The sequence below is a fragment of the Arthrobacter sp. CAU 1506 genome (assembly GCF_005047635.1).
Classification (GTDB): Bacteria; Actinomycetota; Actinomycetes; order Actinomycetales; family Micrococcaceae; genus Crystallibacter.
In genome coordinates, this window is the sequence record NZ_SUKC01000017.1 from 1 (window position 1) to 54145 (window position 54145).

The following is a 54145-nucleotide window of genomic DNA, read 5'->3' on the forward strand; positions in this document are numbered from 1 at the left end:
TGCCGAATTCGCCCTTGGTGCGGGCTTCGGCCAGCTGCTCCAGTGCGGTGTTCGCGCCGGCCACGTAGGTGGCGTGGTGCTTGGAGTGGTGCAGCTCCATGATCCGGGCCGAGATGTGCGGCTCCAGGGCTGCGTAATCATAGTCGAGCTCGGGCAGTTCGTACTTGCTCATGTTCTTCCTCTTCTCGTCGGAATTACTGTGCGGAAAACTACTACGTGCACACTTCCAGCCGGCACGGACAACAGATGGTTGGCCCGCCAGGCTGCCAATCCTCATTCAAGCATGACCGGGGCTGGCGCTGTAGCGGATTTCGCCACTGACGTAGCGCGACATCCGCAGCCTGATGGGCGGTTTGCCGCCTGACATGACCGTGCAGCTGGGCTCTCGGTCCGGCTGGGGGTCACCTCGTGCAGTCGCAGAGCCCGGCGAAGGCCCCCAGTTCTTCAAGGCCGGCGGGCCGTGCCGGCAGGTAGTCGGTCAGGGCGCGGGAGCGAACGATGACCGCCCGCCACTGTCCGCGCGAGACAGCAACGTTATTGCGGTTCCGGTTGAGCACGAATTCCATTCCGCGCGGAGCTTCCGCTGCGGCGGACACAGCGGTGGAAACGATCACGACGGGTGCCTCCTGCCCCTGGAACTTGTCGACCGTGCCGACCCTGACGTCCGACAGCCCGGCGTCGTCGAGCACCCCGCGGATCAGCTGGACCTGGGCGTTGTAGGGAGCCACCACCAGGATGTCCGCTCCGGCCAGCGGCCGGGGCTGTGCGGCTGCATCTTCACGCCAAAGCAAGCCGACGTGCCGGCGGACCTGAGCTAGCACTTCGGCGGCTTCTTCCGGCGACGACGTGGCATTGCCGGCGTGGTCCACACATACGCACTCCACTCCGGCTGGAGCTCCCTCCAGATGGCGCAGCGCTGCGGCCGGGGCGGATTCGAGCCGTCCGTCGTAAGCCAGGACCGATACCGCCCGGCAAAGGTCCGGATGCATGCGCCAGCTGCGGGCCAGGAAATAGCCCAGCTCCGGCGGCAGGGTGGCATGCCCGGCGGAGAGCCAGCCGAGGGCGGATTCGTCCACAGGTTCCGGGTGCGTTCCCTGGGTGACCTGCGGCAGTTGCTGCGGATCGCCCAATAGCAGCAGCCGCTTGGCGGCGCGGGAAACGGCCAAGGTGTTCGCCAGCGAGAACTGGCCGGCCTCGTCAATGACCAAAAGGTCCAGCGACTTGGGCGGGACCGCCGAACCGGTCATGGTCCACGCAGTTCCGCCGATCAACGCGCCGCCCGGCGACTCGAGCAGCCGGATGACATCGTCGGTACTCCGGTTGTGCCAGGGCAGGTCCTGCCCACCGTTCGGTTTCTTGGCGACCAGTTCCGCGGGCACGCCGGCCTTTTCGATGGCGGCGCGCAGCATGTTGTCCACCACGGCATGCGACTGGCCAACCACGCCGACTTTCCAGCCCCGTGCCACCAGCCGGGCGATGGCGTGCGAACCGACATAGGTCTTGCCGGTGCCGGGCGGGCCCTGCACGGCCAGGTAGGAATCTTGCAGATCTTCGACCGCGGCGGTGATCGCGTCTACGTAGCCGTCCGGGTGGTCCTGGACTTCTGGCAGTTGGGCCAGCGTTGCCAGCCGTGGCGGACGGCGGCGCAGCAGCTCCAGTGCCGGATCGGCGGGGAATCCGGGCAGGATGTCAGCCACGGCGGCGGCAAGGTCGGCGATCGCCTGGCGGATGGAAGTGGTGCGCACCGGTCGGTCCGGCGTCAGGGCTACCGGGAACTCGATGTAAGCCTCGGCGTCGCGCGGCAACCGTTCCTTGACCAAGAGCGTGTCTTTCACGCCGTCCGCGCCCAGTGCCAGAACCTCGGTATCGAAACAGAAGGCACGGTGGTTGACGCCGTCGTTCTGTTCGGAGAGGAACGCCGGGTAAGGCAGGTCATAGAGGCGGCAGAGCGGGCTGCCTTCCTTGATGGTGGAACCGGGAGCCAGCCGGCCGGTCAAGCGGAGCACTCGGATCGGGTTGCTGCGGGAGTTCGGCTTCGCCCACTCGGAAACTACCTGGGCGGACTCGACGGTGAAGACGTCGCGGACGTCGGCCCAGTCTTCGATCGGGGCATCCAGACGGTCAAAATGCGCCCACCAAAACTGTTTCTCTTCGCGCCGGTGGTAGCCAACGGATGCCGCGACCATGGCGACTGCCTGCTCGTCCGGCGAAAGTGATTCGTTGCGGCTCGCGGCACTTTCGGTCGCTGCCGTCACGAAGTCCAGCAGCCGCCGTTCCTGCGGCAGCAACGGTCCGCCGTCGTCTTCCGGCGTGGCAGCGGACACGGTCGGCGCGGTCGCAGCTAAGCGGCCCGGGACAACGCCGCGTTCGGCGGCCAGTCGCAGCAGCCAGTTGCGCAGTTCCAGCGTGGATAGGCAGTCATACTCGTTGTAGTCCGCGATGCTCTTGAGGATGGTGTCCGCCTCGGCGTCATTGCCGGTATCCCGGGCAGTGCAGTATTGCGCGTAAGCCACCACCGAGGCGCCGGCGTCTTTAACGTCGCCGGCACGCAGGTTGTCGCCCATGTAGAGCGGTTCCAGTTTCTTGATGCTGTAGGAATTCTCCGAAATCCGCAGGCTGTGCCGGACCGTGTCGTACAGGTCCACCAGGATGCCCTCGCGCAGCAGCTCATCCACGGTTTCCTCGCCGACCAGATGCTGCAGCGATAGTCGGCGCAGCGCTGCTTTCTCGTAGTTGGCGTAGTGGTAGATGTGCAGGCCAGGGTGGCGGCGGCGTCGCTCGGACACGTAGTCCAGGAAGTCCGACAGCGCCTGCCGTTCGCCGGCCCGGCTGTGTGCCCAGAAAGGTTTGAACGGTGCCGGGCTGCCCACGGCCGGAGGGTTCTCCACTACGCCGAAGAGGTACTCCAGCCCCCAGACTCCGGCTTCGTCCTGCCAGAGCGGGTCGCCCTCGAAGTCGAAGAAGATATCACCCGGGTCCGGGACCGGCAGCCGTCCGAGGGTGTGCTGATCCAGCACCCGGTAGGCAACGGTGTGTTCGGCACCGTCTTTGCGGAAAGTGACCGCGCCGTCCGGTTCGGCGGTGCCGGCCTGCATTTGCGCCTGGTCCCGCAGCCGGGCCAGTGCGCTGTCGGGCGCTTCGCCCGCGGGCAATTCCAGAGCGGCCAGTTGGTCGATGGTCTGGATTCCCGCCGCGCGGAGTTTGCGGCGGCGGACGGTACTCATGTTTGCCACCAGCAGCAGATCGCGGTGCAGCTCAACTTGTTCGGCACAGTAGTCGCAGCGGCCGCACGCCTTGATCCGTTCGTCTCCCCAGCGCACCCTTGCCGGCTGGCCACGATGATCGGCAACCAGGTCCAGAAACCGGCCGCGGCGTTCCCGGTAGACCGGCAGCAGGTCAGTAAGGCTGTGGTCGCTGTGCCGACCGTCGCCGAGGACCAGCGTCACCGTCGGCGCGGTGCTGATGCCCGCTTGGAGGAGCTGGTCTCCGTAGGCGGCCAACTGCAGCAGCGCGGTGACCTTGGCGTGGCGGGCCAGCTTGGTGTCATAGACGGCGTAAGCCGGGGCGCCGCCGTCGTGCTGGGTCTTGACCAGGAAATCAGACCGCCCATGGAAGCCGCCGTCGAAAAAGGACGCCTGGAACACCACATCCGCGCCGGACTCCAGCGCCGCAATGGATTCGGCATGCTTGGCGCGCAGGTCATCACGCGTGTAACTGTGTGTCTCGGCAATCTCCACCACACCGGCGCCGAAAGCGTCGCGGAACTCCTGCAGCACCCGGTGCTCGTGTACGTCGCCCAGTGCCGCGGTGCGCTCGAGCATCTCGTCCCGGCCGAAGTCCGGCACCGGGGAGCGACCCAGTTTCTCGTCCAGCTTGCGCAACAGTTGGTACTCGCACTGGGCTGCGGTGACCAGATCGGTGGCCGTGTAGACCAGGTCAGGGTCAGCCCCGTCGACGTTGGAGTCGAGCAGAAACACAGTGCCTCCTTGCTCACGGACAAAGGTGCCACCCCGGCAGGCGGCGGGTCCCCCCAACGATATCCCGCCGCCGACCGGTGCCTGCCGGCACCTAAAGATGTATCAGCCGGCTCGGACAGTTTCGGAAGAAGCGCCGATCTCTGCGCGGGTCTGGTCTCCATGCGGGTCTCCACGCGCTCGCTGGCGCTCGCTTGGTCGACCACCGGGGCGTTCGCTTGGTCGACCACCTGGCGCTCGCATGGTCGACCACCGGGCGCATGGAACGTTACGTCGCCTGTTACGCGATGTGACCACCGTCTCTGACATGTGCCAGCCGGACTGGCTAAGGTAGCACTAGCTTCAAGAATTGTGGCCGCCAAGCTCCGACTTTGGCCACATACCAACCCCACGCTCGTTGGGTGGTTCGGATGACGAAGCGGCCTGCATCAGCCACTGGCTACCGGTGCGGGCAAGAGCACCCGAAAGGACTCGGCGCCCGGCGCCGGCAGCCATGGACACCCTTGAATCCCCGCAACTCCAGGTCTTAAGCCTGGCCGACTACGAGCAGGTCTCCGCAGCAAGGGAAGCCTTTGTGGACTTCCTGCTGGATGCGGCAGTGCAAACCCGCGGGCAGCAGCGCGCCGTCGCCGCGGCCCGATGACCACAACGACCCAGTCAGCACCGTCCGCCTCGGGCCCCGTGTCGGCGGCCGGTCCTGCGCCAGCGGCCACCGCCACGCCGGCACCCACCGCCACGCCGGCGGCCGCCGAGGGCTCCGGACGTCGGCGAGCTCGCGGTCTGCTGCTGGACACCGACGTGGTCGCCGAGCTCAGGCGCGAGAACCCGGACCCCGCCGTCGTGGAGTTCCTGCAACGGCGTCGCCGCTCGCGCGTCTACATTTCGGCTTTGACACTGGGGGAGCTGCACGCGCTCAGCGCCCAGGACAGCGCACTGTCCGGGCAGGCGGATTCGTGGCTGGTCGAGCTGACCGAGCGGTTCGCGGCCTACATCCTTCCGGTGGACCTGCAGGTGGCCGCGGCGTGGGCGCCGTTGGCCATCCAGGACGTTCCGGCCGTCGAGTCGCTGATCGCCGCGACAGCCGTAAAACACTGCCTCACGGTGGTTTCCGGCAACGCGGAAGGCTACCGCCGGCTCTCGGTGGAGGCCTGCGACCCGTGGCAGCGGCCCGGGGCGCGTAGCGCCGGCGACTAACAGGGCGGGTTGCCTCCGGTTCGGCTAACACCGGCGAATAACCCCGGCGAATAACCCGGGCGAACAGCCTCGGGAGGACTGACAGGAAGGCGTCCGGGCGGGCAGCCCGGGCCCGTCAGGGTGTGCAAAGGGACACAGTCACGCAGCTAATTTCCCTCCAGCGGAGCCTCCGCGGCGACAAACGGTTCCCCCTGTGGCCCCTTCGGTGATTTACTGACCGGGCGTTCGGAACGCGTGAGAAACTAAACGGGGTCCGGTGACGGGCGGCACTCTTGCCGCCCGTTTTCTGCGGACAAGCTCCATTACGGTAAGGAATACATGGCTCATGGCCACTGAGAACAATGCCCCGGGCGCGCTTGATGCCGCTGTCCGGGTGGACAACGACGGCGGCGCTCCCGCCAAGTGGAAGATTGTCGGTCCCGGCCTCGTCGTCGCGGCCACCGGCGTCGGTGCTGCGGACATGGTCGCTACCCTGGTGGCCGGTTCCCGCTACGGCTACGGCCTGTTCTGGGCGGTGATCGTCGGCGTCATCCTGAAGATCATCCTGGTTGAGGGCGCCGGGCGATTCTCGCTGGCAACCGGCAAGACGATCTTCGAGGGCTGGCGCTCGCTGGGCCGCTGGACCACCTGGTACTTCGGCCCGTACATCATGATCTGGGGCTTCGTTTACGGTGCCACCGCAATGTCATCGGCGGCGCTGCCGTTGGCCGCGGTGTTCCCGGTGCTGCCGCTGTGGGCCTGGGCCATCCTGATGGGCTTGGCCGGTTTCGTCATGGTGTGGTTCGGCAAGTACGCCATGTTCGAGAAGATCACCGCCGTGCTTGTCGGGCTGATGTTCGTCACCGTGGTCGGGCTGGCCATTATTGCCGTGCCCAACATCCCGGAAATGATCGGCGGCCTGGTGCCGATGATCCCGCAGGAAGAGGGCGCCATGTTCTACACGCTGGCGCTGGCCGGCGGCGTGGGCGGCACCATCACGCTGGCTGCCTACGGCTACTGGCTGCGTGAAAAGGGCTGGCACACCCCCAAGTGGATGCGCGTCATGCGGATCGACAACTCCGTGGCCTACATCATGACCGGCATCTTCGTGATCGCCATGCTGATCGTCGGCGCCGAGGTGGTCCGTACCGCTGGCGTCTCGCTGAGCGCCGGTGACGAGGGCCTGCTGGATCTTTACGACGTGCTGAAGCTCGAGTACGGCGACGTGGTCGGCACCGGCTTCCTCATCGGCTTCTGGGCGGCGTCGTTCTCCTCCATCATCGGCGTTTGGAACGGTGTTTCCCTGATGTTCGCCGACTTCTGGGGCAACATGCGCAAGAAGGAGTCCGGCCACCCGGACACCCGCGTGGGCGGCAAGTACTTCAAGTTCTACGTGCTCTGGCTGACCTTCCCACCGATGATCCTGTTTGCCCTGGGCAAGCCGATTGCGCTGATCCTGCTCTACGGTGCGCTCGGATCGCTGTTCATGCCGTTCCTGGCACTGACGTTGCTGGGCCTGCTCAACGGCAAGCGCATTCCGAAGGAGTGGGCCAACCGGCTCCACACGAACATCGCGCTGGGTATCTGTGCGCTGCTGTTCGTCATCCTGGGCGTGCGCCAGTTGTGGACCGCCATCGCCCCGATCTTCGGCGGCTGATCTCGGACACTGCCTGCTGCCCCGTACCGTCCGGTGCGGGGCAGCACTGTTTAAAACGACGACGACGGTGCCTGCCGCCGGTTGCTGCAGGCGGGCTCGGCCTTGTGGCCGGTTGCTTAGTGCGGGCCGGTCCGGCCGCGACCGCCGCCTTCAGTTTCATCGCCGCCGACCATCGACGCGAGGAGATCGTCGGCTTCGCCCAGTCCTCGGACAACCTGGACAAGGATGGCACGGGCTTCGGCCTCGGGCGTGCGATGGTGCGCCTCCGCAAGGATCCGGAGTCCTTCCAACGTCCTGGCATCCAGATCCGGCACGGTCAGCGATTCCATGACAGCCACCTTTCCTGGGGACGCACGGCGCCCCGGATGCCGCCCATGCTAGACCCGCGCGGGCCCGGTGTCAGCGCAAGGGATCGAACGGCCGGATCTCGTCCGGCACGCGGCCGGTGACAATCTGCTCGGCCAACAGTTTTCCGGTGGCCGGGCCCAGCACAATGCCCCACATCCCGTGGCCGCCGGCAACGAAGACGCCGGGGGAGCGGGTGGCGCCCACCAAAGGCAGTCCGTCCGGCGTGACCGGGCGCGGGCCCACCCAGATGTCCTCGAGATGCTCCAGATCCATGTTGGTGAACAGCGGGCGGACCGAGGCCAGGATGGCGTCGATCCGGCCGGTCTGCAGCGGCTCGTCCGGACCGCGGAACTCCATGGTTCCGGCGATGCGCAGCCGCCCCTGGTACGGGGTGCAGGCCACCCGGCGGGCGGGGAAGTAAATGGGGAACTCGGCGGGCTGGTCCGTTTCCACGCTGAAGGAATATCCCCGGCCGGCCTGCACCATGGTGCGCACGCCCAGTGGCTTGGCAAGCTCAGGCAGCCATGCCCCCGTGGCCAAGACAACGACGTCGGCATGGAACGGCTCTTGGGCATAGGTCTCCACCGAGATCCCGGTGTGGCCGTGGCGCAGTGAGCGGACCTCGGCGCCCGGGACGATCTTCCCGCCGCGTTCCACCACCGCTTCCGCCAGCGCCTCCACAAACGGGCCGGGCTCGAGGAACCGCTGTCCCTCCAGTTCGAACACCGTGGAAACGGCGCCGGACAGCTGCGGCACCTTCATCTGGGCGTCGTCCAAGCGGGTCAGCGGAGCGGACTGGCCGGCCTTCTCCACATTGGCCAGCTCGTGAACAAAGTGGTGGCTGTCCTTCTCGTCTTCGAAGCCCACAATGAAGGGGCCCTTCCGCGTCCAGGCTTCGACGCCGTTGTCCGTCAGCTCGTCGAAGCACTCCAGCGCCATCCGGTCGATCGGCGTCAGCGCGGCCATGGTCCGGTCCCACGCCTTCTGCGTGCCGTGCAGGGCGAAGCGGGCCAGGAACTGCCACAGCTGCGGGTCCAGCCGCGCAGGAACGTGCAGCGGCGCCGCGGGGTCAACCAGCGCCTTCGGGCCGTAGGTCCAGAGGCTCGGATCCGACAACGGCATGGCCATGCCGGGCGTTAGCCAGCCCGCGTTGCCCCAAGATGCGCCGGCCGCGACACCGGACCTGTCCAAAACGGTCACTTCCACGCCGCGTTCCTGCAGGTGCCAAGCGGTGGCCAGCCCCACCATGCCGGCCCCTACAACGACGGCGGTGCGGGGGGCGTGTGCGCGAGAGTACATCAGTGCTCCTCGGGTTGTTTCTGCTCTCGCCACCCATGGTGAACAATGTTTACCAATATCTCAAGCGGCTGGGAGAAGATTCTGCAAGACTGGGTCTAAGTGAAGGAAAGTTCAGAAAGTGGTGGCTGTCACATGGTGGAACCGAACGAAATTCGTCGCCCTGCGGGGGCTCCGGCCGGGTCGGGATTGGATCGCATCGACCGCTTGATCGTGGAACTGCTGCAGAACGACGCCCGGACGCCCAATAACGCAATCGCGGCAGCGGCCGGCATTGCGCCCTCGACATGCTTGAGCAGGATCCGTTCACTGCGCGAGCGGGGCGTGATCCGGGGTTTCCATGCCGACGTCGATCCCGCGGCGGTGGGGCGCGGCCTGCAGGCGCTGATTTCCATCCGTCTACAGGCGCATGCCCGGTCGAACCTGGCAGAGTTCAAGGACTATTTGGCCGGGCTGCCCGCCGTGGAGGGAATCTTCTTCGTCACTGGAGACCGCGACTTCCTGATCCATGTGGCCGTGGCAGACTCCAGCGCGCTACGCGACCTCGTGGCTAACAACCTCAGCCTTCGACCCGAGGTGGCCGGCACCAATACCACCGTGATCTTCGAGCACGTCCGCCCGCCGGGAAGTGCGCTCGCCACCTGACCGCTATTTGTTGACACGTCATTCTCCGCGAAGCTAACATGGTTGAAACGTCAAGCAATCTATCGAAGGCTGCCATGTCCTGGTTCAAGAATCTTTTCAGCAAGTCCAGCGCCCGCCGGTCTGCCGCCAACCCGGCAGCGCCCGTCTCGAGCGAGAACGTTACCGCCAGTGCGGCTGCCCCGGCGGCAGTGGAGACTGCTGCTCCTGCGGAATCCGCCGCACTGCCCAAGATCGCCATCATCACCGGCAGCACCCGCCCCGGCCGGGTCAACGACTCCGTGGCCGCATGGGTGGCCTCCGAACTGGCCGGGCGGACCGACGCCACGTTCGAGGTGGTCGACATTGCCGACTTCAACCTTCCGCTGCTGGATGAGGCGTACCCCGCCGCCTACCAGAACTACCAGGCCGACCACACCAAGGCCTGGTCGGCCAAGATCAGCGAGTTCGACGGCTACGTCTTCGTGGCCAACGAATACAACCACACGGTCTCGTCGGCCCTGGCCAACGCGCTGTCCTACCTGAACGCTGAATTCAACAACAAGGCCGCCGGCATCGTTTCCTACGGCTCGATGGGCGGCGTCCGCGCTGCCGAGCACCTGCGCAACCTCCTGGCCGAGCTGCAGGTGGCCGTGGTCCGCAACCAGGTGATGTTCTCGCTGTTCACCGATTTTGAGAACTTCGCCGACTTCAAGCCGACCGAGCAGAATGCCGGCACGCTTGCCCCGATGATCGACCAGCTCATTCCCTGGGCCCAAGGCTTCGCCACCATCCGCACCCCGCAGGCCGCAGCTGTCTAGGACCGCACTTCCTGCCGCACCGCCCGCCGTTCCCCATCCGGCGGGCGGTGCCATTTAACAAGCAGGACGCCGCTAGCTACGAGCCGCCGGCCGCCAGGATGCTGGCCATGGAGGCAATGAACCCCGGAAGGCATGCGATGCCCAGCCCAAGCAGGGCGATGCGTCCGGCCAGCATCACCCGCCGGTCCCGCCGTGCGCCTGGCGGCTGGGTCTGGCTGGCGGTTAGCGACGGCGCCGCTCCCATGCCGTTCTCCGCGGCGGGGCCGGGCTGTCCTGCGGTCATGACCAGCCGTTGATCCGCGGCCGCGGGTCTATCCGGCTCCCCGGACTGGAGCCGCCGCTTCACGGCGGCCGACGCCCACAGCACGCCGACGGCGGCGATGATCCCTGCCACGACAATGACGCCGGCGGGACCCAGCAGCACAAGGACCAAGGCCAAGGGAATGTACCAGCGCAAATCCTTCACCGCCCCCATCACGGGGACACGCCGCGAGAGCCAGGCTGTCGTCACGGCCAGCAGCGTGCCATGGCCAATGGCCAGCGCCGAGAACACGGCCACCGAGAGCCAACCGGGCCCGACGATTTGGAAGTCCCGATTGTCCGGTCGCAGCGGATCCAAGACGGTCGACAGCGCCAGGAGCAACAGCAGGCCGTACAGGGCTCCGCCCGCCCGGCCGGCGGGCAGCCAACGCCGCAGCAATCCGTAGACGAGGGCAGTGAGCATGCCGATGGCGATGCCCTGAACCAGCAGGAATCCGGTTCCTCCCACACTGATTTCCCCGATGACCGACCCGTTTTCCGTGAACCTGTTGTCGTCCTCGGGCGACGTCGCCGCCAGCAGCCGCATCACCAGCCGTCCGCCGGCCCCGGCCATGCACACGCCGGCCACACCTCCGCCGACCAACAGGACGTTTGCCCACCACAGCACTCGGCGCGCAACGTCCGGCAGGAGGGCGCCGCCGTCGTTAGTGGAGGAGAGAAGCTGGAAGCGCTCCCCGCCTCCGAACAGCACAGCTGCCAATCCTGCGGACAGCAGCAGGCCGCAGGCGATCATGATCATCACGCGGTTAGTATCCAGTGGACCCGAACGCCAGCGAACCCCAGTCATTGACGACTGGGGTTCGCGGGCTCACCGTCCTGTCGGGAATCCGGCGGGCACGCAGCAACCAACTAGGTTGTTGCTTCGTGCGCCTCGTCCCGGCGGCGCACCATGTAGGTGATACCCAACGCCAGCATGACCGCGCCGAGGATGAAGTTCAGCCAATTGGTGGCTGTGTTGGTGGACAGGAAATTGGCCCCATATTCGGCGGGTCCGACGATCAGGCCGTACAGCCACATCGCCAGGTACAGGATGCCTGCTCCCATCAGGAATTCGCGGGCACCACTGGCGGTGCGGCTCATGATGTAGCCCACCACGCCTACCACCAGGTAGACGATGTTGAGCAGCATGGACACTTGGAACACATTGAGCAACTTCGCTTCGGAGCCACCGGCGAAGGCCATCTCTCCGTAGTTCATGGTGATGCCCGGGATGAAGCCCAGGATACCGATCACAAAGAGAACAATTCCCGAAGCCATCGCAGCATTACGCACATTCCCGCGGGAGACGTGTGCATGATCTGCATGCGGTGATGCGGTTGTCATTTCTCCTCCCAAACAATGAGTTTTGAAACTTCGTCGAGTGACAACTCGGCCGTTGGTAGGGCGCATCTGACGTCAGAACCAGCGCTTTCAGTGTACGTCCGTTTGCCCGCTGCGGCGGGAAAAAATCACGACGACGGCGGCTGGCTTGGCGCGCCAGCACGGCGCTGCGGGGCGGGCGCGGGAGAGCGGCGGCGGTCGGCTTGGCGCGCCAGCGCGGCGCTGCGGGCGGCCCCGGCAAACCATCCGGTGGCGGCCGGCCCGCTCCGCCGAGTCCGGGCCGGTCGACCGGCTCGCGACTCTCCGTGGGCGTCAGGCCTCGAGCAGGCGTTTGAGTGTATGCAGGTCCTGGTCCACCGCCGCCGCATCGGCGTCGAAACTCGACTCATCCATGCCTTCGCGGCGATAAAGCGTGAACACCACTTCCGTGCCATCGCCGTTGCCGAGCACGCGCAGCGGGTTGTAGATCGACTCGCCGGACGCGGTGACGACGAAGTGGTCCAGCACACCGAACTCATTGCGTTCGGCAAACTTCACCCGCACCGGTCCGGTGGATGTTTCTGCGACCCATGTGTCGTCGACCATACCGATCGAGGAACTGAGGCCGGCGGCCCACTTCGGCAGGTTCTCCGGGTTGCCGGCGAAGTCGTAGACCTCCCCGACGGGGCGGTTGATGGCAATGCTGATGTGCCGCGCTGGAAAGGTCATGGCACCAGTCTTCAGGTTAGCTTCGGCGCGGACAAGCCCCGATGGCCGGTCCTCGCGGCCGCAAGGGCGGATGATGGGAGTGCGGGCCGCAACGCATGACAGACTTGATCCATGGCACCTAGGACTGGCAACGGCGACGACCTCCAGGAGAAAGCAGCCCACATCGGCATGCGCCTAGAAGACCGCTGGCAGGCGTACCGCGAACGGCGGGCACGGCGGCGCGGCTACGTGGCTACCGTCATGCCATTTACCGGCTACGGTACGGCGGGCTGGGTCCGCGTGCTCGGACGGGTGGTCATGGCCCGGCCCGGTGCCTTCGACAATGGCCGGATGCCCTCCAAGCTGGTGGCCGACGGTATCCGCGGCTGGCGGAACTTCATCAGCCCGCCGGTGGCCAGCGCGCGCGTGACCATCTCCGCCGCCGGCATTGAGCACCACGTGGTGGCCGACCGCGGCGGAGTGGTGGATGCAAGGGTCTCCGTGGATCTTGCGCCCGGCTGGCACACCGTCACGCTGCGCTGCGAGGACTCCGAACCGGTGGAAGCTGCGGTGTATGTGGTGCCGCAGGGGGAGCGGTTCGGTGTGGTCTCCGACGTCGATGACACCGTGATGGTCACCGCTCTGCCGCGTCCGCTGCTGGCGGCCTGGAACACTTTTGTGCTGGATGAGCATGCGCGCAATCCCACGCCGGGCATGGCCGTGATGCTGGAGCGGGTGGCGCGCGAACATCCGGGCAGCCCGGTGCTCTACCTATCCACCGGTGCGTGGAATGTTGCGCAGACCCTGACCAGGTTCCTGTCCCGGAACCTGTATCCGGACGGCGCCCTGCTGCTCACCGACTGGGGCCCCACCAAGGACCGCTGGTTCCGCAGCGGCCAGGCGCACAAGGCGGACCAGCTGCGGCGGCTGGCCGAAGAGTTCCCGGACATCAAGTGGCTGCTGATTGGCGACGACGGTCAGCATGATGAAGCCATTTACGCCGGGTTCGCGCTGCGCTATCCGGGGCATGTGGCCGCCATCGCCATCCGGCAGCTGTCGGTCAGTGAAGCCGTGCTGGCCGGCGGTCGTTCACAGGACCGGCCCAGCGGCCCGGCGCGCAGCATCCCCTGGATCTATGCGCCCGACGGAAAGGGACTGGCGAACCAGCTCCAGCAGCTGGGAATCCTGTAGTCCCCACGTCAGATCGAGTATTCAACAGGCGGCCTTCTCAGAGCTGAAAAGGCCGCCTGTTGAATAGTCGAATCGTGGTTGGTCAGGCCGTGGCGTCGACCGGGCCGAAGACGGCTTCGATCATGGCGCGGGCCGTGTCGTTGTCGGTCTTCTCGGCCAAGGCGAGTTCCGAGCACAGGATCCGCATGGCCTGCTCGAGCTGGTGCTTCTCGCCAGCGGAGGAACCGCGTCCGAGGGCGCGCAGCGAGAGATCGCGGACCACTTCGCTGACCTTGAAGATGTCGCCGCTGTTGATCTTTTCCTGGTTGGCCTTGAAGCGGCGGGACCAGTTCTCCTGGTCTTCGGGCACCTTCGCCTTGAGGATCGCGAAGACCTCCTTGACGCCCTTTTTGCTGATGGCCTTGCGCACTCCGACCGTTTCCGCGTTGCCCAGCGGCAGCTCGATCATCAGTCCGTCATGGTGCGCGCGGAACTGCACGAACTTGGTCTGGCAGTCCTTGAACGGACGGGTCCGGAGATCGGTCACGGTGACGGCGCCGTGCGGGGGATAGACGAGGGTGTCGCCAACTTTGATGTTCATTGATGCCCTTTCATGCCATTATGGCAGATACTGCCACATTGGCAGCGATTACTCAAATATTGGGGTATCTTGGAAGCTGCTATGCCACAGAAATCGCCGCTCGACGGCGCTTCCAGAACCGACGTGCCCGGCCCCGCCACGGCTGAGCTCCCTGCTGCTGCACCCGGATTAAGGGAGCGACGGCGGCGCCAGACCCGGACCGAAATCAGCCAGGCCGCGCTGCGCCTGTTCCAGGAATACGGCGTTGATGCCACCACCGTGGACGGCATTGCCCACGCCGCCGGAATCTCCCAGCGCACGTTCTTCCGGTACTTCACCAGCAAGGAAGAGGCCGCCCTGCCGGCACACCAGGACTTCGACGCTGCCCTCGAAGCCGGGCTCCTGACCATCGACCCGGCCGGCAATCCGCGCGAAGAGCTGGAGCGCGTCTACCAGCAGGTGATGCAGGGGTACGCGGACAACGATGCCCCGCAGGCCCGCAGCATGTTGCTGGTCAACCAGCTGATCCGGAAGGAGCCGCTGCTGAAGGCGGCCCTGCTGAAGCACAATGCCACCCGCACCACCGGGCTGGTGGATGCCCTGACGGACAGGTTCGGCCGCGACGGCGTCAGCGACCTGCAGATCAGGCTGGCCTTCGAGACCTGCGCGGCAGTGGTCCGCGTGGCCTTCGAAGTCTGGGTGACCCGGCGCGAGGCGGGCCGCGACGACAACCTGCCGGACATTTACGCTTCTGCCCGGCAACTGGCCCACTGATGAAGGCCTTGCCGATCGATGCGGCCTGTCCCTGCCAGAGCGGGAAAGCCTACGGCCAATGTTGCCGGCCGTTCCACCGCGGGGACGCCGACGCGCCGACCGCCGAAGCCCTGATGCGTTCCCGCTACACGGCGTTTGTGGCAGGCGACGTCGACTATCTGCTGCGAACCTGGCATCCGGAAACACGGCCGGCGAACCTTGAACTGGACCCCGGGCTGGCATGGACCGGACTGGAGATCCTGAGGACGGTGCGCGGCGGCGAAGCGGACCACGCGGGAACGGTGGAATTCCGCGCTAGCTACCGCGAGGACGGTCAGGACAGGGCGCAGCAGGAGAAAAGCACGTTTGTGCGCGAGGACGGCCGCTGGGTCTACCGCGACGCATTGTCACAGTCCTGACGGCGCAGTCCTGTGGTTACTGCTCTGACGTTGCAGTCCCGGCTCTCCGGCCGGTAGGCCGTTGCGGGCTGCAGTCCCTGGCGCCGCCCAGTCCTTTGTTCCCGCCGCCCGCCTGACGCAAGACTGCGCCGTCGTCGTGCATCAGTCCAAGGTCAGGAACAGGACGGCGTAGAGGCCGAGCGCGCCCAGCACCACCACGCTGCCGGCGACCCAGGCGGCTGCGGCGACATCCGCGTGGATCCTTTCGTTGGCGATGCCGGAGACCGCCCGGTGGTACCGCAGCTTCTGCGTGATGTAGATGCCCAGGGCCGTGCACAACGCAACGGCCATCAGGATTGCGGTGAACCAGCCATATTGCGGAAACCAGCGCAGGAACATGGCGGTCGCCACGATCATGGCCAGGGTGGTCCGGCTCCAGGCCAGCGAAGTGCGCTCGGGTTGCAGCCCGGCGTCGTGGTGCTCCGGCTCGGGCACGGAACGGGTGCGCCGCATCAGGTCTGCCGCAGCAGGACGAAGATCAGCAGCAGGGCCGCCACCACCCCGCCGCCAATGGCCAGGATCGGGGCAATCAGCGGAAGCGGCAGCGGAGTTTTGTGCCGCATGGACCGCTCGACGTTCAGCCAGCGGAAGAAGGAACCGCAGCCGATCGCCATCGCCAGCACCAAGAGGACGACGGCGATGGTCGTGCGGATCGCCGGAACGAAAATGTCGGTGGTGAAGGCCTCCACGGCGATGCCGCCGGCCACCAAAGCCAGCGACGTACGGATCCACGCGAGGAACGTGCGTTCGTTGGCCAGTGTGAACCGCGGATCGGGTTCGGTGCCGCCGCGCAGCAGCTTGGCGGCGAACTTGCCGCGTTCCGGACGGGGTGAAGGCGATGAAGTAGGCACGGCTTCATGGTAGTCATGTTCTGCGGCAGGGCAGCGCGCATGACAACCCGGACCCGCACCGACGCCGGAAACCCCGGTGCCGTCAGCGGGCCTGCGCGGTCAGGCCGCCGGGCGGTCCCCGTCGTCGTTCTCTTGGTCCATCCTGGTCACGGTGAAGAAGCGGTTTCCCGCGCCCTTGCGTGAACTCGGCACCAGGAGCTTGGAGTATTTTTCACACCACTGGGCGGTACCGACGGAATCTGCGGTTGCCGCTGCGATGGCTTCAATATCGTCGGACCACCCCAGAACGCGCTCGCCCTCGAGGCAGAACTGAATGAGGCCCAGCTGGGTATCGACATGGAGTTCGACGTCCACCCAAACGTCGAAACCCGGTACCGTGCTGGCTGTATCTTCTGTTTCGTATGTATTCATCATGAGACTTGTGTTGCGCATCACACTATGCGGCGCCCTCCCACTATAGGGTTCCGGATCCGGAATGCCAAACAGTTTCCGCAGCGTAAACGGCCGGTAAAGTAATTCGGGCCATGACCGAGACACCTTCCGCCCAGCGCCTGTCCTGCAACGTTCCGATGCGTTGGGGAGACATGGACGCCTACGGGCACATCAACAATGTGGAGATCCTGCGGATCCTGGAGGAAGCGCGGATCCACGCGTTCGGCCCGCCGGCCGGAACCGGAGGCCCCGGGCTCGAGGTGGACCTGCCGGTCTTTTCCGACCTGCCGGAATCCACCCAAGCTCTGGTGGCCGAGCACCGGGTCAAGTACGTCCGGCCGCTGAACTACAGCAACATCCCGGCGCACGTGGAGGTCTGGATCAGTGCGATCAAGGGCGCGAGCCTGACCATTGCGTACATGATCATGGACCCGGTGACCGCGGAACAGTGCGTGCTGGCAGAAACTACGCTGGCGTTCTTCCACACGGACTCGGGCCGGCTGCTGCGCCTGAGCGACCGTCAGCGGGAGATCCTGGCGCCTTACCTGGGCGAGTCCAACTTCCACTGAAACAACGACGGCGGTGGGCCGGCTGCGTCCCGCCGCGCACCGGCTGCTTGGCGTGAGCGAGGCGACGAAGACCCGGCCGCATGGCGTGGATGGCCGCGCAGCCGCCGCGCAGCCGCCGCCTGGCGTCAGTCGGGTCGTTGGCTGGCGGCATGCCGGCCCAGGCTGGACAGCGCCAGCGGGAACGCGGGGCGGGACGGAAACGGCTTGCTCGATTCCACGCCCAGGTCCGGGCCAACGCTGACCAGTTCCCCCGGTTCCATCAGCCGCCAGCCAGCTTCGGCGTCCATGACTTCACTGGCAACAACAATGCTGGGATACCGTGCCAGGTCGGGAAAGTGCGCCCGGATCCGGCTGCTGCGGGCATCGAGTTGGCCTTGGCCGGCAGGATCGTCGGCCGTGCGCTCGAGGATGTACAGCTCGTTGGTCTCCGGATAGCGGAGCGCCCACAAGTGCTCCGGGGTGGTCATCACCATATTCAGGCTGTAGAGCGGCAGGGTCTCGATGATCCAGCCCAGTGCAGCGGTGATGCCCTTGGCCACATCGCCGTGGCTGCGGCGCGTTTCCGCCGTGATCAGCGCGAAGATTCGTTCGCTGTCGGTCTGGCCGCGCACCAGGGACGCAGCGCCAAGCCGCTGCAGCCGTTCATCCAGCAGTTCCACACCACGGCAGACGCCGTTGTGCGCAAACAACCGGCCGTCCTGTTCGAACGGGTGGGTGTTGGCAACAGAGGCCTTGCTGCCCGACGAATACCGCACGTGAGCCAGGAAAGTGGAGGAAGTGAAGTCCCGTGCGGCCAGCTCGAAGGACTGCCCGTGCCAGGCCGACTCGGCTTGCCGGCTGACAATCGGAGCGCCGAGAGAGGTAAAGATGCCGATGCCCGCCCCATCGGGCTGGCGCCTGCCCTGCTCGGACAGGCTATCGGGGGCACTCAGTAGCCAGAAGGTGGCGTGGACCCGATGCCCGCCCGCATGCAGTCCAAACAACCTGCACATCCGTGCGGCCCCCGTCCTGTCGCGGCGGCTCTTGTTCCTATCCGTCCCAGCCGAGATTGCGGGCTATGCGTTCCAGGACGTCTAGGGTGGCATCGTATTCGTCGTCGCTGATGCCCTGAGCCAGGACGGCCCGCGTGCGGTCCACCACGTCGCCGAGCGAGGCGAGGCTGGCCCGGCCTGTACTGGTCAGCGCGTAATGCCCGTCTTCCGAGCTCACCCAGCCGCTTTCCACCAGCTCTTCTACCGGCGCCTGCGGCCCTTCGTCGTCCGTCTCCGGGATGAACGGGCCCAGCGCCTGGGTGAGTTCGTCGGCGGTGGACGGTTCATCCGACAGCAGGTTCATCAGCTGCCACTGCCGGCGCGTGATGCCGTGTTCTTCCAAGGTCGCGACGAACTGCTCGTCGATCAGGCGGTCAACGAGCTTCAGCCAAAATCCGATGGGTCGTAGAGATGCCATGCCGTCACCCTACAAGGGAGGCCTCCCGCTGATCGACCTTAAGCATCGAATCCACTGCGGAACTGTAGCTATGAATGCTTTTCTGCCGTCAGCAGACCCTGCTGACTCCGGGGCGGCAGGTTTCTACGATGGAACCAGCCAGAAGGGAGTTCACCGTGCTCGAACTTCAGAAGCTTCAGCAGCAGTCCGTTTCCGGACCGGTGCCGCTGTTGCGCGATGTCTATGGAACTGTGCTGCGCCGGGAACGCCGACGCCAGCGACGCACTCTCGACGACGTTGCCAGTTGCGCCGGAGTGTCCCTTCAATACCTGTCGGAGATTGAGCGCGGCCGTAAAGAAGCCTCCTCGGAGATCCTTGCGGCGATCTGCACATCGCTGGGCTCCGGGCTGGCTGCTTTCCTGGCCGCTGCGCACCGAGAATTTGCTGCCGTCGAGCGCCGGCCCGTACTGGACCTGACCAGGCCGGTGCTGCCGAATTCGTTGGCCGCAGCGAGCGATGGCACCCAACCCGTGCCTCCGCCGTCGTCCATCTTGATGGCCGCTTAGGCCCGGTCATCACGGCGGCCGGCGGCCCGGCATTGCTCCGGCGGATAGCCCAACGGGCAGGTGCGGCCTTGCGGCTGCGCCTGCCCGTTGGGCTTGCTGTCTGAGGCTGGGGTTAGGCCATGGCTGCCAGTTTGGTCTTGCCGAAGAGCGCGCGGTCAACCGAGATCCGGCCGGGGCCGACCAGAGCCAGGGTCAGTGCGGCAGCGCCGAGCAGCAGCACCAGTTCGTAGCCGCCAGCCTCCACGAACACGCCGGCGGAAATGTGGACCAGCACCAAGGCGCCGATCATGTTCAGCGTCAGCAGGGCGGCGACCACTCGGGTCAGCACCCCGAGGATCAGGGCGATGCCGCCGCCCAGTTCCAGGCCGGCAACGATCGGAGCTGCGATGTCCGCGGCGGGGATGCCCATCTGGCCAAACGCGGCCTGGGTGCCGGCAACGGTCCATTCGTTGAACTTCTGCCAGCCGTGGGCTGCGAAGAGGAAGCCCAGGACAACGCGGAGGACGGTACGTGCGGTGGTGGTCAAAGCGGAGTTAGTCATGATGTTGTCACCGTTTCAATGGTCAGGGAAACTCGGCCGTCTGGAACGAGCGATAAGCATCAGTGGTTGACGCTTCAACTAAATCTTGACAGAAATAATGTTGAAGTGTCAACTTTTGCTTTCGCGGGCAGCCGCACGCCCCGGGAAGGCGTCCACAGGCGGAAGGGGAGGAGCCGTGCTTCGGGCAGGGCCGGCCCGGCGGTTCAAGCCCGACGGCCCGGCGGCTCAAGCCCTGCAGCTCAAGCCCGGCGGACCGGCTGGCGCAGAATGGTCTTGAGCTTGGCCGGCTCGGTCCTGCGGGCATCGCTCAGGTAGATCTCGTGGTGGCGTCCCGTCCGTTCCAGATTGTTTGCCGGCAAGTATTCGTCGTGCAGGCGGGCCAGCACGGGTCCTTCGTCGTCGTAGGGGCCCACATGCATGACCTGTACGCTCAGTCCTTCATCCAAGGACCCGAACCGGAGCGAGTCCACGGCGGGAAGTTCCTTCTTGGCCGCGGCCTGCTGCATCGCGTCTTTGATCTGGTCCGGCCCCAGCCAGTCGGGCTGGCGGATCATCAGCGTCCATGACCACTCGTCCTTGGCGCGGCGGGTGAAGGCGGACATGTCGTTGGCCCACCACAGCCCTTCCAGCGGGCCCACCACATAGTCGCGGGCGAACTGCTTCTTGCTGGCGAACTTCACGGTGTAGGAGACGGAATACAGGGCCTCGATCACGTGCCCGTACCACTCGGACGTGTTCGGATTGCCGTGGCCGTCTGCCTCCAGAAACTGCATCGGCGGCACGGTGACCAAGCGGAAGTCCTTGCCCGGGGAGTAGAGCTCCTTCTGGTCTTTTTTGAAATCCAGCTTGTCCATGTTTGCTTTCCGACGTCGGCGAATGTGGTCTAGTTATATCGCGTAGTCACGGCTGAGACGAGGGAAAATGCTGCAGCAGTTCGCCGCCGAATGGTGGCGCAGGATCACCGACGGGTTTACGCGGGGCGAGCCGCTTGAGACCGGGCTCCTGGAGCTGGCGCTGATCCTGGCTGTTGCGCTGGTCTTGTCGGTCCCGCACGGGAGTTGGCGGTACTTCGGTTTGTTCGTCACTGCGGTCCATGAGCTTGGGCACGCTTTTGCGGCGTTGACCACCGGCCGGTTGGTGCGCGGGATCCACCTGCGGTTCGACCAATCCGGCGCGATGATCAGCCGTGGGGCGGGACCCGCCTCGGCGGCCTGGGCAGGGTTCTGGGGATACCCGGTGCCTGCGCTGGTGGGAGCGGTGCTGGTGTGGGCGGCGTTCACCGGCTGGTCTGGCGCTGCGCTGTCGGTGAGTGCGCTCCTTCTGCTGTCCACGCTGCTGTTCATCCGGAATCTCGAGGGCATCGTGATTGCTGTTGGGCTGGCGGTTGCCTCCCAACTGCTGGTCTGGTTTGCACCGGTGGAGTTCCTGGGCCATGTGACTCTGGCGATTGGCGTCGCGCTGCTGGTTGGAGCCGTGCGGGACTGGTTGAATCTGCTGAGCGTGCACACGCGGCGCCGCCATCAGCTGGCCAATTCGGATGCGTTCATCATTGCCAAGCGAACGGGGATTCCGGCCGCGTTCTGGCTGGCCGGGTTCGCCTTGGTCATTCTGGCCTGCTGGGCCGGGGCTGTGGCAACCGTAGCCCGCATCGGCGACGTGGTGAACCTCTGACGGTTGCGCCCACCTTATTACCGCAACGCACGCCGGCTTACTGCGGTGGCGTGCGCACCCCTCAAATCGCACCCGTTAATCTGCTGCCGCACACGCCGCTGGCCATGCCGCCCGCACCCAGGCCTGTACCCCTGATAAGCGTGGTATTGCCCACAGTAAATTCCGCCTTCACAGCGCCGTGCAGCGGTTCCCGAGGGACGGGAATTATCGCCCTCGGCGAGACGTTGTTGAATCGATGTTGAAATGTCTGAATGAGCAGCTATGATGGGCGCTCGCAGATAGGTCAAAACAACTAGTGCATCAGGAGTTCTAAACCCGCATGGCAACCGATTACGACGCACCGCGCAACAAGGACGACGACAACAACAATGAGTCGCTCGAAGCCCTTCAGGCCCAGCGCTCCGGCGGTGCGAAGACCGCACTGATCGACGTCGAGGATGCGGACACCGCCGAGGGCATTGACCTTCCGGGTGCCGACCTCTCCGGCGAAGAACTGGTAGTGCAGGTTGTTCCTCCCCGTGAGGACGAATTCACCTGCTCTTCCTGTTTCCTGGTTCGCCACCGCAGCCAGGTGGCCCGCGAAAAGAACGGCGAGAAATACTGCCGCGACTGCGAAGGCTAAATTCCACGTTCCGAACCCCGCGCTGATGGAAGCGCGGGGTTCTGTTGTTAACCAGGAAAGCGGTTTGCCTGGACCTCAGGCGACTCAGACCTCGCGGATGGCCTGACTGATCGGTGTGCTGCCGTTGATGAATTCGATCACCTTTCCGGTGGTGGACGGCACGGCCAGCACCTCGGCGGCGACCATCGCGACGTTCTCCCGGCTCACCTGACCGCCCTGCGTTCCCGGTCCGGCCTGGATCTTCCCGGTCGCCGGCTCCAGCGTGAGTGCGCTGGGACCCAGAATCGTCCAGTCCAGCGAACTCGACTTCAGGTACTCGTCCGCGGCCGCCTTCGCCTCGGCGTACGGGAAGAACGAATTGTCTTCCGGGACTCCGTGATCCTTGCCTGCACCCAGGTAGGACACCATGATGTACCGCTGCACGCCGGCCGCCGATGCGGCATCCATCGACCGGATCGCCGCGTCACGATCCACCGCGTAGGTGCGGTCGGGATTGCCGCCGCCGGCACCGGCGGACCAAACCACGGCGTCGTGCCCGCGCAGTTGATCGGTCAATTCCTCAGCGGTGGCGGTCTCGACGTCGGTGACCACCGGCGCGGCACCGGCGTCCCGCACATCGGCGGCATGATCCGGATTGCGGATCAGCGCACTGACCTGATGACCTTGGCCGGTGAGGATGCGGGAGAGGTGGAGCGCGACCTTGCCGTGGCCGCCAATGATGGCAATGCGGGACATATGCTTCCTTCCGTTGTGGTCTTTCCCAACTTAGGCATGCCGGCCCGGACAACGCCAGCGCCCGTTACCTCCGCCAAGTACGACGCCGGTGCACGCGCTGGGCGGGAACGTTGCCACCTACGACGCCGGTGCACGCGCTGGGCGGGAACGTTGCCACCTACGACGCCGGTGCCCGCCCTGGGGCGGGACGGTCCGGCAGGGTGCGGTGCCCAGTTTCGGTCAGCGTGTTCCCGCTGGACGGCTGGCGCCTCCGACGTCTTCGGGCTCTATCCGTCGCTGCCGGTTAGATGAATCGCGGCTTCCGGGGTGGCGACCCGGAAGCTAAACGACTGCTCAATGTACAGATAGACGAACTCTTCGTCGTGCCGGTCGTAGCCGACCGACAGGTCTTGGCCCGACTCGAACAGGAAATCTCCGCCGCGCAGGCTCATCACGATCGCGCCGCGGACACCGGGCGCCCAGATAATCGGTCCGCTCAGCAGCTTGCGCAAGTGCTCCGACAACAGATATCCGCCGCGCTCGGTCGCCTCCACCACGGCCGTGTAGTGGCCGGGGCCGAGCGCCAGCCCGAACGGCCCGCCGATACCCACCTGCAGCAGGGCCGAGACAGCCTTGGCCACCCGCTTGGGGTAGTCGTTGAAGTCCGGGACGCGCGGTATGGGGGCGTGCGGCGTGGCGCTGGTGACTCCCGTGATGCCCACCTGCCGCCAGCCGTGAAAGACGGCTGCGTTCTCCGCAGTGGCAATTTGGAGTGCAGCCTCATCCAAATCGGTCAGGTCCACATCGGCGGCTCCTCGGTCATGGTCCAGCAGTTCCATGCGGGACACCTTGAACGGCGCCCTCACCTCCACCAAGGGGAGCACACCGCGCTGTCGAGCCGCCACGCCGTCGGCCGGTGCCGGTCCGGTCACCCGCTCCGTGCGGCCCAAATTGGTGGCGGAATACTCCCAGCCGAATGGGCCGGCGAAATCGACCATCTTGCGGGCACCCAAGGCCACGGTGAGCCGCTCCCTGGCTTCCTGGTCCAACAGCTTCCAGCCGCCGTCGGAAATCGGGGCGTGCTCGCGCAGCAAATGGTTGACGGTCATGCGATGTCCTCCCTGAGGCTGCCGATTCCCAGCGAGGAGTCAGGGCCAACTGGTCCGGGCGGCGCGGAGCCGGCGTCCGGTGCTTCCGGGCTGGATCCGGCCGCGGCCGCCGCCTCGGCAGCGCCGCCGTTGGCCACAATGTCGCCGTCCTGGAACAACGTGCCGCGGGCAATGCTGCGCCACTTCGGTTTGCGCCGCAGCAGGAATTCCAGGTCCATGCTGAAATGCTTGAACTCCTCGGCCAAGGAGTCCTCCATGATGGCGACCGATTCCGGGTCTTTCTCCAACGACATGCGCTGCTCGTACCAGCCGATCGCCTCGGCTTCCTCGGTCAAGTTGGCGCACATCCGCGCAAACGTCCGCGTCTCGGCGGAGAGTTCTTGGGCGGGTTCGTGATACTGGTCAAAGCCCATCTGGATACCTCCGTGAGGTTGTGCCTCTGAGCCAGCGTAGCCACGGCCCAGCAACCTGACTACCCCTGGCGGCGGCGGAGCCCGGCTGGTCCCGAAGCTCGACTGGCCAGTCGACCCGCCCGGCCTGGCACCCGAATTCCAAGCTGCGTGGGCGCTGAATTCCAGGCTGCGTGGACGCTCCGCGTAACAGTGTGAAACCGACTGTTGTGCGGGCTTTGATTTTCATACTCTGAAGGCCGTCAGCAGTTGCCCCACCGGGAGATTCCCATGAACAGCCACACGCAGGTGCCCGCGTCCGTCACAGAATGGGCCGGCACCAACGATGAAACTTTCTGACGCTGAACAGCGTGAACTAGCCAGCATCGAACGGCATCTCGCCGCCGAAAATCCGGCATTGGCGCGCATGCTGTCGATGCCCGGAAGGCCGTGGCCCATCGGGACCCGACACCCAAGCGAGGCCGAACCGCCGGGCGGCGCAGGCGCGGTGATCACCCTGTCGCTGCCAATCGTCGGCCAGCAGACCCCGCCCCTGCCGGAACAGCCCCGGCCCAAGCGGCGCAGCCTGGGGAGCTGGCTGATGGTTGCTGGAACGGCAACGGTGGCCGCAGCCCTGTTGACGGGGACCGTCGCCATCGCCGTGGGTGGATTCCTGCTGATTGCTGTCGGCAAATACACCGCCGACGGCTAGGCCGGGTGTTTCAGCCACCGGGGTTCATGAAGCCGGATTCATAGGCCGCGATGACGGCTTGCGTTCGATCCCTGACGCGCAGCTTCGACAGGATCGAACCGATGTGGGTCTTGATGGTCTCGGTACCGAGGAACATGGTCTGCGCAATTTCCTGGTTGTTATATCCGCGGGCCAGATGACGCAGGACCTCGGCTTCCCGGCTGCTGAGTCCAGCAGCAGCAACACGGTCGGGGGCGTTGTTGCCATGGACTGCGGCCAACTCGCGAAGCTTGGCCGGGAAGACGATGGAATCGCCGACTGCCACGGCACGCACCGTGTGCAGGAGTTCTTCCGGCCGCGCCCGTTTGAGCAGGAAGCCGTCCGCGCCTGCTTTGAGCGCCTGGTAAACGTAGTCGTCGCTTTCGAAGGTGGTCAGGATAAGGATCTTGGGCCGACTGCCGCCGAAGGCCACCATCTGCGCGGTCGCCTCGATGCCGTCCATCTGCGGCATTCGAACGTCCATCATGACCAGGTCCGGCTGCAGCCGCCGCACTTCCGGCCAGACGTTAGTTCCGTCGGAGGCTTCACCGACGACTTCGATGTCCTGATGCGCACCGAGAATGGCGGCCAGACCGGAGCGGACCAACGGTTCGTCGTCTACTAAGAGGATGCGGATCGGCTGGTTCACCGGGCTGGCTCCTTCAAAGGGATTTCTGCGGACAAGATCCAACGGCCGCCGTTAAGTTGGGAGCGAGTGCTGCCGCCCGCCAGCCTGGCACGCTCCTGCATTCCCGCGAGGCCGCGGCCTCCGGCCCTCGAAGCGGTCTCTCCCGCTGGTTCGGCAACCGGATTCTCGAGTCGGACGCGCAGGAACCCGTTAATGGAATCAAGGTGCAGCAGTGCCTCCCTTGGCGCAGCGTACTTGAGCGCGTTGGTGAGTCCTTCTTGCAGGATTTTGAACGCGGGTTCCGACGCTCCTGCCGGTACATCCGCCAGCATCTGGCTGTCGAACCGGCGGACTACGTGCAGGCCCTGCTCTTCCATGCGGTCCAAATAACCGGGCAGCTGGCTAAGTCCCGCGGAGCTGTCTCGGTACTCTCCGGGAGACCGTAAAAGTCCGATCACTCGGTCGAGTTCGGCCAGTGCGCTGCGGCCAGTGTCGGCAACGGCGCGCATCGCCCGCACTGCGCCGTCGGGGTCACGTCCCAACAGGGCTTCCGCGGCAGTCGCCTGCAGCGTGGTCACCGTCAGGGCATGGCCCACCGAGTCGTGGAGTTCGCGGGCAAGCTCGTTCCGTTTGGCTTCCAGCCGCGCCTGTTCTTCTTCCAGCGCCTGATGTTCGGCAGCAGAGGGGCCGAGGAGAAGTGTTGCCCAGTGCGGCAACGCGATGCCGGTCAATATGGTGAAGATAATGACTCCGGTTCCCAGCCCCAATGACCACAGCGCCGCCGTCGTGCCATCGGTGAACGGGACGATCGCGGCCGCCAGTTCGCTGGCGGAATCCGCGTTGCCGAGCATCGGCAGGATCAACACGGCCACGATCAGCGGGGCCGCGAACGCGATGGCCACGAGGGTCAGGCCCCCGGCCATGAGATGGACAAGGTACCAAACCGCACCCCTGATCCGTCGCTGCCGAGTCGCGGGACCGGCCGGTTCAGCCAGTTTCACCCCGAGGAGTTCACCGACGGCGGTTCGTTCCAGCGCCCGGGTTGCGGAGAGCGCGGCGGGCACGGCGAGCAGGAGGACCAGCACGGTAAACGCGACGGCAGCGTTGGCCGCACTGACCGCGGCCAGTTGGGTGGCCCAGATGAAGACAACGATGTACGGGACAGCGAGCAGGGCGCCGATCATCATGAACACGAAGTGCCTGAAGATCCGCCCTGCCCGCTGTAAGGGGATTCGGCCCGTTTCCGTCATGGGCTCATTCTCGGCCATTGCCTGCTACACGTCATCCGCTGAGTCCGCACCGTGTGCAGGACCCGCGGTGTTTGAGGTAGTAGGCCAGTGTGGCGGCGCCGAGCAGCACACCCCACGGAATCCACAGGAGCGTCGGTCCGATGGTCGCCCAGTTGGCCCAGTCGAATGGGATGCCGCCTGTACCGCGGATGGTCGACACACGAATCATCTCGGCCCCGGCGGGCACCGCGATGAGGGACACAAAGCCAGCCGGAATGACAGCCAACAGGACCGGCACCCTCCGGCCGCCCACGAAGGGGATCCAACGCGGAAACACCGAACCCCAGCGCTGGATCAGGCCGAGCGTCAGCCCTACTCCCAGCAGCGCCATGATCGCCAGCCCCAGGCCGGCATACACCTGACCGGTGCTTTGCATGCGCTGAAGGAAGGCCGGCTCAATTCCGAGCGGCATGCCCGCCGCCCACGCAAGACGCGTGAGCGCATAGACACCAGGAATGACGGCTGCGGCGATGGTCACCGGCGTTCCCCACCGTCGAACAGCCCCGCCGGAGGAATGGCGACCGCATGCCACACACGCGCCCGAATTCCGGCGAACGGCCACGGCTGCGGTCAGGATCCACAGTGCGACGCCGAGAATGCACGCCAACTGATGTCCTACGATCGGCCACGGTAGATCGAGTGCTGTCTGTAAGATTCCGGGATCGGTGATGGACTTGACCGCGAGGAACGGCAGATACCCCAGAGTCGCCAAGATACTGCTGTCGACAACCGCCAGCAGCGCGATGCCAGCGTAGACGGACGCGAAGACGGTGGCTCCGGCCGCGGAGGCCCGGCCCGGAAGCAGCCGGTAATGGACGGCGAACCCCAGCAAGCATCCCGCCATCGCTAGGGACAGCAGGACGTAGCTGAGGACAGTGCCCAGCGGCCCATTCAATTCGTGGGACAGGGCTTCGGCGGGAACCAGGGGCAGGGAACCTTGCGTCAGCAGGAAGAAAACGGCGGCTAGCGAATAGCAGCCCGCCGCAACGGCCGTGATCAACGGCACCCGCTCGATGAACCGGTTCCGCGCCGCTGGAAGATGCTCTTGTATGTCTGAAGTAGTCATGCTGCCAGTCTTCTCACCGGCGGTCGCGCGCGGATCCCGCTGCCGGGCGAGCAGCATCCCCCGAATGAGGGATTGCGACTGCCGCATAGTAAAGTTGCCGGGTGATTCGCCGATACTCTGCTCTGCTGATGCTCCCGCTCGTCGCCTTGGTTGCCACTGGCTGTGGACAGATCGAACAGGCAGCCTCCGACGCCGCCGACCAGGCCGCCAATGCGGCTTCCGAGGCCGTCAGCCAGGCCGCGTCCGACCTGGCCAACGCCGCTGTCGGCGAAGCCGTCAAGCAGGCATGCGCCCCGATTCGGGACGGCAACATCGGCGCGGAGGACAAGCAGCTGCTCGGCGGACTGGTCTCGGCTGCAGACGCCGCCGGCGTTCCCGACGAGATCACCGGCCCGATGTCACAGATCGCCGAATCCGGCGACCAGGTCCCGGCCGAAACCGTCGCCTCAATGCAAAAGGCGTGCGACGACTACAGCGCCGGTTAAGTTCTACCCGCGCGCACCTATTCATCATGCGGATCGCTAAGGGCCTGACGGCCCCTCGTTGCCGGGCGACCCATCGCCCTTAGAACGGGGGAGCTGCCGGCTGCCCTGGCCACCCGCGGAATGGGCTGGAACGTCCGGCCGGCCTGTCAGCTTCTGCGGCGGACTCCAAGCCAATATCAAGTTCTGCTTCCACCGCGAGCTCCGGTGGATCCGTATGTTCGACGGATGCTCCTCGAGCGCCCACGTCAGGGCCACCCAAATCTCCTACGGGTGGGTGCGCGGATTGCCCGGAGTGAATGCTCAACAGGGCCGGCTCGGAAAGTCGTTCTGGCAGTTGGGCATCCTTGAGCCAGACGTGATTGCGTAGTGGTTTCCGCTCCGGATCCATGTCGGGCGGCGGGAAGAACCATGCGACGCCGTCAATGACCTCGATCCGCCAGTCTCCTTCGTGGATGAGGTGGTGGTGGTGACTGCACAGCAGGACGCCGTTGTCGGTGGATGTTGGGCCGCCCCTTTCAAACCACTGGATGTGGTGCACCTCCGTCCAAGGCGATGGTGCAGTGCAGCCGGGGAAGGCACAGCCGCCATCCCTGGCGATGATGGCCAGCCGCATGTACCTCGGAAACAGCCGCTGCGACTGGCCGACGTCCAGGATCACGCCCATGCCGGCGAGGACCACCGGGATGATGTCCGCATCGCAGGCCATCCGGCGGATGGTCTTGGCACTGATCGGTCCGGAGAAAGTGCTGGCTCCCGGGCGGCCGAGGTCGGAGGCCAGGTCCTTGTAGTCAATGGTGGCCAGCAACTGGGGACGGCGTCCGCCGGCTGCCGGCAACAGATCCGTGGTCAGCGCGACCTTGCAGGCACCGACAAGCCCGTCGAGTTGCTTCTGCTGCCGGGTGCGCCCGTCTGTCGGCACCGAATCGGCTGAAGCATCAGGACCCGTATCGTGACCGTGACCCTGGTCTACCGTGCCGCACGTGTCGGTGGGGCCGCCCGTCGGGTCGGAGCCCTCGGCTGCAGGGGCGGCTTGGGTGTTGTCGACCCTGTTTCTCGTGTCTGCAACGTTGACCGCGTCGGCGACGTCGTATCCTACGGTCCCGGCCGTGGCGGTGCCTTCCCGCAATCTGGGATTGGTGGCCGTGTTGTAGACCGTGGCCAGGACCTCGTTCTGCTCATCGGTGGCGTTGATCTCGTAGCAGTGGAGGCCGTTGCGCCGGCCCCGGTAAAACAAGCCCTGTCGTGATTTCAGGTCGGCCGGACGGGGATCGGCGCCGCCGGGGTTGAGTCCGCCCTCCCACTGCCGAATCAGGAGCCGCAGCGAGTCGACGTCGTAATCGGAGGCATGTTTGACCAGTGCCTCTTCCATCTTGCAGAGCTGCTCTGGGTCGGCGGTGCTACGCAGGCCATCGATGGCCTTGCGAATCAAGCTGGCGGCTTGGCCGGAAACCATCCCCTCGTCCAACGCGCTGGCGAGCACTGGCAACCGCGGCGGCGGAACAGGCGTGCCCTCCGGCGCTGGCTTGGCTTCGGTGGCCTCTGCAAGTTGGAACCGACGCGCCGCTTCCTGCCGGGCAATGCCCAGCTTCGCCCGGAGGTAGTCCTCGTTTGTCTTATACGCGCCGTGCCTTCGACGATTCGGTTCGTCGGGGTCGTGTGGCGTGTCCGTTTCTCCGACGGCAGCGATGTTCTGCGCTTTGATGATGCGGGCCAGGATGAGCTGGGTTTGCGAAATGGTATTGGCCAGCTCTTCAACCTGCTCTGCCGTCCGGGCTACGGACTTTGTGCTGCGCGTCAGCCCGCCGTTCCGAAGCCGGCCGTTCAACCCAGTGATTTCGGCGCGCAACCGGTCCAGCAGAGCGGACTCATCCTGCTCTGCTCCCGGAGCCACAGCCAGCGCCTCGATCGCCATAGATCCAGCCTATTAAGCGCGCATATGGGCGGACAGAACCAAGCACTCACGAGTGGATAAGGTGGCCGCTATAGGTACCTGTGGAGGTGAAGTGCCCGCGATGGGAACCTGTGTAGTGCTCGTGTGCCGGCGGCCGATGCCCGGGACGGGTGCCTGAAAACGTGGGGGCACCGTTGGCTGCGCCGCCCACAACAATGTAGGTGAGCGACCGCCGCATCAGCTGTGGCGGGCGGAGCCCAAGCAGTCCTGGTGCGTGGCGGGCTCACTCGACCATTATCAGTGCGCCGCGGCGCACTTTAGTTAGGCTTCGTGCGCCACCGGCGCATGTTTCTGGGCGACCTCGGCGGTTTCGTCTTCCACCGGTTTGCGGACGAAGAACGAGGCTGCCACGGCCACCACGGAGATGATGGCTCCGGCCAGGAAGGCAGCCCGCACCCCTCCGGCCACCGCGGTCGACGAGTCGGCGCCGCCAGCGGTCAGCGCAGCTGTCTGCATGGACATCACGGTGACGAACATGGCGGTGCCCGCGGCGCCGGCCACCTGCTGCACGGTGCCGATGATCGCGCTTCCGTGCGAGTACAGCGGCCGCTGCACCGAACCCAGGCCGGCTGTGAACAGCGGCGTGAACAGCAGGGCCAGGCCCAGGCTGAGTACGATGTGCGCGCCCAGCAAAGTCAGCGGGGCGGTGTTCTCGGTGACCGTGGACAAGTACCACAGCACGGCGCTGACCAGGACCGTTCCCGGCACCAACAGCACGGTCGGTCCGAACTTGTCGTACAGCCGGCCCACAGCCGGTGCCAGCAAGCCCATCAGCAGACCGCCCGGCAGCAGCATCAGGCCGATCTGCAGCGGTTCCAGACCCAAAACCTGCTGCATATATATAGGGAGCAAAATGATGGTGCCGAACAGGGCTGCCATGCTCACTGCCATCAGCCCCACGGACATGGAGAAGTTGACCGCGCGGAAGGGCCGCAGATCCAGCAGCGCCTTGTCCGAGCGCTGCAGCCGCAGCTGGCGCAGCAGGAACACCAGCAGCGCCACCCCGCCAGCCGCAAACGCGATCCACATCGCGGCACCCGAGGTGGGCCCCGCCGTCGTTGTTCCGTGTCCGGAACCCACCTGGCTGAGGCCGTAAATCAGCCCGCCGAAGCCGATCGCGGAAAGCACCACCGACGGCACATCCAGCGGCACCTGGCGGGGTTCGCTGACGTTTTGGATCCGCCGGTTGCCGACCAACAGCATGGCCAGCGCGATCGGCAGTACCAGCCAGAACATCCAGCGCCAGGACAGCGCGTTGAGGATGATGCCGGAGATGGTCGGGCCGATCGCCGGCGCCACCGAAATGACAATCGAGACGTTGCCCATGGTCTTGCCGCGGTCCTCCGCCGGCACCAGGTTCATCAGGGTGGTCATCAGCAGCGGCATCATGATCGCCGTGCCCGACGCCTGCACCACGCGCGCCACCAGCAGCACTTCGAACCCCGGGGCCACCCCCGCCAGCAAGGTGCCCGCAGAGAATAGCGTCATGGCGGCGGTGAATACCTGGCGTGTAGTGAAACGCTGCAAAAGGAAGCCGGTCACCGGGATGACCACCGCCATGGTCAGCATGAACGCGGTGGTCAGCCATTGGGCCGCGCGGGCGCTGATGTCCAGGTCTTCCATCAGTTCGGTCAGGGCCACGGACATGATGGTCTCGTTCAGGATCACCACAAACGCGGAAACCAGCAGGATGCCGATCACCCGGCGGTTGCGGCGCGACTCGTCAGCCGTCAAACCACCGCCCGGGACCTGTCCGGGCTGCGCCGAGGCACTATTCGTCAACGGTTCATTGCTCACAGGAGAATCCTCGGGTGGAGTGCGTGCTGTTGTGGTCGGCCGTTAGGGGCCCAAGAACGCCGGCGAAAACGGCGGAATAGTAGTCTAACCCTCGGTCATGGTCGCCTATTCCCGCTCGGCCCCAAGCGCCTGCCCGCCCACGACGCCGGTGCTCGCCGCCGCGGGAATGTCGCTGCGGAGCGACCTCTTTAAAGAGGAGAGGCCCCGCCGGCGCAAGGCCGACGGGGCTCCCTGTGATCCTGGGCCGGTCGTTGGGGGAATGATCCGTCCCAGGAGTCTGTGGTGAGCTACATGGTGTAGTAGCCGGAGACCGGCATGGCGCTCACGTCGTGAACCAGGGTGCCCTGGCTCGGGTTCAGCGCGCTGATCATCTTGCCGCCGCCCAGGTAGATGCCGATGTGGGCGCCACCGTTCTGTACAACCAGGTCGCCCGGCTGCGGGTTGCTGGTCGGGGTCAGGGCGCTGCCCTGGGTCTGGCTGGTGCGGGGCAGGTCAACGCCCACCTGGGAGTAAACCCACTGGGTGAAGCCGGAGCAGTCCCAGCCGGAGGTGGAGGTGCCGCCCCAGACGTAGGGGGTGCCCACGCCCTGCATGGCGATGTCCACGATGCTCTGGTTGCCGCCGGTGGAGGCAGGCTTGATGTCGTTGCTGGCTAGCGAGACCGTGGCGGTGTCCGCCGGGGCAGCCTGGGTGGCCGCGGTGGCAACGCTGGCGGCCTCGGCAGCCTGGCCGCCGCCGGACTGGGTGCCCTGGCCGGAACCGGTCAGCGCGATCTGGTCGCCCGGGTAGATGATGGTGTAAGCGTCCAGGCCGTTGGCGGCCAGTACGTCCTGCACGTTCTTTCCGTACTGGGCGGCGATCGTGCCTACGGTGTCGCCGGAAACCACGGTGTGGGTGGCAGCGTCGGAAGCAGCTTCGGTGGTGGCAGCGGGTGCCGCCTCGTAGCTGGCCGGGGCGGCAGTGTCAGCCACATCGGCCGAACCGTAGGTCGGAACGGTAACGTCCGCGGCGGCGTTAGCCGGCAGGCCGACGCCCAGCATCAGACCGCCGGCAGCCGTAACGACGGCGGCGCTGCGGCCGACGGTGCCGGCGTGGGATGAAACAGCGTTGGACAGGCCGGCCACGGTGGTGTTGCGGACCGGGGTGGCACGGTGGCGTGCACGGTTGTTTTTGAGCAGCAAGAAGTAACCTCTCCCAATGCTTACGAGGTGAGCTGTCGGATTCGGATGGGAGTCACCCGGTCGTGCGGCAGTGCGGCAGGCACCAACCACGCGACTTAACCCCAAGGGCCCCAAGAGGGGCCCGGAAAGTGGGTCCCCCGCCTCTGCCAGATGTCTAGCGAACAAACTCGGGAAGGTTGGCAGAGCTCAGCAAGACCTTCCGAGGACGCGGCGGATGATCGCCGACGTGATGAATACGTTACGTAACGGTTCGATAACTGTCCAAGCCCTGAGATTTTCCTGTGGATAACCTGAAAGCCGGATGGATCGCACTTCCCGTCGGCCGTTTTGCGCCGAATTTTCACCGGCCGTGTGCTACATGGGGTGGAACAGACCGGCACCGTCCCCGCCAGTTTAGGGCCTAATTTAGGGCCGGCCGAGTGAACATCATCACCAAATACGGCCCTTCGCAACGTCTCCACAGGGCGCAAGGACTGCCATTGTGGGACCCAGACGGCGGGAGTAGGCTCCGGATTAACCGGGCCGCGGGAACGGCCGGCGCTTCGGCTCGCAGCCGGCGGCGTGGCCCAGCCACTTCGGAGAGGAATGAAGCGCCATGCCCATCACCCGAGATCTGATCATCAACGGCGAGCACGTCCCGGCGGTTTCCGGCAAAACCACCGAAGACATAAGTCCCTACACAGGGGACTCCTACGCGACCGTCGCCGCTGCCGGTCCGGAGGACGTCACGCGAGCCGTCGACGCGGCGTCGGCAGCGTTCGATGCGTGGGCGGCGACCCCTCCAACTCAGCGGTCGAAAATCTTCCTCAAAGCTGCCGATCTGCTCGAGGACCGGATGCAGCAGGGCATCGAGCTGATGGCCGGCGAGGTCGGCGGAGTGGCGGTCTGGGCCGGCTTCAACATCCAGCTGGCGGCCAACATCCTGCGCTCCGCGGCGGCAGCCACCACGGCGCCGCGCGGTGATGTGCTCGCCACCGATCTGCCGGGGAAGTTCTCGCTCTCGATCCGCCAGCCGTACGGAGTGGTGGCGGCGCTCTCGCCCTGGAATGCGCCCTTCATCCTGGGTATCCGCGCTATGGCCATCCCGCTGGCCGTGGGCAACACCGTGGTGCTCAAACCGAGCGAGGACGCGCCGTTGGCCTGTGGGTTGTTCCTTGCGGATGCCTTGCTGGACGCCGGCCTGCCGCCGGGTGTGCTCAACGTGATCACGAACGACCGCGCGGATGCGAACGACGTGGTCAGCACGCTGATCTCCGACCCGCGTGTGCGGAACGTGAACTTCACCGGTTCCACCAAGGTGGGACGGATCATCGGCACGCTGGCCGCCCAGAACCTGAAGCCGGCGGTGCTCGAGCTTGGCGGCAAGAACTCGCTGGTGGTGCTGAAAGACGCGGACCTCGACTACGCGGTCCAGGCGGCGGCTTTCGGCTCGTTCATGAACGCCGGGCAGATCTGCATGTCCGTGGACCGGGTGATCGTGGACCGCAGCATCTCCGAGGAGTTTTCCAGCCGTTTTGCGGAGAAGGTGGCCAAGCTGCCCACTGGCGACCCGATGAACCAGGCCACGGTGATTGGACCGCAGGTCAGTCAAGTATCGGCGGACCGGCAGTACGCACTGATCGACGATGCCGTCGCCAAGGGAGCCACAGTGCTGGCCGGCGGGGAGAAGGCGGGCCAAGCGGTGGTTCCGGCGACGGTGCTGTCCGGCATCACCGAGGAAATGCGGATCTACGCCGAGGAGATCTTCGGTTCAGCCACCACGGTGATGGAGGTGGACGGCGCGGAGGAGGCGGTGAAGCTGGCCAATGACACGAATTACGGGCTCACCTCCGGCGTGATCACCGAGAACCTGGCCGAAGGCATTGAGGTGGCACAGCGGCTCAAGACCGGAATCAGCCACGTCAACGACCAGCCGGTGCAGGACGAGCCGATGGCCCCGTTCGGCGGCATCCATGAATCCGGCTACGGCAAATTCGGCGGTCAGGCCGGCATCAATTCGTTTACCGAGGAGCGCTGGATCACCATTCAACAAAGCGGACACGCCCAATATCCGTTCTAATCTCAGTCGCGGATGCGCACGGCCGTCTCCCGCATATAGCGGTCCACATGCGCGTACGCGTCGCGGGTCAGCGCCTTCCACAGTTCGACGGCGAGGCGCGGGTTGTCGTGCTCCATCCGGCTGATCGCTTCAGCCGGGAGCAGGTTGACCCGTACCTCGCCGTGGGCGCGGACGGTGGTTTCCTGCCGGTCGGCGCTGCCCAACGCCAGTTCGCCGAACGTCATGCCGGCGCTGACGGTGGTGAGCTTGACCCGGCTGTTCGCCGGACCCGGCGACGTGGTGACGACGCTGCCGGACAGGATGAAGTAGACGCCGCCGAAGCGCTGGCGGATGCGGCGGATGACCTCGCCGTCGGCATAGCTGTGCTCCTCCATCAGGGCGGCGAGCGCAGCAGCGTCTTCGGCGGCGAGCGGGCTGAGCACGGGCGAGTCGGCAACGTCCACAGTGGCCGGCCGGCAGAGCTCGTCCCCAAAGCTGGCGATCAACTGGTCCTCGGCGAATTCGACGGCGGCGGTGCGGGTGGCGAACGACGGCACCGCTCGCCCGTCTTCTTCGAACCGCTGTGCCAGGGCGCCTTCGCCGTCGATGAGCACCAGGCCGCGTCCGTCCTGCGCCAGCGATGTCCGGAGCCGCTCCAGCATGTCCAGGGCGACCGGGGCGGTTTCATCGACCCGGCGCATATCCAGGATGATCAGTTCCACCGACTCGTCCAGGCCGCTGACCTCGCGCACCATGGATTCCGTGCCGGCGAACAACAGGTCCCCGTTCAGTTCGATCACCCGGGCGCGGTGGGCGTTGTCCCGCAGCACTTCCGCAGCCTCGTCATTGCGGCGGATGCCGGACGGGGCGTCGGTGATGTCGTAGCTGGCCCGGATGGCATTGCGGCCGGTGCGGGCGGCGCGGACGAAGTGCAACCCCATATCGTGCGAGATTCGCCGGCTGGCCTCCACGCCGCGGACGCTGCTGCCATGATCGTTCAGCGGCGGTGAATAGACGGCCAGACCCAGCTGGCCCGGGAGTACCGCGAGCAGCCCGCCGCCCACTCCGGACTTGGCCGGCATGCCCACGTCCGAAAGCCACGCCCCGGCGTCGTCGTACATGCCGCAGGTGGCCATGACGGAGAGGACCCGTTCCTCCACCTCCAGGTCCAGCACCTGTTTGCCGGTCAGCGGGTTGGTGCCGCCGTTGGCCAGCGTGGCGGCCATGACGGACAGGTCGCGGCAGGTGACCAGCACCGAGCACTGCCGAAAGTAGTCTTCCGCCACCGGGTCCGGGTCCTGCTCGATGATCTCGAAGGAGCGGAGCAGGTGCGCCAGCGCCCGGTTGCGGTAGCCGTGCCGTGCCTCCGACTGGTAGGTGCGCTCGCTGACCGACAGTTCGCGGCCGGCGAAGGCCGAATAGTGCTCCAGGATGCGCCGGAAGCCGGTCTTGCCGCCGCTGCCCTTGATCAGCGAGGTGGCGGTCAGCGCCCCGGCGTTGATCATGGCATTGGCAGGGCGGCCGGTGCCGGGAGCCAGCGAGATCTCGTTGAACGCGTTGCCCGACGGCTCCACATCCACCTTTTGGTCCACCGCATCCAAACCCAGATCGGACAGCGCGAGCCCGTACGTAAAGGGCTTGGAGATGGACTGGATGGTGAACTCTTCGCCGGAATCGCCGACCTCATACACGTAGCCGTCCACTGTGGCCAGGCAGATGGCGAACTTGTCCGGGTCTGCGCCTGCCATCCCGGGTATGCCGGCATAAGGCTTGCCGTCCTTGAGCCCGCTGAGCTCGGCGTGCAAGGTGCGCAGGTAGCTCTGGATAGGGGAGTCCATGCTTGCCAGCCTATGCGGTCCGGATGTCGGGACCGGCCGGGTCCGGGGTGGAGCCGGCCTGAAAACGGGTCCCGCCGCTCACTCAGCGGATGCTCGCGGCGGGCTAAATTTGGCTGCATGAGTGATGCCCTGCCGCCATCGGCCGACCACAATCCGCTGTTCGGCCTGCTGGCGTCCGGTGACCGGGCCGGGACGCTCGCTTACGCGGCAGCAATGGACGACGACGAAAAGCGCCGGCAGAAGTCCCTGGTAAGGAAGCTCCGGTTGGTGGTGTCGGCGGAACCGACCGGCGCACGCTCCCCGGACGGCTGGTGGCTGGGCCCGTTGACGGCAGAGCACTGGGCCGCCGCCGACATCGCACACATGGCCTGCATCGGCGCGGAACGGTCCGCCGACCTGTCCTACACCGACCGCAAGGTGGCCCGCGATGCGCCGCCGGCGCTGTTTCCCGACCGGCTGGAGCTGTTCGTTGAATCCTGGTCGGCCCGCTATGAACGGAACCCGAAAGGCTGGGACCGCAACCGCGGTGTTGAAGCAATGTTTGACTGGGTCCGTGACGGGCTGGTCCCCGCACCGGCACAGCGCGGGGCGATGCTGCTCCTGCTTGGCGAGACGCAGGTGCAGCGCATCAACTTCCTGAAGTTTCTGGGGGAACGGCCCGGGCTGATCAACGTGACGCTGAAGGAGCTGTTCCACGTGCCCGGCATCAAAGGCGCCAGCGCCATGCAGTTCGATGAAGCCAATCCGCGGGAAAACCGCCGGCTGTCCGTCCTGCTGCCGCAGCTGGTCAAGCTGGGCTACTGGGACGGCGAGTGGGTCCGGCACAGCATTGAACACGTGCTGGCCAGCGATGAATGGCCGGAGTACCAGAAGCGTTTTTTCAAGCTCCTGCGCAGCAACCTCGCAGAGTAAAAGGAGCGAAGACCGGCCGTGAAGTAGCGGCACACAGGGTTTCGGCGGTCTGCGCCCGGTGTTGCCCGGCGGGCTGTTCGTCTACGCTGTGGGAAAAGGCGGCAGCCGCGAAAGGCGGGACAGTCATGGCTTCTAATCCGCAGGGCTCCGGGCCGGATGGCGTCGAGGCTGAGGGCGGCCGATCGGCTACGGGACGGTCCGGCGGCTCCGGCCGCGGGGACTCGGACGCTGTCGAGCCGGGGACCGGCGGACCGGTCAGCGGTCGGCCGAAGAGCAAGCAGGCGAACCAGCGGAACACACGGCTGGGGATGATCTGGACCTCGGTTGTCATCGCGCTGATCCTGCTGGTGCTGCTGATCATCTTTATCGCTCAGAATCAGGACCAAGTCCTCTTGCGCTATTTCGGCTTCGAGGGGCAGGTTGGCCTGGGGCTTGCGCTGTTCATTGCCGCGGTCGCCGGCGGGATTGTGGTGGCAGCCGCCGGTGCGGCCCGCATCATCCAGTTGCGGCTGCGGGATCGCAAGACGCGCGGATCGGCCCGCCGGTAGCTTTCGTTGCCGATGGGCCAGGACGTTCCACGCCGGTTGTTCACGTTTGGTCACGGCACCAGCACGCCTGACGAACTGGCTGCACTGCTCAAGGATGCCGGCGTGCAAAAAGTCGTTGACGTGCGCCGATTCCCGGGCAGTCGCAAGCACCCGGAGATGGGTCGGGAGGCGCTCGCCGGATGGCTTCGCGATGCCGGTCTCGGCTACCGCTGGGAAGAAGCGTTGGGTGGGCGACGCCGGATTGCAGCGGGGGAGCCGGAACCCGACAGTTGGTGGCGGGTTGCCGCCTTCCGCGCCTATGCCGCCTACACCCGTACCCCGCAGTTCGCGGACGGTCTGGCGCGCCTGCTGGTGGATGCCGAGGCCGCCGAAGTTGCCATCATGTGCAGCGAGAGCGTGTGGTGGCGGTGCCACCGCCGGCTCATCTCCGACGTGTTGGTCGTCTTGCACCGAGTTGACGTCGTGCACCTGCTGCCGGGTGGCAAGGAATCACGGCATGAGCCGTCAGCCGGCGCCAGAAGCGCCGACGGCCAGCTCTACTGGGACCGTCCGGAAGACTAGGTCAGCGCTTGCGGCCAAAGACCAGTGACGCCAACGCCGTCGCTGCGGTCACCGTATAGACGGACGGCCAGGCGCCGAACTTCTTGGCCAGTGGGTGGGACAGCCCGAAAGCGGCCAAATATCCGGCGGTGAGCGCAGCGGCCCGGCCCGCACCGGCGTCGCGCTTCCAAAGAGCAAAGGCACCGGCGCCGGCCGCGGCCAGCACGGCTCCGCCGAGTGGTCGGTTCTTGGTGGCACGGGCAGTCTGGAAGCCGCCGATCAGGCCGGCGCTGGTCAACAGGGTAGGGGCAATAGAAGCCATGGAACTCTCCTGACGTTCGGGGCTTCCAGCCTAGCGCCCAGCCGTCCGACTGCCCCCCAGTGATGCCGGCCAGCGCAAGCCCTGGAGCAGACCTTCAGCCGCCGCCGGCGTCGTCGGCCGGGACCCGGAAGGTGTCCATGTTTTGCGCGAGCGTTCGGCATTGCCGCAGGTCAGGAGCTTGGGCCGTGCCGAACGTGGACAGTTCCTGCTGAACATGGACAGCAAGCGCCGAACGCGGAGCCGCAGGAGCCACGAAGCGGTCGTCGCGCACCTGGCCGCCAGCAGGTGGCAGGGCCCTTGGCTTCGCTTCCCAGCGGTGGCAAGGTGGGAAGAGTCCGAACATCCCTGAAGGAAGGACGGAAAACCATGCCCGAAATTGCAGGTAAAAAGGTCTTGGTTGCGGTCAGCAACCGCGGCGTTGAGCAGGACGAACTGAAAGTTCCGGTGGAAAAGCTCCGTGCCGCCGGCGTCGACGTCCTCGTCGCGGCGCCCGAGGCCGGCGAGGTGGAAACCCTGGTCGGGGACTGGGAACGCGGCGAGAAAATCCCGGTAGACAAGCCCTTGCCCGATGTTTCCGACGGCGACTACGACCTGCTGGTGCTGCCCGGCGGCACGCTGAACGCGGACGCGCTGCGGCTGGACCCGGATGCCCAGGGAATCGTTCGCTCCTTCTCCGAATCCGGCCGGCCGATCGCCGCGATCTGCCACGGGCCCTGGCTGCTGGTGGAAACCGAACGCACCCGGGGCAAGACGCTGACCTCGTACATCTCGCTCAAGGCGGACATCATGAACTCCGGCGGTCGATGGGACGACGAGCCCGTGGTGATCGACCGGGAACACGGCTGGACGCTGGTGACCTCCCGCAACCCCGGCGACTTGGACCAGTTCGTCGACGGAATCAAGGAAGTACTCGCCGAGACCACGTAATTACTAAGGTCGACGGCGATGCCCACCCGAGCGCTGAAACGCCAAGGGGTGGGGGGCGGCGGCCCATAAAAATGTGGTGTGCAAAAGATGCTTTTGCACACCACATTTTTTCGAGCGCTACCGATTACCCGGCGCGGCCGCGCCGGTAGGCGCGGGCCGGTAGGCAGCGGTACCTAAACGTGGACCTGCGCGGCTGCGTCCTCGGCGGCCTGCGCCGCAGCGTTCGCTTCTTCCCAGCTGGCCGGGCCTCCCGCGAAGGCGCCGCGGTAGCCGGCAGCCGGGTGGCGGTCGTTGAGCAGCGGAGCGCCAAACAGCTTCTGTCGCAGCGGGCCTTCGGCGTACTCGCGCTGCGCCAGGCCCCGCTCGCGCAGCACCGGCATGACCTTCTCGCCGAACTCCTCGAAGGATCCGGGGATCACCCAGTTGATCACGTTGATGCCGTCCACACCGGCGTCGCGCCACAGCTCCAGTTCGTCAGCGATCTGCTCCGGCGTGCCGACAATGCGCGAGTTGCGGGCCTGCAGCCAGGCCAGGTCCTCGATCAGCGGCTCGCGGTCGGTGATGGCCTTGGAAAGCCACTCGGTGAAGCCCTTTGACGTGTTCGTATCCACTTCCGAGAGCGGGGTCTTCGGCGGATAGACCCGTCCGGTCCGGTCCAGAATGGCCATGTGCGCCAAGTAGCCCTCAACCGAGACATAGCGGTCGTACTCTGCCTCCTTCGCCTTCGCCTCGGCCTCCGTCTCGCCGATGATGAAGGACAGCCCGGCGAAGAACTTGATGTCTTCCGGCAGCCGGCCGTGGATGGCAGCCCGGCGCCTGGTGTCGTCGACGATCTGGCGTGCGACATCACGGGTCGGCGCGATAATGAACGCGGCCTCGGCGTTGCGCGCGGCGAACTCGCGGCCCGATGTGGAAGAGCCTGCCTGGAACAGCACCGGTGTTCGCTGCGGCGACGGCGCGGGCAGATGCGGACCCTCCACCCGGTAACGGGCGCTCTGGTGGAAGATCTTGTGGATCTTCGACGGGTCGGAGAACCGGCTGCCCTCCTTGTCCTTCAACAGCGCGCCCTCGTCCCAGGAACCCTCCCAGAGCTTGTACACGATGTCGACGTACTCGTCCGCCCAGGCGTAGCGCTCGGTGTGATCCGTCAGAGCCGGGAGGCCGTAGTTGCGCGAGGCGTTCTCGTTGATCCCGGTGACGATGTTCCAGGCGATCCGTCCGCGGGAGATGTGGTCCAGCGTGCTCATCTGCCGGGCGAAGTTGAACGGGTGGTTCTGCACCACGTTCGACGTGGTCGCCAACCCGATGTGCTGGGTATGCACGGCGAGCGCCGCGAGCAGAACGGTCGGATCGTTCGACGGGATCTGCAGGCCCTGATGCGCGTAGACGTCGAAGTCGGCCTCGGGGTCACCGTAGAGTCCCGAAACGTCCGCGAAGAACATGGCGTCGAACTTGGCGGCCTCCAGCGTCTGCGCCAAACCGATCCAGGTGTCCACGTCGTTGAATTCGGTCTGTCCGGCATCGGGCCGGCGCCACTGGCCGTGGTGGATGTGGCTGGCGGTGTTCATCACGAACGCGTTGAAATGCAGTGGCTTGGGCATGACGGCTGTCCTTGTCCTCGAGGGCCTGGCGGCGGTTTCCTTGTGCCCTCGATGCTGGCCTCCGTCCCTCGGGCAGCGGAAGTTGTGTGTCGCCGTCGTGGTTTCCATGGCGCCGGGTGACGCAACATTGCCCCTTTATGTCTCGCAATGACGTGATGACGACGGCGGCGCCGGCTACCGCAACAAACTTTGGCCGGGGTGCCGGGCGTGGGTTGGACTGTCTCCACCCATCTACCTGACCGATCCACATCGGCCGTCCCAAGGAGCAGCACCGTGACAAACCGCCAGCCGGCGTACCAGCCGTCCACCACCGATCCGAGCCGATCCCGACTGCGCAACGGCCTGAGCGTCATCGGGCGGAGCGACCTTCGCACCAATGGCGGAAAGGGGGCAGGCCGTAGGGCAGCCTCCGCCGCCGCGCTGCTTGGCGTGCTGGCGCTGACGGCGTGCGGCAGTGGTTCGGGCGGATCGGCCGGCGCTGCCGCGGGGGAGAAGGTGGACGGCGGGACCATCCGCTATGCGCATCTGCAAGAACCGCCCTGCATCTACGGCGGCTGGGTCCAGCAGGCCTACCTGTCGCGGCAGGTGCTGGATTCTCTGGTGTCGCAGACCGAGGACGGCAGCATCGTCCCTTGGCTGGCCGAGGAATGGAGCGTCAGCGAGGACCAGCTGACCTGGACCTTCAAACTGAAGGAGGGCGTGAAGTTCACCGACGGCACCCCGGTGGACGCGCAGGCCGTGAGCGACAACTTCGAATACTGGACCGGCGGCGGCAACGGCACCGTGCAGGCCTACATCCAGGAGTACTACGAGTCCAGCAAGGCGGTGGACGCCAGCACACTGGAGGTGAAGCTGTCCGCGCCGTACTCGCCACTGCTCTCCGCACTTAGCCAGGGCTACTTCGGCATCCAGTCCGCCGCCGCGCTCAAGGAACGGACCGAACAGCAGAACTGCGAGGCTCCGATCGGCTCCGGACCGTTCACGGTGGGCGACTGGAAGCGCGGCGAGTCGGTCACGTTCCAGCAGAATCCGGACTACAACTCCGCCCCGCAGAACGCCAAGCACCAGGGCCCGGCCTACGTGGACTCGGTGGTTTGGTCGTTCGTGCAGGACAACACCTCGCGCTTTGGCTCGCTGGCCAGCGGCGAGTCGGACGCCATCGGCGAGGTGCCCACGGTGGACTTCGAAACGGCCAAGCCCCAGTTCCAAGTGCAGCAGTACATCACGCCGGGCCGCCCGGTCACGCTCTCGCTCAATACCGTTGAGGGCCCCTTCACTGACACCAAGGTCCGCCAGGCCTTCGCCTACAGCGCCGACCGTAAAGCAGTGGTGGACTCCGCGTTCCTGGGCGTAGTCCCGTTCGAGCCCAACGGCACGGTCAGTCAGAGCACCCCGGGCTACAACGCGGAGATCGCTGGTGAATACCCGTTCGACCAGGCCAAGGCCAACGCGCTGCTGGACGAGGCCGGTTGGACCGAGCGCAACGCGGACGGCATCCGCACCAAGGACGGCCAGGAGCTGGCGATCGACATCGTCTTCGGACTGAATTCAATCGTCACCACCGAGGGGGCCACCGCGCTGCAGAACCTGCAGGAACAGGTCAAGCCGGTCGGCTTCAAGGTGAACCTGCTGCCGGTCACCCAGGCGGACCTGTTCGGCGGCGCCTATTCCACTCCGGACAGCTACGACGCCCAGTTGGGGTACTGGACCAGCCCCACCGCCGGCATCCTCTACATCAACTTCCGGCAGAACACCGCCAAAAACCCGAACTACGCCAACACCGCGTTCTACAACAATGCCGAAATCGAGGACCTGATCCTGAAGGCGAACTCGGCGCCAAGCACCGAGGAAGCCAACACGTTCTACGCCCAGGCCCAGCAGCGGCTCAGCGACGAAGCAGTGGCCGTCGGCCTCTACACGCAGACCTCCACCGTCGCCACCAGCCAGAACCTGCAGGACGTCTGGCTGGAAGCATCGCAGGGCGAGCCGGTTTTCCACGACGCCTACTTCACCGAGTAAGGAACGGCCGCCATGAGCACATTCAATAACGTCACCGGCCTCCTACCGAAGGGGGCAAGGAACGACGGCGCCGGCTCCACTGCGGGCGGCGGCCCCGGTGGCGCAGCCAGCCAACCGGGACGGCGCCCGCCGCGGCCGAACAACCTGGTGACCTCGCCGGGGCTGCGTCGGGCGGCTGGCCGGCTGCTGACCGCCGTCGGCGTGGTCTGGGCCGCCGCCACCTTCACCTTCCTGATCCAGGCGCTGCTGCCCGGCGACCGGGCCACGCTGCTGCTGAACCAGCTCGCCGGGCAGGTCCAGCAGCGCACCGCCGCGGAACTGGCCCCGATCAACGCGAAATACGGTTTCGACGATCCGCTGATCGTGCAGTACTTCCGCTTCCTGGCCGATTTGGCCACCGGAAATCTGGGCGTCTCCTACCAGTTGCACAAACCGGTCACGGAGGTGATCGGCGATCAGGTCGGCCCCACCATCGGCCTGACGTTCGCCTCGCTGCTGGTCGCGTGGCTCATCTCCGCCGTGGTGATCGTGGGAACGGCCCGCCGCAGCCGGGCGGTGTCCTCCGTGGCCTCCGGGCTCGAAGCCGTGGCGGCCGGGCTGCCGCAGTATTGGCTGGGCGTGATCCTGTTGGTGGTGTTCGCGCTCAACCTGGGCTGGTTCCCGGTGGTCGGCGGCTCCGGTCTGGCCGGTCTGGTCCTGCCCGCCCTGACGCTGGGCATCCCGTTGGCCGGATTCCTCGGCCAGGTCACCCGGACCGAATTCGAAAAGGGCATGGACCAGCCGTTTGCCCTGTCCGCCCGGATGCGCGGCATGGGGGATACCGGGGTGCGGTTGCGCCACGTGCTTCGGCATTCGGTGCTGCCCGGCGTCACGCTCTCCGGCTGGGCGCTGGGTTCGCTGTTCTCCGGGGCGGTGATCGCCGAAAGCATTTTCAGCCGTCCCGGACTGGGCAAGGTGCTGGTCACCGCGGTCAATTCCCGCGACCTGCCGGTGGTCTGCGGCATCGTCATTCTGATCGCCGCCATCTACGTGCTGGCCAACCTGCTGGTGGACATCGCCTACACCCTTATTGATCCGAGGTTGAAGAACTCATGAGCACCTCCACCCTGAACCCATCCGCCAACGTCCCGGCCGCCGCGTGGCAACGGTTGCGCGAGGTTCCGCTGCTCCCGGCGGTGGCGGCCGCCGTCGTGCTCTTCTTTGTGCTGGCCGCGCTGACGCCACACTTGCTCACCAGCCGCGATCCGTTCGCCATCGACCTACCCAACGCGCTGCAGGCACCCAGCCTGGCCCACCCGTTCGGCACCGACCAGTCCGGCCGCGACCTCTACACCCGGGTGGTCTACGGAACCCGGGAGTCGCTGCTGATCGGGCTCGGCGCCACCGGGCTGTCCATGGCCATTGCCGTGGTGCTGGGCGTGGTGTCCGGGCTCGGCGGGAAAATTTTCGACGGGCTGATCAACCGCAGCCTGGAGGTCCTGTTTGCCTTTCCGGTGCTGCTGCTGGCGATGCTGTTCGTGACTGTCTACGGCCCCAGCGTCACCACCCAGATTGTTGCCGTCGGGCTGGGCACCGCGCCCGGTTACGCGCGGATGATCCGCGGCCAGGTCCTCGCCGTGAAGAACTCCGGATATGTGGAGGCGGCGCACGCGCTTGGACATAGCCGCTGGACGGTGCTGCGCCAGCACGTTTTTCCCAACGCCATGCGCCCGCTGGTCGCCGTCGTCACGCTGGGCATCGGGCAATCCATTGTCTGGGCGTCCGGTCTCGCTTTTTTGGGCCTGGGCGTTGCGCCGCCTTCACCGGAATGGGGTGCGCTGCTGGACGCCGGCCGCATGTTCATCACCCGGGCCTGGTGGCTGGAAGTGATGCCCGGTCTGGCCATCGTCGCTATTGCCCTTGCCGCCACCGTGCTGGGACACCACCTGCAGAAGAAGCTTGAAGGAGCCCGCTCATGACCGCCACACTGGAACAAACCGCAACCGCCGGCACCGTCCGGCAAGAACTGCTCAACGTCCGTAACCTGGACGTCTCCTTCAGCGCCGGTCGCGGCAGGAACGCCCGGTTGAACCACGTGGTTAAGGGCGTGGACCTGCGGCTCGCCGCTGGCGAATGCCTGGCCATCGTGGGCGAGTCCGGATCCGGCAAGTCCGTCACCGCGCGCACCCTGGTGGGGTTGCCCGGTGCCAACGCCGCGGTGCAGGCGGAGCGGCTGGAACTGGCCGGCCACCAGATCGGGACGCTGGGGGAGCGGCAGTGGCGCCAGCTGCGCGGAAGGGACATCGGGTTCGTGCTGCAGGACGCCCTGGTTTCGCTGGATCCGCTGCGCCCGGTGGGCAAGGAGATTGAAGAGGCACTGCGGCTGCACGGCTGGGGCAACCGGCGCTCGCGTGCGGCAAAGGCAGTGGAGCTCCTGGCCAGTGTGGGCGTCCCCCAGCCGGAACTGAGGGCGGGGCAGCGTCCGGATGAACTTTCCGGCGGACTGCGCCAGCGGGCATTGATCGCCTCCGCGATCGCGTTGGACCCCAGGATCCTGATTGCCGACGAACCCACCACAGCACTGGACGTGACCGTCCAGGCGCAGATCCTGGAGCTGCTGGGCCGGATGAAGGAACGCGGCACTGGGATTGTGCTGATCAGCCACGACCTCTCCGTGGTGGCCACCTTGGCGGACCATGTGGCCGTGATGCAGGGCGGGTCCATCGTGGAGCAGGGCCCGGCCCGCCACGTGCTGTACCACCCGCAGCACGAATATACCCAGGCCCTGCTGGACGCCATCCCGTCCGAACACACCAAGGGCACCCCGCTGACCAAGGACGGCCGCGCCCGCATCACCGCCACCAGCCGGCGACCCCGGACCGCACGCCCCGCTGACGCCCCGCCGGTGCTGCGCGCGGAGGGACTGGTGAAAAGCTACCAAGGCCACGACGGCGCGGTGCGCACCGTCGTCGACGATGTCTCCTTTGAACTCCGGGCGGGGGAGACACTGGGGATCGTCGGCGAGTCCGGCTCGGGCAAGAGCACCACGGCCAAGATCGCGCTGGCGATGCTGGAACCGGATGCCGGCCGGGTGCTGCTGGACGGTGCGGCCTGGACCGGGATTTCGACGGCGGCCCGGCGTTCCCGCCGCCGCTCGGTCACCGTGGTCTACCAGGACCCGCTGAGCTCGTTCGACCCGCGCTGGAACGCCGAGCGGATTCTCTTGGACGCGATCTCGCGGCGGGACTTTCCCGGCGAGGCAGAGCGGGCTGCCCGCGTCCTGGAGTTGGCCGGGCAAGTCGGGCTGCAGGTGGAGCATCTGGCCAAACACCCGCTCCAGCTCTCCGGCGGCCAGCGCCAGCGCCTCGCCATCGCCCGGGCACTCGCCCCGGAACCGGAAGTCATCGTCCTGGATGAGGCGGTATCCGCCCTGGACGTCTCGGTGCAGGCCCAGGTGCTGGACCTGCTCACCGATCTGCAGCAGGAACTGGGACTGAGCTACCTGTTCATCTCCCATGACTTGGGCGTGATCCACCACATGAGCGACCGGGTGCTGGTGATGAAGGACGGCCGGGCCGTGGAGCAAGGCAGCGCCGAGGACGTCTTCAACCGCCCCCGGCACCCGTACACCCGCGAGCTGCTGGCCTCGCTGCCCAAGCTGGGCCTGGCACCGGGCCAGCGTACGCCCGCAGCTGCCGCTACCCCGACCATTGGAGGATCTTCTTCATGACCCACACCATGTCTGCATCACGCACCGCCACGGACCAGGAACTAGACGCGATTTTCCAGCCCGTATTCAGCCGGATCCGTGAAGGCGCCCTCGGCCGGGAACGGGACCGCAGACTTCCGTTTGAGGAAATTGGCTGGCTGCGCGACGCCGGTTTCGGACGGCTCCGCGTTCCGGTGCAGGCCGGGGGCTTCGGCGCCTCCGTAGACCAGCTAACCCGGTTGCTGATGGGCTTGGGGGCGCGGACTCGAATATTCCGCAGGCGCTGCGTGGCCACATCGGGTTTACCGAGTATGTGCTGGCGCATCCGGATTCCGCCTACCGTGACCACTGGCTCGCCGAGCTCTCCGCGGGGGCTCTGGTGGGCAACGCGGAGAGCGAGCGCGCCGGAACCTTTGCCGCCCAGTCCACCCGGGTGGTGGAACAGGATGGCAGGCTGCTGCTCAACGGCACCAAGTACTACACCACCGGATCGATCTTCGCCGACTGGATCCTGGTGAGCGTGCTGGCGACACACCCGGAAACCGGGGAGCAGGGTTTCGCAACCGTTCAGGTCAGCGCCGCCGCCAGCGGCGTGAGCATCCACGACGACTGGGACGGCTTTGGCCAGCGGTTGACCGGTTCCGGCACCGCAGAATTCGTCGATGTGGAAGTGGACCCGCGCTTCCTGCACTTCCGCGGGAGCGAGGAAGCCGGCGGCGGGATCCAGCACGCGGTGTATCAGTTGGTGCATTTGGCCAACCTGGCCGGCATCGCTGCGGCCGCACTCGAGGAAATCACCGGCTTTGTCAGGTCGCGGTCCCGCAATCTGTTCAATCCGGCCGTGGCCCCAAACAAGGACCAAGTATCCCTGCAGATCATCGGCGAGACCTTCGGCACCGTGGAAACGGTGAAGGCCGCGGTCCTCGCGGCGGCGCGCACCGTGCAGCAGGCGAGCGTCGCGCAGCAGCAGGGCGCCGCCGTCGTTGGCGATTTTTCCCGCGCTGATGCGCACGTTTTTGGGATCCAACCCGTCGTCATCGATCAGGTGCTGCGGCTGATCTCGCGGGTGTTCGAAGTCGGCGGCGCGTCCGCAACTTCCAGTTCGCGGCAACTGGACAGGCTGTGGCGCAATGCCCGGACCATCTCCTCGCACAACCCCGCCCTCCATCGTCAGCAGGCGGTGGGCGACTACGTCATCAACGGGGTGGCACCCGGCGAAGCGCTGCTGCAGCTGTTGACCGCTGTTCCGGCAGCGCCCAGCCGGTAGCCGCACCCGGCCCGGAACCTCGCCGGGTGGGTTATCCCTTGAACCCGGGCGAGAAACCCTAGACTGGCTGATGTGCTGTTGCGTAGCCATGTGCCCAACAGGGTGAACCCATGAGCCGCGGCGGCCGAGAGCGCCCCGGCTCCAGACCGCTGCACCTGCAGCTGCCCGCGATCTTGATGGTCATGGGCGGTGGGGCTCTGGGCACCTTGTGCCGGTACTGGCTGAACACGGCCATCCCCACGCCGGACGGCTGGCCGTTGCCCACGCTCCTCATCAATCTCAGCGGGGCTTTCGCACTCGGCCTGTTGCTGGAAGCACTCGCACGACGTGGGCCGGATGTCGGCATGCGCCGGACCTTGCGGCTGCTCGCAGGCACCGGCTTCCTGGGAGCCTTCACCACGTACAGTACCCTTGCCCTGGACGCCAACCTCCTCCTGTCAGCCGACAGGATCGCCGATGCCGTGGCGTTCATGCTGCTGTCCGTGATCGGCGGGCTGGCAACCGGGGCAGCCGGGGTGTGGGTGGCGGCCGCTCGCCGAGCCGCCGGTCCTCAAGAGTCCAGCGGCACTGAAACGGATGCGAGATGACGATCCTTTTGGTGATGCTGGCCGGTGGGGCGGGCGCGGTTGCCCGGTTCGTCCTCGGCGGGCTGATCAGTTCGCGGTTCCGGGGCGAACTGCCCCTCGGCACCATAGTGGTCAATGTCAGCGGATCGCTTCTCATGGGATTGCTCGCCGGCGCCGTCATCTTCCACGGCGCCCCGGCTGCCCTGCAGACCGTGTTGGGAACCGGGTTCCTGGGAGGCTACACCACGTTCAGTACGGCGAGCGTAGACACCGTCCGGCTGCTGCAGTCCCGCCGCCCCATCCTTGCGCTGATCAACGCCGCTGGAACGCTGATCACGACCGTTGTGGCAGCGGCCGCCGGACTGGCCCTGACGCTGCTCTGACCCGCCAACCCACCCGCCCCGGCAGGTTAAACGCCACGCCGTTGACACTCCAGAATTTGTCCCACTATGCTGAGCCGGACATCCTACACGTGCTATCCGGGCACCGTTTACGGTGCGTGGTGTTGAGCCTTCAGAAGTGGGTTTAACACCATACTCTTCAGTGCTACACCTCAAGCATCACCTGTATCGCGATGGAGCGAACATGGGCAGTGTCGGTTTATTGTATGTTGGGGCCGTTTTGTTCATCAACGGTCTAATGCTGGTGGGGCTCATTCCGGGAAAATCAGCCGCCATCCTCAACTTTTTTGTCGGTACTATGCAAGTCATCTTCCCGACCCTCATTATTCTGCAGGCAAACAATGATCCCGCGGTGATTTTCGGTGCTGCCGGCCTGTACCTTTTCGGCTTCACATACCTGTACGTCGGAATTCTCCAGATCACCGGTTACCCCGGCGAGGGACTGGGTTGGTTCTCCCTGTTCGTCGCCATCTGCGCCGTCGTTATCGGCATCATTCAGTTCACCACGGTCATGGATCCGGTCTTCGGATCCATCTGGCTCATCTGGGCGGTGCTCTGGTTCATGTTCTTCCTCGTGCTGGGGTTGCATAAGGAAACACTGACCCTCGCAACCGGCTGGTTCACCATCCTGGTCAGCTTCCTGACCGGCACCATCCCGGCGTTCCTCCTGCTACTGAACAGATATGAGACCGGTGGGGGCAGCGCCCTGCTTATGGCGGTAGCCGGAGCAATCTGCTTGGCCGTGGCCTTCTTCCTGGCCAGCAGGGGACTCCCGCATACGAGTACCACCGAAGACACGGCCACTGCCTCCACTGCCTAGGAGGACGTGCCGGCCCGAGGGAAACAGCTGAGCGAAACATCCTCAAGGAAAGGAAACCGCTGCCCATGCCGATCTACGAATACCGGTGCCCCGAATGCTCGGTTTTCGACCTGATACGTGGAATGGGTGAGGCACCTGATGCGGCGCCTTGCCCGTCCTGTGGCACAACGTCACCTCGCAAGATGAGTGCCCCGCACCTTTCCCGTGCCGGGTCTGCGCAGTTTCGGCTGATCGATGACTCCAAGCGCAGTGCGCACGAACCCCCGGTTGTTACCGGGCTCCCCGGTAAGGGAAAGAATCGCCCGGTGTACACCGCCAACCCGCTGCACCAAAAGCTTCCCAGACCCTAAGGAAACAAATTTTTGCCGATCGTCCTAAGGAGAGAGAAAAATGCCTGAGGTTATATTTCCCCTTGATTCATCAAAGAAGTTCGAGGATCAGGAAAAAGTCGGCCACAACCGGTGGCACCCGGAGATCCCGCCGGTGGCCACGGTCAAGCCCGGTGATTCCTTCCGCGTGCATTGCCGTGAATGGTTTGACGGCGCGATCGTCAATGACGACTCGGCGGACGACATTCTTAATGCCCCGCTTCCGACCGTGCACAAGCTCAGCGGCCCCTTCGCCGTCGAGGGTGCACAGCCGGGCGACCTGCTGGTGGTAGACATCCTGGACGTGGGCGCCATCCCGCAAGAGGATTCCGGTCCCCTGGCCGGACAGGGCTGGGGCTACACCGGCATCTTCTCCACGAACAACGGCGGCGGGTTCCTGACCGAACAATTCCCGGACGCCTACAAGGCCATTTGGGACTTCACTGGCCAGGTGGCCGCCTCGCGGCACATCCCGGAGGTCGCGTTCACCGGGCTGATCCACCCAGGGCTGATGGGCACGGCGCCGTCCGCGGAACTGCTGGCCAAATGGAACAAGCGCGAGGGCGATCTCATCGCGACGGATCCGAACCGGGTGCCGCCGCTGGCGTTGCCTCCGCTGCCCCAAGACGCGGTCCTCGGGGGAGTACCCCAGTCCGATTTCGACCGGGTAGCCGGCGAAGCCGCCCGCACCGCGCCGCCACGCGAGAACGGCGGAAACCAGGACATCAAGAACTTCTCGAAGGGCACCCGGGTCTTCTACCCGGTCTTCGTGGACGGTGCCAACCTGTCGATGGGCGACCTGCACTTCTCCCAGGGCGACGGCGAGATCACCTTCTGCGGCGCCATCGAGATGGGCGGCTTCCTGGACCTGCACGTCGATCTCATCAAGGGCGGCATGGACACCTACGGAGTCCGCGAAAACGCCATCTTCATGCCGGGCATCGTGGATCCGCGGTTCAGCGAATGGCTCGCGTTCTCCGGAACTTCGGTGACCTTGGATGGAGAGCAGAAGTACCTGGATTCTCACCTGTCCTATCAGCGGGCCTGCCTGCACGCTATCGATTATCTGACCAAGTTCGGCTACAGCCGGGAGCAGGCCTACCTGCTGCTCGGCGCAGCGCCGATCGAAGGCCGGCTTTCGGGTGTTGTTGACATCCCCAACTCGTGCTCCACTGTCTACCTGCCCACCTCGATCTTCGACTTCGACGTCCGGCCCTCGGCATCAGGCCCGCACAAGGTCGAATCGAAGATGGCGGCGCCCATGAGCAAGAACAAGTAACAGCAACTCATCCTGGCGAGCGGCCGGCTGGACCGAATCTTCCGGTCCAGCCGGCCGCCGCTGGAGTCAGCACCGCTGGCCAAGCCGGCGGCAACTGGCAGAATCGAACTCATGGATGCACGTCTGCCGCTCGCTTGGCCGGAGGTACCGCCGGCACACGGCGGAGTGGTGTTGCGCCAGTTCCGCAGCGAGGACGCACATCTGGCCACAGAATTGGCCGAGGATCCGTACATCCCGCTGATCAGTTCCATCCCGTCGCCGTGTCCCCAGGACGATGCGGTGGAGTGGATCTTGCGTCAGAACGGGCGGTTCACGTCCGGTGCGGGGTACTCGTTTGCGGTGGCGGATGCGCAGACGGATTGCGCGCTGGGCCAAATCGGGCTTTGGCTGACCTATCTGCCGGAGGGCCGGGCTACTGCCGGCTACCTGATGGCGCCGGTGCACCGCGGACAGGGCCGCGCGGCCGATGCGCTGGCCGCGCTGGCATCGTTCGCCTGGACCATTCCTGAACTGCACCGGCTGGAGCTCTACATCGAGCCGTGGAACACGGCGTCGTTCCGCACCGCCGAAGCGGCCGGCTTCAGCCGCGAAGGCCTGCTGCGCAGCTACCAAGCCATCGGTGGGGAACGCCGGGACATGCTGCTCTACGCGGCGGTCCGGCCGCCGGCCTGACGGCAGCCACGCCCGCACCGCCGGGAGAACCTATCACTGAACGGTATTGCGCCTCGTCGTGTTCGCGCGCTACCGCTGTTCGCTGCGCCCGGCGACCTGTTCCTGGAGCCGGCGGATCAGCTCCAGCTGTTCCCGGTTGATCGCCAGCAGCTGTTCAATGCCGCTTTTGGCTTCCGTGTCCGTCTCAAAATCGTGCTCGGCCATCGCGGCGGCGATCGCATCCTGCCGCTTGGCGGCGATGAGCAGAATGGCTCCCTGCAGCCCGGCCAGCATGGACAGGAACAGGTTCAGCAAGATGAAGGGGTAGGCGTCCCAGGGATTCCGGACCCAAAGATTGATCAGCGCCCAGACGAGCATGAAGGCGATGAATCCCGCGACAAACCGCCAGCTGCCCATGCTGTTGCGAAGCACATCGGCGGCCCGCTCGCCCCGCGTGAGCGACTGCTTGTGGCTGGCGTGCCAGTTCTTCTTTTCTGCAGACATGCCTCAGTCTAGACAGCGCACCTGCGGCGCTGAGACGACGACGCCGCTGCCCACCTGAGGCGGGCACCGGCGTCGAACGTTTGTGGTTGGGGGAAGAACTAGACGTGGATCTTGACGTCCGCCTTCTTCCGCAGGTCGGTAACCAGCGCCTGGGTGGCTTCGGTTTCCTTCTGCGCCTTCACCTGCTGCTCCAGGTTAGGCCGCATTTCCTCCATGGAGGGGACCTCGGCCTTCTGGCCGGACTGTTCGCCCATCGCCTCCTGCTGCTGCTTCGCCTGATCGTAGGCGGCCTTCAGCTCCTTCTCGGAGGGCTTGGTGTCGCCGGTTTCCTCCGCAATGAGTTTGTTCACCTTGACCTGCGTCTGCATTTCGGCATTGACCTCGTTCTCGTCCATGCCCTGCTTCTTGATCGCGGCCATGAGCTCGTCGACGGTCTTGAAGTCGTTTGACTTGGCCATCTTCTCCAGCTCGGCGTCCACATCCTTCTGCGCCGCCTTGATGCCGCGGTGGTCCGCTTCCTGGATCAACAGCTGCGTGCCCACCATGGCCTCGGCGGTCTGCTTCTTCAGCGCAGCCTGGTCCACTTCCTGCCCGGTCATCTGCGATTGCATGGCCATCTGCTGGAACTGGCCCTCGTACGCGGCAGTGAACTTGTCCT

Annotated in this window: 59 protein-coding genes, 1 pseudogene and 2 riboswitches (1 of these 62 cut by a window edge); of the genes and pseudogenes, 30 read left to right on the top strand and 30 right to left on the bottom strand. The window is 65.9% G+C overall.

What is annotated here, in order from left to right:
- Together E4J89_RS16230 and E4J89_RS16235 are read right to left on the bottom strand one after the other, a co-directional pair.
- Positions 1 to 172 (bottom strand): annotated as a pseudogene (locus tag E4J89_RS16230) (superoxide dismutase); the annotation flags it as partial.
- 229 nt (positions 173 to 401) lie between these two features.
- A complete protein-coding gene (locus E4J89_RS16235) occupies positions 402 to 3977 on the bottom strand; it encodes a bifunctional RecB family nuclease/DEAD/DEAH box helicase (RefSeq protein ID WP_136787262.1) in 3576 nt (1191 codons plus the stop codon).
- 337 nt (positions 3978 to 4314) lie between these two features.
- A riboswitch (SAM riboswitch) is annotated at positions 4315 to 4438 on the top strand.
- Between the two features lie 29 nt (positions 4439 to 4467).
- On the opposite strand from E4J89_RS16235, the gene E4J89_RS19455 reads away from it, so the two are divergent.
- From E4J89_RS19455 to E4J89_RS16245, 3 genes are all read left to right on the top strand, one after another.
- On the top strand, positions 4468 to 4617 hold the full coding sequence (locus E4J89_RS19455; RefSeq protein WP_169304034.1) for a hypothetical protein: 150 nt from the start codon (positions 4468 to 4470) through the stop codon (positions 4615 to 4617).
- Positions 4614 to 5168 carry a PIN domain-containing protein gene (locus E4J89_RS16240; RefSeq protein ID WP_136787263.1) on the top strand — a complete coding sequence of 185 codons (555 nt, stop codon included), beginning with the start codon at positions 4614 to 4616 and terminating at the stop codon, positions 5166 to 5168. The genes E4J89_RS19455 and E4J89_RS16240 overlap by 4 nt, the downstream gene beginning before the upstream one ends.
- Before the next feature lie 325 nt (positions 5169 to 5493).
- Positions 5494 to 6804 (top strand): Nramp family divalent metal transporter, encoded by a 1311-nt coding sequence (locus tag E4J89_RS16245; protein WP_136787264.1) that lies wholly within the window; start codon positions 5494 to 5496, stop codon positions 6802 to 6804.
- Between the two features lie 116 nt (positions 6805 to 6920).
- On the opposite strand, the gene E4J89_RS16250 is transcribed toward E4J89_RS16245, so the two are convergent.
- Positions 6921 to 7133, bottom strand: a complete 213-nt coding sequence (locus tag E4J89_RS16250; protein ID WP_136787265.1) for a hypothetical protein — start codon at positions 7131 to 7133, stop codon at positions 6921 to 6923.
- 70 nt (positions 7134 to 7203) lie between these two features.
- Positions 7204 to 8451: an FAD-dependent oxidoreductase gene (locus tag E4J89_RS16255; RefSeq protein ID WP_136787266.1), complete on the bottom strand. Its 1248-nt coding sequence runs from the start codon at positions 8449 to 8451 to the stop codon at positions 7204 to 7206.
- Between the two features lie 132 nt (positions 8452 to 8583).
- On the opposite strand from E4J89_RS16255, the gene E4J89_RS16260 reads away from it, so the two are divergent.
- Together E4J89_RS16260 and E4J89_RS16265 are read left to right on the top strand one after the other, a co-directional pair.
- On the top strand, positions 8584 to 9093 hold the full coding sequence (locus E4J89_RS16260; RefSeq protein ID WP_136787267.1) for an Lrp/AsnC family transcriptional regulator: 510 nt from the start codon (positions 8584 to 8586) through the stop codon (positions 9091 to 9093).
- A gap of 74 nt (positions 9094 to 9167) precedes the next feature.
- Positions 9168 to 9890 (top strand): NAD(P)H-dependent oxidoreductase, encoded by a 723-nt coding sequence (locus E4J89_RS16265; RefSeq protein ID WP_346763392.1) that lies wholly within the window; start codon positions 9168 to 9170, stop codon positions 9888 to 9890.
- A 76-nt stretch (positions 9891 to 9966) separates the two neighbouring features.
- Here E4J89_RS16265 and E4J89_RS16270 read toward each other — a convergent pair whose 3' ends face one another.
- The 3 genes from E4J89_RS16270 to E4J89_RS16280 all read right to left on the bottom strand — a co-directional run bounded on the left by E4J89_RS16270 (position 9967) and on the right by E4J89_RS16280 (position 12239).
- Positions 9967 to 10953, bottom strand: a complete 987-nt coding sequence (locus tag E4J89_RS16270) for a hypothetical protein (RefSeq protein ID WP_136787268.1) — start codon at positions 10951 to 10953, stop codon at positions 9967 to 9969.
- Positions 10954 to 11060: 107 nt separating this feature from the next.
- Positions 11061 to 11534 (bottom strand): DUF4383 domain-containing protein, encoded by a 474-nt coding sequence (locus E4J89_RS16275; protein WP_136787269.1) that lies wholly within the window; start codon positions 11532 to 11534, stop codon positions 11061 to 11063.
- Positions 11535 to 11843: 309 nt separating this feature from the next.
- Positions 11844 to 12239 carry an SRPBCC family protein gene (locus E4J89_RS16280; protein WP_136787270.1) on the bottom strand — a complete coding sequence of 132 codons (396 nt, stop codon included), beginning with the start codon at positions 12237 to 12239 and terminating at the stop codon, positions 11844 to 11846.
- 111 nt (positions 12240 to 12350) lie between these two features.
- On the opposite strand from E4J89_RS16280, the gene E4J89_RS16285 reads away from it, so the two are divergent.
- A complete protein-coding gene (locus E4J89_RS16285) occupies positions 12351 to 13409 on the top strand; it encodes a phosphatase domain-containing protein (RefSeq protein WP_136787271.1) in 1059 nt (352 codons plus the stop codon).
- Positions 13410 to 13491: 82 nt separating this feature from the next.
- Here E4J89_RS16285 and E4J89_RS16290 read toward each other — a convergent pair whose 3' ends face one another.
- Complete coding sequence (locus tag E4J89_RS16290) at positions 13492 to 13989, bottom strand: CarD family transcriptional regulator (protein WP_136787272.1); 498 nt, start codon at positions 13987 to 13989, stop codon at positions 13492 to 13494.
- A gap of 81 nt (positions 13990 to 14070) precedes the next feature.
- On the opposite strand from E4J89_RS16290, the gene E4J89_RS16295 reads away from it, so the two are divergent.
- Both E4J89_RS16295 and E4J89_RS16300 read left to right on the top strand, forming a co-directional pair.
- Positions 14071 to 14742, top strand: coding sequence for a TetR family transcriptional regulator (locus tag E4J89_RS16295; RefSeq protein WP_169304035.1), 672 nt, complete (start codon positions 14071 to 14073; stop codon positions 14740 to 14742).
- Complete coding sequence (locus tag E4J89_RS16300) at positions 14742 to 15140, top strand: YchJ family protein (protein WP_136787274.1); 399 nt, start codon at positions 14742 to 14744, stop codon at positions 15138 to 15140. Before E4J89_RS16295 ends, E4J89_RS16300 begins: the two co-directional genes overlap by 1 nt.
- A 141-nt stretch (positions 15141 to 15281) precedes the next feature.
- Here E4J89_RS16300 and E4J89_RS16305 read toward each other — a convergent pair whose 3' ends face one another.
- The 3 genes from E4J89_RS16305 to E4J89_RS16315 all read right to left on the bottom strand — a co-directional run bounded on the left by E4J89_RS16305 (position 15282) and on the right by E4J89_RS16315 (position 16444).
- The gene (locus tag E4J89_RS16305; RefSeq protein ID WP_136787275.1) at positions 15282 to 15632 is read right to left on the bottom strand and encodes a DUF202 domain-containing protein; all 351 of its coding nucleotides are present in this window, start codon (positions 15630 to 15632) and stop codon (positions 15282 to 15284) included.
- The gene (locus E4J89_RS16310; protein WP_136787276.1) at positions 15632 to 16030 is read right to left on the bottom strand and encodes a DUF202 domain-containing protein; all 399 of its coding nucleotides are present in this window, start codon (positions 16028 to 16030) and stop codon (positions 15632 to 15634) included. The genes E4J89_RS16305 and E4J89_RS16310 overlap by 1 nt, the downstream gene beginning before the upstream one ends.
- A 99-nt stretch (positions 16031 to 16129) precedes the next feature.
- On the bottom strand, positions 16130 to 16444 hold the full coding sequence (locus E4J89_RS16315; protein ID WP_136787277.1) for a hypothetical protein: 315 nt from the start codon (positions 16442 to 16444) through the stop codon (positions 16130 to 16132).
- A 110-nt stretch (positions 16445 to 16554) separates the two neighbouring features.
- Between E4J89_RS16315 and E4J89_RS16320 the strand changes: the two genes are divergently transcribed.
- Entirely contained in the window at positions 16555 to 17031 is a 477-nt protein-coding gene (locus E4J89_RS16320; protein WP_136787278.1) for a thioesterase family protein, read from the top strand.
- Between the two features lie 125 nt (positions 17032 to 17156).
- Here the strand turns inward: E4J89_RS16320 and E4J89_RS16325 are convergent, their stop codons facing one another.
- Together E4J89_RS16325 and E4J89_RS16330 are read right to left on the bottom strand one after the other, a co-directional pair.
- Complete coding sequence (locus E4J89_RS16325) at positions 17157 to 18023, bottom strand: class II glutamine amidotransferase (protein WP_136787279.1); 867 nt, start codon at positions 18021 to 18023, stop codon at positions 17157 to 17159.
- A 37-nt stretch (positions 18024 to 18060) separates the two neighbouring features.
- Entirely contained in the window at positions 18061 to 18480 is a 420-nt protein-coding gene (locus E4J89_RS16330) for a MarR family transcriptional regulator (protein WP_136787280.1), read from the bottom strand.
- 200 nt (positions 18481 to 18680) lie between these two features.
- Here E4J89_RS16330 and E4J89_RS16335 point away from each other — a divergent pair, with 200 nt between their 5' ends.
- On the top strand, positions 18681 to 19025 hold the full coding sequence (locus E4J89_RS16335; RefSeq protein ID WP_240691948.1) for a helix-turn-helix transcriptional regulator: 345 nt from the start codon (positions 18681 to 18683) through the stop codon (positions 19023 to 19025).
- 112 nt (positions 19026 to 19137) lie between these two features.
- Here E4J89_RS16335 and E4J89_RS16340 read toward each other — a convergent pair whose 3' ends face one another.
- Together E4J89_RS16340 and E4J89_RS16345 are read right to left on the bottom strand one after the other, a co-directional pair.
- Entirely contained in the window at positions 19138 to 19566 is a 429-nt protein-coding gene (locus tag E4J89_RS16340; protein WP_136787282.1) for a DoxX family protein, read from the bottom strand.
- A 239-nt stretch (positions 19567 to 19805) separates the two neighbouring features.
- Positions 19806 to 20420, bottom strand: coding sequence for a GyrI-like domain-containing protein (locus tag E4J89_RS16345; protein WP_136787283.1), 615 nt, complete (start codon positions 20418 to 20420; stop codon positions 19806 to 19808).
- Between the two features lie 67 nt (positions 20421 to 20487).
- On the opposite strand from E4J89_RS16345, the gene E4J89_RS16350 reads away from it, so the two are divergent.
- Both E4J89_RS16350 and E4J89_RS16355 read left to right on the top strand, forming a co-directional pair.
- Positions 20488 to 21237, top strand: a complete 750-nt coding sequence (locus E4J89_RS16350) for a M50 family metallopeptidase (protein ID WP_136787284.1) — start codon at positions 20488 to 20490, stop codon at positions 21235 to 21237.
- Positions 21238 to 21556: 319 nt separating this feature from the next.
- Positions 21557 to 21859, top strand: a complete 303-nt coding sequence (locus tag E4J89_RS16355) for a DUF4193 domain-containing protein (RefSeq protein ID WP_136787285.1) — start codon at positions 21557 to 21559, stop codon at positions 21857 to 21859.
- A gap of 84 nt (positions 21860 to 21943) precedes the next feature.
- On the opposite strand, the gene E4J89_RS16360 is transcribed toward E4J89_RS16355, so the two are convergent.
- From E4J89_RS16360 to E4J89_RS16370, 3 genes are all read right to left on the bottom strand, one after another.
- The gene (locus E4J89_RS16360; RefSeq protein ID WP_136787286.1) at positions 21944 to 22594 is read right to left on the bottom strand and encodes an SDR family oxidoreductase; all 651 of its coding nucleotides are present in this window, start codon (positions 22592 to 22594) and stop codon (positions 21944 to 21946) included.
- A 266-nt stretch (positions 22595 to 22860) separates the two neighbouring features.
- A complete protein-coding gene (locus E4J89_RS16365) occupies positions 22861 to 23682 on the bottom strand; it encodes a family 1 encapsulin nanocompartment shell protein (protein ID WP_136787287.1) in 822 nt (273 codons plus the stop codon).
- A complete protein-coding gene (locus E4J89_RS16370; RefSeq protein ID WP_136787288.1) occupies positions 23679 to 24095 on the bottom strand; it encodes a hypothetical protein in 417 nt (138 codons plus the stop codon). The genes E4J89_RS16365 and E4J89_RS16370 overlap by 4 nt, the downstream gene beginning before the upstream one ends.
- 322 nt (positions 24096 to 24417) lie before the next feature.
- Here E4J89_RS16370 and E4J89_RS16375 point away from each other — a divergent pair, with 322 nt between their 5' ends.
- Positions 24418 to 24783: a DUF3040 domain-containing protein gene (locus tag E4J89_RS16375; RefSeq protein WP_136787289.1), complete on the top strand. Its 366-nt coding sequence runs from the start codon at positions 24418 to 24420 to the stop codon at positions 24781 to 24783.
- Positions 24784 to 24793: 10 nt separating this feature from the next.
- Here E4J89_RS16375 and E4J89_RS16380 read toward each other — a convergent pair whose 3' ends face one another.
- From E4J89_RS16380 to E4J89_RS16390, 3 genes are read right to left on the bottom strand one after another with little or no spacing between them, the layout of a single operon-like run.
- Positions 24794 to 25450, bottom strand: a complete 657-nt coding sequence (locus E4J89_RS16380; RefSeq protein ID WP_136787290.1) for a response regulator transcription factor — start codon at positions 25448 to 25450, stop codon at positions 24794 to 24796.
- Positions 25447 to 26679, bottom strand: coding sequence for a histidine kinase (locus E4J89_RS16385; protein ID WP_169304036.1), 1233 nt, complete (start codon positions 26677 to 26679; stop codon positions 25447 to 25449). Before E4J89_RS16385 ends, E4J89_RS16380 begins: the two co-directional genes overlap by 4 nt.
- 31 nt (positions 26680 to 26710) lie before the next feature.
- A complete protein-coding gene (locus tag E4J89_RS16390; RefSeq protein ID WP_136787292.1) occupies positions 26711 to 27784 on the bottom strand; it encodes a hypothetical protein in 1074 nt (357 codons plus the stop codon).
- Positions 27785 to 27885: 101 nt separating this feature from the next.
- On the opposite strand from E4J89_RS16390, the gene E4J89_RS16395 reads away from it, so the two are divergent.
- Positions 27886 to 28269, top strand: coding sequence for a hypothetical protein (locus E4J89_RS16395; protein WP_136787293.1), 384 nt, complete (start codon positions 27886 to 27888; stop codon positions 28267 to 28269).
- A gap of 79 nt (positions 28270 to 28348) precedes the next feature.
- On the opposite strand, the gene E4J89_RS16400 is transcribed toward E4J89_RS16395, so the two are convergent.
- The 3 genes from E4J89_RS16400 to E4J89_RS16410 all read right to left on the bottom strand — a co-directional run bounded on the left by E4J89_RS16400 (position 28349) and on the right by E4J89_RS16410 (position 33198).
- Positions 28349 to 30181: an HNH endonuclease signature motif containing protein gene (locus E4J89_RS16400; RefSeq protein ID WP_136787294.1), complete on the bottom strand. Its 1833-nt coding sequence runs from the start codon at positions 30179 to 30181 to the stop codon at positions 28349 to 28351.
- A gap of 300 nt (positions 30182 to 30481) precedes the next feature.
- Entirely contained in the window at positions 30482 to 31954 is a 1473-nt protein-coding gene (locus E4J89_RS16405; protein WP_240691949.1) for an MDR family MFS transporter, read from the bottom strand.
- A 350-nt stretch (positions 31955 to 32304) separates the two neighbouring features.
- A complete protein-coding gene (locus E4J89_RS16410) occupies positions 32305 to 33198 on the bottom strand; it encodes a C40 family peptidase (RefSeq protein WP_240691937.1) in 894 nt (297 codons plus the stop codon).
- A gap of 3 nt (positions 33199 to 33201) precedes the next feature.
- Positions 33202 to 33368: riboswitch (cyclic di-AMP (ydaO/yuaA leader) on the bottom strand.
- 425 nt (positions 33369 to 33793) lie between these two features.
- Here E4J89_RS16410 and E4J89_RS16415 point away from each other — a divergent pair.
- The gene (locus E4J89_RS16415; RefSeq protein ID WP_136787295.1) at positions 33794 to 35257 is read left to right on the top strand and encodes an aldehyde dehydrogenase family protein; all 1464 of its coding nucleotides are present in this window, start codon (positions 33794 to 33796) and stop codon (positions 35255 to 35257) included.
- A gap of 2 nt (positions 35258 to 35259) precedes the next feature.
- Here E4J89_RS16415 and glsA read toward each other — a convergent pair whose 3' ends face one another.
- Positions 35260 to 37074, bottom strand: coding sequence for a glutaminase A (gene glsA, locus E4J89_RS16420; RefSeq protein WP_136787296.1), 1815 nt, complete (start codon positions 37072 to 37074; stop codon positions 35260 to 35262).
- 117 nt (positions 37075 to 37191) lie between these two features.
- Here glsA and E4J89_RS16425 point away from each other — a divergent pair, with 117 nt between their 5' ends.
- The 3 genes from E4J89_RS16425 to E4J89_RS16435 all read left to right on the top strand — a co-directional run bounded on the left by E4J89_RS16425 (position 37192) and on the right by E4J89_RS16435 (position 39095).
- Positions 37192 to 37986, top strand: coding sequence for a hypothetical protein (locus E4J89_RS16425; RefSeq protein ID WP_136787297.1), 795 nt, complete (start codon positions 37192 to 37194; stop codon positions 37984 to 37986).
- 125 nt (positions 37987 to 38111) lie between these two features.
- Positions 38112 to 38534 (top strand): lipopolysaccharide assembly protein LapA domain-containing protein, encoded by a 423-nt coding sequence (locus E4J89_RS16430; RefSeq protein ID WP_136787298.1) that lies wholly within the window; start codon positions 38112 to 38114, stop codon positions 38532 to 38534.
- A gap of 12 nt (positions 38535 to 38546) precedes the next feature.
- A complete protein-coding gene (locus E4J89_RS16435; RefSeq protein WP_136787299.1) occupies positions 38547 to 39095 on the top strand; it encodes a DUF488 domain-containing protein in 549 nt (182 codons plus the stop codon).
- A 1-nt stretch (position 39096) separates the two neighbouring features.
- Here the strand turns inward: E4J89_RS16435 and E4J89_RS16440 are convergent, their stop codons facing one another.
- Together E4J89_RS16440 and E4J89_RS19460 are read right to left on the bottom strand one after the other, a co-directional pair.
- Entirely contained in the window at positions 39097 to 39396 is a 300-nt protein-coding gene (locus tag E4J89_RS16440; RefSeq protein WP_136787300.1) for a hypothetical protein, read from the bottom strand.
- A 94-nt stretch (positions 39397 to 39490) separates the two neighbouring features.
- Positions 39491 to 39667 carry a hypothetical protein gene (locus E4J89_RS19460; protein ID WP_169304037.1) on the bottom strand — a complete coding sequence of 59 codons (177 nt, stop codon included), beginning with the start codon at positions 39665 to 39667 and terminating at the stop codon, positions 39491 to 39493.
- A gap of 95 nt (positions 39668 to 39762) precedes the next feature.
- Here E4J89_RS19460 and E4J89_RS16445 point away from each other — a divergent pair, with 95 nt between their 5' ends.
- Complete coding sequence (locus tag E4J89_RS16445; protein ID WP_136787301.1) at positions 39763 to 40323, top strand: type 1 glutamine amidotransferase domain-containing protein; 561 nt, start codon at positions 39763 to 39765, stop codon at positions 40321 to 40323.
- A gap of 173 nt (positions 40324 to 40496) precedes the next feature.
- On the opposite strand, the gene E4J89_RS16450 is transcribed toward E4J89_RS16445, so the two are convergent.
- The gene (locus E4J89_RS16450; protein ID WP_136787302.1) at positions 40497 to 41924 is read right to left on the bottom strand and encodes an NtaA/DmoA family FMN-dependent monooxygenase; all 1428 of its coding nucleotides are present in this window, start codon (positions 41922 to 41924) and stop codon (positions 40497 to 40499) included.
- Between the two features lie 273 nt (positions 41925 to 42197).
- On the opposite strand from E4J89_RS16450, the gene E4J89_RS16455 reads away from it, so the two are divergent.
- From E4J89_RS16455 to E4J89_RS16505, 11 genes are all read left to right on the top strand, one after another.
- Positions 42198 to 43943: an ABC transporter substrate-binding protein gene (locus E4J89_RS16455; protein WP_240691938.1), complete on the top strand. Its 1746-nt coding sequence runs from the start codon at positions 42198 to 42200 to the stop codon at positions 43941 to 43943.
- A 12-nt stretch (positions 43944 to 43955) separates the two neighbouring features.
- A complete protein-coding gene (locus E4J89_RS16460; RefSeq protein WP_136787303.1) occupies positions 43956 to 45038 on the top strand; it encodes an ABC transporter permease in 1083 nt (360 codons plus the stop codon).
- Complete coding sequence (locus tag E4J89_RS16465) at positions 45035 to 45901, top strand: ABC transporter permease (RefSeq protein WP_136787304.1); 867 nt, start codon at positions 45035 to 45037, stop codon at positions 45899 to 45901. The genes E4J89_RS16460 and E4J89_RS16465 overlap by 4 nt, the downstream gene beginning before the upstream one ends.
- Positions 45898 to 47652: an ABC transporter ATP-binding protein gene (locus E4J89_RS16470; RefSeq protein WP_136787305.1), complete on the top strand. Its 1755-nt coding sequence runs from the start codon at positions 45898 to 45900 to the stop codon at positions 47650 to 47652. The genes E4J89_RS16465 and E4J89_RS16470 overlap by 4 nt, the downstream gene beginning before the upstream one ends.
- A 292-nt stretch (positions 47653 to 47944) precedes the next feature.
- Positions 47945 to 48898 carry an acyl-CoA dehydrogenase family protein gene (locus E4J89_RS16475; RefSeq protein WP_136787306.1) on the top strand — a complete coding sequence of 318 codons (954 nt, stop codon included), beginning with the start codon at positions 47945 to 47947 and terminating at the stop codon, positions 48896 to 48898.
- A 110-nt stretch (positions 48899 to 49008) separates the two neighbouring features.
- On the top strand, positions 49009 to 49485 hold the full coding sequence (locus E4J89_RS16480; protein WP_136787307.1) for a CrcB family protein: 477 nt from the start codon (positions 49009 to 49011) through the stop codon (positions 49483 to 49485).
- A complete protein-coding gene (gene crcB, locus E4J89_RS16485; RefSeq protein ID WP_136787308.1) occupies positions 49482 to 49847 on the top strand; it encodes a fluoride efflux transporter CrcB in 366 nt (121 codons plus the stop codon). Before E4J89_RS16480 ends, crcB begins: the two co-directional genes overlap by 4 nt.
- 136 nt (positions 49848 to 49983) lie before the next feature.
- Entirely contained in the window at positions 49984 to 50685 is a 702-nt protein-coding gene (locus E4J89_RS16490; protein WP_240691939.1) for an AmiS/UreI family transporter, read from the top strand.
- Between the two features lie 65 nt (positions 50686 to 50750).
- Positions 50751 to 51035: a zinc ribbon domain-containing protein gene (locus tag E4J89_RS16495; RefSeq protein ID WP_136787309.1), complete on the top strand. Its 285-nt coding sequence runs from the start codon at positions 50751 to 50753 to the stop codon at positions 51033 to 51035.
- Positions 51036 to 51075: 40 nt separating this feature from the next.
- Positions 51076 to 52332 (top strand): formamidase, encoded by a 1257-nt coding sequence (fmdA, locus tag E4J89_RS16500; RefSeq protein ID WP_136787310.1) that lies wholly within the window; start codon positions 51076 to 51078, stop codon positions 52330 to 52332.
- A gap of 111 nt (positions 52333 to 52443) precedes the next feature.
- On the top strand, positions 52444 to 53004 hold the full coding sequence (locus E4J89_RS16505; RefSeq protein WP_136787311.1) for a GNAT family protein: 561 nt from the start codon (positions 52444 to 52446) through the stop codon (positions 53002 to 53004).
- 69 nt (positions 53005 to 53073) lie between these two features.
- Here E4J89_RS16505 and E4J89_RS16510 read toward each other — a convergent pair whose 3' ends face one another.
- Together E4J89_RS16510 and E4J89_RS16515 are read right to left on the bottom strand one after the other, a co-directional pair.
- The gene (locus tag E4J89_RS16510; protein ID WP_136787312.1) at positions 53074 to 53487 is read right to left on the bottom strand and encodes a DUF1003 domain-containing protein; all 414 of its coding nucleotides are present in this window, start codon (positions 53485 to 53487) and stop codon (positions 53074 to 53076) included.
- Positions 53488 to 53585: 98 nt separating this feature from the next.
- Positions 53586 to 54145: the 3' portion of a SurA N-terminal domain-containing protein gene (locus E4J89_RS16515; RefSeq protein WP_240691940.1), read on the bottom strand. 208 nt of this gene lie beyond the right edge of the window; the window shows 560 of its 768 coding nt (coding positions 209-768); its start codon lies beyond the right edge, outside the window — the gene reads right to left on this strand; the stop codon is at positions 53586 to 53588.

What these genes read in the sequence shown, in the direction of transcription:
- E4J89_RS16345 (WP_136787283.1), bottom strand. Translation starts at nt 20,420, where the DNA reads ATGGACAAGCTGGATTTCAAAAAAGACCAGAAGGAGCTCTACTCCCCG.
- E4J89_RS16250 (WP_136787265.1), bottom strand. Translation starts at nt 7,133, where the DNA reads ATGGAATCGCTGACCGTGCCGGATCTGGATGCCAGGACGTTGGAAGGA.
- E4J89_RS16320 (WP_136787278.1), top strand. Translation starts at nt 16,555, where the DNA reads ATGACCGAGACACCTTCCGCCCAGCGCCTGTCCTGCAACGTTCCGATG.
- E4J89_RS16315 (WP_136787277.1), bottom strand. Translation starts at nt 16,444, where the DNA reads ATGATGAATACATACGAAACAGAAGATACAGCCAGCACGGTACCGGGT.
- E4J89_RS16400 (WP_136787294.1), bottom strand. Translation starts at nt 30,181, where the DNA reads ATGGCGATCGAGGCGCTGGCTGTGGCTCCGGGAGCAGAGCAGGATGAG.
- E4J89_RS16255 (WP_136787266.1), bottom strand. Translation starts at nt 8,451, where the DNA reads ATGTACTCTCGCGCACACGCCCCCCGCACCGCCGTCGTTGTAGGGGCC.
- E4J89_RS16245 (WP_136787264.1), top strand. Translation starts at nt 5,494, where the DNA reads ATGGCCACTGAGAACAATGCCCCGGGCGCGCTTGATGCCGCTGTCCGG.
- E4J89_RS16360 (WP_136787286.1), bottom strand. Translation starts at nt 22,594, where the DNA reads ATGTCCCGCATTGCCATCATTGGCGGCCACGGCAAGGTCGCGCTCCAC.
- E4J89_RS16370 (WP_136787288.1), bottom strand. Translation starts at nt 24,095, where the DNA reads ATGGGCTTTGACCAGTATCACGAACCCGCCCAAGAACTCTCCGCCGAG.
- E4J89_RS16465 (WP_136787304.1), top strand. Translation starts at nt 45,035, where the DNA reads ATGAGCACCTCCACCCTGAACCCATCCGCCAACGTCCCGGCCGCCGCG.
- E4J89_RS16365 (WP_136787287.1), bottom strand. Translation starts at nt 23,682, where the DNA reads ATGACCGTCAACCATTTGCTGCGCGAGCACGCCCCGATTTCCGACGGC.
- E4J89_RS16425 (WP_136787297.1), top strand. Translation starts at nt 37,192, where the DNA reads ATGAGTGATGCCCTGCCGCCATCGGCCGACCACAATCCGCTGTTCGGC.
- glsA (WP_136787296.1), bottom strand. Translation starts at nt 37,074, where the DNA reads ATGGACTCCCCTATCCAGAGCTACCTGCGCACCTTGCACGCCGAGCTC.
- E4J89_RS16450 (WP_136787302.1), bottom strand. Translation starts at nt 41,924, where the DNA reads ATGCCCAAGCCACTGCATTTCAACGCGTTCGTGATGAACACCGCCAGC.
- E4J89_RS16350 (WP_136787284.1), top strand. Translation starts at nt 20,488, where the DNA reads ATGCTGCAGCAGTTCGCCGCCGAATGGTGGCGCAGGATCACCGACGGG.
- E4J89_RS16275 (WP_136787269.1), bottom strand. Translation starts at nt 11,534, where the DNA reads ATGACAACCGCATCACCGCATGCAGATCATGCACACGTCTCCCGCGGG.
- fmdA (WP_136787310.1), top strand. Translation starts at nt 51,076, where the DNA reads ATGCCTGAGGTTATATTTCCCCTTGATTCATCAAAGAAGTTCGAGGAT.
- E4J89_RS16265 (WP_346763392.1), top strand. Translation starts at nt 9,168, where the DNA reads ATGTCCTGGTTCAAGAATCTTTTCAGCAAGTCCAGCGCCCGCCGGTCT.
- E4J89_RS16280 (WP_136787270.1), bottom strand. Translation starts at nt 12,239, where the DNA reads ATGACCTTTCCAGCGCGGCACATCAGCATTGCCATCAACCGCCCCGTC.
- E4J89_RS16480 (WP_136787307.1), top strand. Translation starts at nt 49,009, where the DNA reads ATGAGCCGCGGCGGCCGAGAGCGCCCCGGCTCCAGACCGCTGCACCTG.
- E4J89_RS16415 (WP_136787295.1), top strand. Translation starts at nt 33,794, where the DNA reads ATGCCCATCACCCGAGATCTGATCATCAACGGCGAGCACGTCCCGGCG.
- E4J89_RS16460 (WP_136787303.1), top strand. Translation starts at nt 43,956, where the DNA reads ATGAGCACATTCAATAACGTCACCGGCCTCCTACCGAAGGGGGCAAGG.
- E4J89_RS16305 (WP_136787275.1), bottom strand. Translation starts at nt 15,632, where the DNA reads ATGCGGCGCACCCGTTCCGTGCCCGAGCCGGAGCACCACGACGCCGGG.
- E4J89_RS16285 (WP_136787271.1), top strand. Translation starts at nt 12,351, where the DNA reads ATGGCACCTAGGACTGGCAACGGCGACGACCTCCAGGAGAAAGCAGCC.
- E4J89_RS16435 (WP_136787299.1), top strand. Translation starts at nt 38,547, where the DNA reads ATGGGCCAGGACGTTCCACGCCGGTTGTTCACGTTTGGTCACGGCACC.
- E4J89_RS16355 (WP_136787285.1), top strand. Translation starts at nt 21,557, where the DNA reads ATGGCAACCGATTACGACGCACCGCGCAACAAGGACGACGACAACAAC.
- E4J89_RS16430 (WP_136787298.1), top strand. Translation starts at nt 38,112, where the DNA reads ATGGCTTCTAATCCGCAGGGCTCCGGGCCGGATGGCGTCGAGGCTGAG.
- E4J89_RS16325 (WP_136787279.1), bottom strand. Translation starts at nt 18,023, where the DNA reads ATGTGCAGGTTGTTTGGACTGCATGCGGGCGGGCATCGGGTCCACGCC.
- E4J89_RS16375 (WP_136787289.1), top strand. Translation starts at nt 24,418, where the DNA reads ATGAAACTTTCTGACGCTGAACAGCGTGAACTAGCCAGCATCGAACGG.
- E4J89_RS16300 (WP_136787274.1), top strand. Translation starts at nt 14,742, where the DNA reads ATGAAGGCCTTGCCGATCGATGCGGCCTGTCCCTGCCAGAGCGGGAAA.
- E4J89_RS16330 (WP_136787280.1), bottom strand. Translation starts at nt 18,480, where the DNA reads ATGGCATCTCTACGACCCATCGGATTTTGGCTGAAGCTCGTTGACCGC.
- crcB (WP_136787308.1), top strand. Translation starts at nt 49,482, where the DNA reads ATGACGATCCTTTTGGTGATGCTGGCCGGTGGGGCGGGCGCGGTTGCC.
- E4J89_RS16385 (WP_169304036.1), bottom strand. Translation starts at nt 26,679, where the DNA reads ATGACGGAAACGGGCCGAATCCCCTTACAGCGGGCAGGGCGGATCTTC.
- E4J89_RS16510 (WP_136787312.1), bottom strand. Translation starts at nt 53,487, where the DNA reads ATGTCTGCAGAAAAGAAGAACTGGCACGCCAGCCACAAGCAGTCGCTC.
- E4J89_RS16495 (WP_136787309.1), top strand. Translation starts at nt 50,751, where the DNA reads ATGCCGATCTACGAATACCGGTGCCCCGAATGCTCGGTTTTCGACCTG.
- E4J89_RS16240 (WP_136787263.1), top strand. Translation starts at nt 4,614, where the DNA reads ATGACCACAACGACCCAGTCAGCACCGTCCGCCTCGGGCCCCGTGTCG.
- E4J89_RS16340 (WP_136787282.1), bottom strand. Translation starts at nt 19,566, where the DNA reads ATGACTAACTCCGCTTTGACCACCACCGCACGTACCGTCCTCCGCGTT.
- E4J89_RS16295 (WP_169304035.1), top strand. Translation starts at nt 14,071, where the DNA reads ATGCCACAGAAATCGCCGCTCGACGGCGCTTCCAGAACCGACGTGCCC.
- E4J89_RS19455 (WP_169304034.1), top strand. Translation starts at nt 4,468, where the DNA reads ATGGACACCCTTGAATCCCCGCAACTCCAGGTCTTAAGCCTGGCCGAC.
- E4J89_RS16505 (WP_136787311.1), top strand. Translation starts at nt 52,444, where the DNA reads ATGGATGCACGTCTGCCGCTCGCTTGGCCGGAGGTACCGCCGGCACAC.
- E4J89_RS16260 (WP_136787267.1), top strand. Translation starts at nt 8,584, where the DNA reads ATGGTGGAACCGAACGAAATTCGTCGCCCTGCGGGGGCTCCGGCCGGG.
- E4J89_RS16470 (WP_136787305.1), top strand. Translation starts at nt 45,898, where the DNA reads ATGACCGCCACACTGGAACAAACCGCAACCGCCGGCACCGTCCGGCAA.
- E4J89_RS16445 (WP_136787301.1), top strand. Translation starts at nt 39,763, where the DNA reads ATGCCCGAAATTGCAGGTAAAAAGGTCTTGGTTGCGGTCAGCAACCGC.
- E4J89_RS16390 (WP_136787292.1), bottom strand. Translation starts at nt 27,784, where the DNA reads ATGACTACTTCAGACATACAAGAGCATCTTCCAGCGGCGCGGAACCGG.
- E4J89_RS16440 (WP_136787300.1), bottom strand. Translation starts at nt 39,396, where the DNA reads ATGGCTTCTATTGCCCCTACCCTGTTGACCAGCGCCGGCCTGATCGGC.
- E4J89_RS16290 (WP_136787272.1), bottom strand. Translation starts at nt 13,989, where the DNA reads ATGAACATCAAAGTTGGCGACACCCTCGTCTATCCCCCGCACGGCGCC.